A 57,671-nucleotide genomic window follows, 5' to 3' on the forward strand; every position below is an offset into this window, starting at 1 on the left:
ACCAATAATCGGCTGCCCTCAAATACTTCTTTTGACGGAGGACACTCATCCAATAGCTCCCAATCTGCAGAGTCATTGGCACCAATAGTCTCATATCTCGAATAACTGTTCGTACAGATTGGTGTGTCTGCAGTTTCACTCTCGATAGCCTCATCCGTAACAAGGACACCCCTTGTTGATTCTGTGTGCTCTCCTAGAGTGTCTTGTCCTCCAATTCGGTTGTAGAGCGAGATAAAATCTCTACTGAGCGCGATAAAACCGATTTCTTGCCACTGCTTCACTGGAACGCCAGTGAGTTCGAGATTAGCAACTGCCACCTCAGGATCTAAACGTGTGCCACTTAAATTTGCGATATCACACTCGTCTCCTTCACGACCTTTTTGCCAAACAAAGATACCCGTATCCACGTATGCATCTTCGAAAACATCGTATGGTAAATTGACCAGCGTCTGCAGCGCGCCATCGGATAACAAAAAGTCCCTGACCGAATCATAATCCGGACCCGTTTCCCATGATGTTGGGGCGATGAAAGAAAGATACCCACCTTCCCGCGTGAAATCGCCAGCCCTCACGATGAACTGAGAATAGAGGTCATTTGTAACGTCAGGATTGATACAATCCGCAACCTCACCTGGTATTTTTGCGTACGGTGGATTTCCGGCTACTGCATCAAACCCAGCACCCTCTAACCGCTCCCCACCCGACCCGAAGAACACCTCGGGGAACTCCAGCTCCCAATGGAAGAAATCCACCTCTTCAGCGGTCGCCTGCGCGCTTTTGAACCAATCCTCTTCCTGAATCTCAGCCCACTCCTCACCGTCCTCGATCGCACCCGCCATCTCTTCATAGACGCCCTCGGGTACGTCCAGCCCGAACTCTTCGGCGGTGTGCACGTTCGCAATCTCGAAGAGTCTCTTATATAGCGGGTCATCGCGAATCTTGTCGTAGATCGCCTCCATCGACTTGATATCCTCGTAGTTCTCATTGTCGATGGCCAGCAGGTCTTCCATCAACTCCATCACGTGCTCTAATGTCTGCTGTCGAGCTTGGGCAAATACCTGTGTCAGCGTAATCTGCCCTTCCAAATTATTCTCATCGCTCAGCACCTCCGAGATATCCGACCCCACCAGCGAGTTCCCAGCCTTCAGGTGGTGATCCAGGAACGCCAGCGGCTTGTCGGCCGCCAGCGTCTCCAGCCACATCGAGAGCTTCCCCAGCTCGACGGCCATCCCGTTGACGTCGACGCCGTAGATACACTCCTTCGCGATGGTCCGTCGAATCTCCTGCTCGTCACGACCCTGTTCCTCCTGCTCGCGGACGACCTCCATCACCTGCTCGGTGAGATACGCCGTCGCACTGGTCAGGAAATGCGCCGAGCCCATAGCCGGGTCGAGTATCTTTAGCTCCTGGACCTGTCTGTAGAACCGGCCGAAGTAGCCCTGGTCACTGGGCTCCAGCCCGTCGGCCTCCAGTTCCGCGCGAATATCGTCTAGCAGCGGGTCGATGGTCTCCTCAACAATATACGACACCACGTAGTCGGGCGTGTAGTACGCACCCGTAGCCTTGCGCTCGCCGTCGTCGTTGACCACGTATAGCTCGCCTTTCTCAACGTCCTCGACAGCGTCGGCGACGCTCACCTCCGTCGCTGGCTTCCAGACCTGGCCGCCATCCTCAGCGACCGCGGCGTATGGTTCGGAGGCAATGCGGAACTCGTGTTCTAATAGCCCTTCGTAGATACTGCCAAGGTGCCGGGTGTCCAAATCGGCGTAGTCGGCCAGGACGGGGTCCTCGTCGTCGCCTTCGGTTGTCCCGAGCCGGTGAATCACCTCGGCGATATACCGGTTAGATACTTCGTTTTCCGCCAGGAACTGATTGCTTTCCTCATCGAACAGCCCACCGTTGTAGGGCGGTATCCCCAGTTCCTCGTCGCCTTCGTCGACGAGCTCGAAGAGGTTCTCCAGTCGCGCCCAGAATTGGGTCGACCGGTCGCTGTAATCCTCGTAGATATCGCCCGACGTGATGTCCTCGTGAATCTCAGCACGGAGCTCGTCAAGGCTGAATAGCTCCTCGTATTCGTCCTGAGCTTCGGGGTCGTCGGGATGAATGAGCCCACGAGACTCCGCGTAGAGAACAAACATCAACCGATACAGCAACACGAGCGACTGCTCTTTCAGCTCGGCTCGGGCTGCTTCGTCCTCCGGGTCGATATCGAGGTCGTTCGTCTCGATGAACCCCTCTCCCAGCACGCGAAGCGCAGTGAAGACGTTATCTTGGAGGTCTTCACCTAACTCTTGGGCCGCCGTCTCCGATTCGTTCCAGACCGTATCCAGAAAGGTCGTTCCGCCAGTCTCGCGAAATGCTGCCGGTCGGAAGAACGCGTAGAAATATTTGAACCGCTCCAGATCGCCACTGGCCAGCAGTTCGGGTAGGTCGACCTCGTAATAAATCTCTGTGGCGTAGTCTTTCGTCCCGTAGAGACGCCACTTCTTGCCGTCAGTGAGAATCCCCCACTGGAGCCGTTCGGGTGTTTTCTCCAGATAGTACTTAATCTGGTGAGATGCGTCGCGGTAGGAACGGTGTTCGTCGAACTTTTTTGTGAAATCTGCGCCCCACTGCTTGGCTTCGAGGACGGCCGACGCCATGCCGTACATAGCATCATCGTTCCCGTCCAGCGCCCGCTTAGCCGCCTCTCGGCGCGTCTCGTCGGAGTCGAACAGCAGTCGGTCATTGTAGCCCTTTCCACCAGGGACAGTCGTCTCCGATTGCCTCCCAAACCCGAGGATATCGAGTACTTCGTCGATCCACGAACTCAACAGCTCGTCTTCTTTGTAGCCGGGAAGCAGGTCACCCTCCAGTTCCCAGAGTTCTTGGAGGTCTTCGAAGGCCTCCGTAGCTTCGGCGTTACACTCCCACTCCTCGAGATCATCAATTCGCTCATCGAGATAGTACCCCGAAAAGAGACTCGAATTTCGGTAAGGCGTTGAGCTAAGCGTCGCTTGGCTCATTTTGCCCCAAGTACAATTGTTCCTAAGTCACAGGGCGAGCTTAGCACTGACAGGTCATCGACCGTGTATGAATAGAGTGACTAATCCAATGCTCTATGCGAGCCGCAACTGACTTGTACCGCGCGGTGACATGTGACGAGTAGTATGTTACATATTAGTGGTAAGCAGTCGGCTGGCTCTTTTCTAGAACTGCCCACACTAGTAGCTCATCAATTGAGCAAACTGCCCTGTAGGTCACTCACGAATCTCTTTATTGGTAATTATTGTAGGATAATCTATGATATGAAGCGTTTCCGTGTCGGTCGGGGCAGCAATCAGCTAACCCCTCATGGAATCCAATGAGTGATTCTACACCCGCTTCGGCCGGAAAAGCACACACACCAACCATCTTCGATGCTTGCGAACCGCGTCAGGACGTCCTCACGGGTGAACTTGCCGAAGACCAGTTCGCAGCCAGTCTCGCAGATGTAGCCCATAGCGACGATGCACCCGGCGTTTACTCTGATCCACGTCTTTTCTTCGAGAAAACCTATCCCACTGGCGGTCTTCAGGAGCTGCTCACACGTCTCGCAACCCGTTTCGTCGGCGCACATAACGACGACTACACAGGTACTAACGGGATTCTTCGTCTGGACACCAGCTTCGGTGGCGGAAAAACGCACAACCAGATAGCTGCATACCATCTCGCAGAATCACCCACTGCTGTCCCTGATCTGTCCGAGTTCATCACTGACCAAGATATCGCCGACGAATACACTGACGCTGCCGCACTCGGTCTTGATGTCAATTCTGCTGTCTTCGTTGGGACCCATGTTGATGCTGAAGACGCTCGCTCGAACTACGATGATCCCGAGGCCCCCGCAACGAACACGATGTGGGGCGAGATGGCGTACCAACTCTTCGGGCGTGAGGGCTACGAGTTCCTGCGTGAGAACGACGAAAATCGCACTCCACCAGGAACCACCAAGCTCGAACGGCTCTTCGAGCGAAACGACAATCCCTCACTCATCCTCCTCGACGAGATCGCTGCCTATCTCGAACAGGCTGCTGCTGTCGAGATTGGTGATTCCACGCTCGCAAAACAAACGAATACCTTCCTGATGTCGTTGTTGTCCGCGACACAGAACAATGATAACGTCACCGTTGTTCTCAGCATCGCTGACACTGCCTTCGCTGACCAAGCTGAGGACGTTCGTGGTCTCGTCTCGGAGACGATTTCGGAGTTTAACAGCATCAGCGACCGTGTGGAAGGGTCCATCACACCCACCGAAGACAACGAAATCGCTGCAGTCCTTCGGCACCGCTTGTTCGAGAGTGTCGACGAAGGTGGTCGCGATGCGACTGTAGACACCTACGCTTCATTCTATACCGGGGATCGCGATTCCTTCCCCGACAGCACAGCGAATCCAGAGCATCGAGAACGGCTCGAAGATAGCTATCCGATTCATCCAACGGTCATCGATACGCTCACAGAGGAACTCGATTCGTTACCCTCGTTCCAGCGGACTCGCGGCGCACTCAAACTCCTTTCTCGCGCCGTCCACCGGCTCTGGCAGCACCAGAACGACAACCAGGAACGCCACTTCGTTCGCTTGTTCGATCTGCACCCCTCCGATGGTGACGTCCGCTCAACGCTCCTTCGACTGTTCGGCTCGGTTGATATGGACTTTGAGGCAGCTATCAAGGCGGATATCTTCTCCGAGGATGGGACTGCGAACGCTGAGGAAGAAGACCGGAATTGGGTCACTAACGGCCACCCACCGCTTGGGACACAGCTCACGACGACGATTCTCTGGAAGAGCATCGTCAAAAGTGCCGACGGACGGGGAACCACACGCCGTCCACTTCGACATGCAATCGCTAATCCCGAGGTTGAGTTGGCCCACTACGATGATGCTCTCAATAACCTCTTAGGCGAAGGACGACTATCTGCGTGCTTCTACCTACATGGAGACAACGGGGAGAAAATCCAGTTCAAATCGGAGCCGAACCTGACGAAACTCGTCGACTCCGTCGTCGAACAACTGCAAGATGGACTTGCCCGCCGGCATCTTGAAGAGGCCCTCGATGAGGCGCTCGGTCAGGGCAGTCTCAACGTGATTGTCGGACCGGAAGAACCACACGAGATTCCGGATACGGCTGACGAAGCCCATCTGTGCGTGATGGACTTCGATACGGTCACGATTACTGACTATGAGACCGTTCCGGAGACCATCACCACCCTGTTCAAGAACACGGCATCGTCGAGTGGTGGGCAGAAGACCCCGCGAGTGTTCAAGAACAACGTCGTCTTCCTCGCGGCCAGCGCGAACGATGTGACAGACGCGAAGCGAACTGCCGAACGGGTCGCCGCTATCAAGCACATCCAGAACAATCTCGGTGACCAGTACGAACTCAACACTGAACAGCAGGATAAACTCGGTGAACGCCTCGATAGCGCGAAAGGGACACTGGACCAGGACATCAAGAAGGCATATACGCACCTCTACTTCCCGACTGGGAACGGGCTTGCCCATCGGAACGTCACGACCGACAGCACCATCCATCAGAGTGTTATCGAGAAACTCGACGAGGCCGGCGCAATCATCCCCGAAGGTGAGGACGCCTATGGTGTCGATTGGTTCGAGGCGACAATCTGGAACGTCGGTGCGACCTCGATGACGACGCGGGCCCTGGAAGAACAGTTCGGGAAGCGCCAGGATGCGGAAATTCTCCTGTCGCCGATTCCCCTGCGAAAGACGATTGCTCGTCTTGTGCGTGAAGACGGGTACGCGTACTGGGATGGGGACCAGCAGACCGGACACTACCAATCCGGAACAGCGCTCTCCACAGATGACCACGATCTTGACGACGCGATGAATCTCGATGCAGGTCTCAGCTATCAGACCGTCAAGCTCTCACAATCACATACGCTGTACACCTCGCTCGACGATCTGGTCGACGATGTCGGGAGTGAGATTGAGTGGGAAGAACCCGACGATGACGAGGAAACGGAGGCGGAGACAACCGATGGCGATGATGACGAGACCATCGGCGGTAGTGATGACGGTCCGAGTGGCGGTGGCGATGACGAACCGGAGCCGTTCAGTAAACTCATCGAGGTTCGCACCTCCGAACCGGCACACGTTTCCCGTGCACTGCAAGAGATGCGGGCCGATATCGCCGATGAGCTCACCAGCGCTCGCGAGGAATACGATGGGCATCCTGACGAACTGACACCGATTGTGGAAGGCGTGTGGATCCGCATCGACGGCGCTGATGCGTGGAAAGGTGCCTGGTTCACTGCGAATAAACTCAGCAATGATGAGGATTTTGCGGAGGACACCACCATGGACTTCGACTACGAGGCCAACGACGGGGCTGACTCGAAATCGGAGTTCGAAGTCGACTTCAATGGCCGCCCGGACGTCTTCGCGAGCCATCTCCGGTTCAATATGGAGCCGGAGGATCTCGCAGGCCCTGACGGCGGTCGTACCGCAGAGGCCGAGTTCGCCATCGAGTTCGACGACGCCGATGACCGTCTCTATGGGGAGACGTTCGATGCGCTTGACGACCTCCTCGCGGTCGACAACGCGTTCACAGTCACGATGCACACACAGATTCGCGTTGTCGAGTCCAGCGAGGTGGCGCAATCATGAGCCACGGGATAGCAGAGGGCAATTCGTTCGCCTTCACCACCGGCGCATACGGGAATCGGCCCACGTTCGTCTTGACGCGGAACCGGGTTGACGACCAGCACGAAATATCGCTGTATGAGCTGGCACCCGGTGATATCGCAACCGCTCGCCGGGACCGGTTCGAGAGGACCGGCAAATCTGTGACCATCTCAGTGTGCGAGCTAGACGACGCTATCGTCGGTGATAGCTCTCCGTCGGAACTCTCTGGAAGCGACGATACGGCATACGACTGGGATGACTGGTGTGCGATTCGTATTGCCACGCTGCGTGGTGGGGCGTTCAACGAGGTGAGTTCCCTCATCGAATCCACTTTTCGTGATCTGGATCTCGGTCCCGAGACTGTCTGTACAGGAGACCCAGCAAGCGTGAGTCTCCCCGAAGCGGCCGGGGTTCGGCTTTCGATTGCGTTCCGTGCCATGAAGCCGATGCGCCGCCGTGATCGCCTCCGAGAAGTGGCGAAAGGCATCGACCAGATGAGCCTAGGTGAGTGCTACTACTGGCACGCCAAGGCTCGATCACCGTCCTCACCCAGCGGCACGAAAGCACTCCGCGTCCTGCTTGCCGACCACATCTGACGAGATTTCCAATCCTATGAGCGACTCTCACACAACATCCGAGACCGAGCGCGAATCTGACGATGAGTTCACCTCGTTGGCGATCGAGGGCGAACTTCCTCTGAAAGCGGTGGGAATTGAGAATCTCAAGGAAGCGAATCCGAAGCACATGCCGCCGCATCGGTATATCCACCCGTGGTTCGCTCGACGTCCTACTCCAGCAGCCCGTCTAGCGATTCTTGGCTCAGTAATGGAGGAGGGAACAAGTGCGGACGAGCTGCTGTCGCTTATGCAGATTGGTCCAGAAGGTCTAGAAGAGAACATCAGCGAGTACGTGCAAAAGCGCAAGAGGACCGAAGGAAATCGCGACGGAACGCTCGGTGAGTGGTACGGTTATCCAAGACCGTTTACGCAGTCTCCCACTGACGAAGAACTCGCAGACCTGCATACATCGTTGCGAGAGACATGGGATGACGAATTACCGACCGTTCTAGATGCGACCGCTGGCGGTGGAGTGATTCCTTTCGAATCGATCCGCTACGGGTTGCCAACCATAGCGAACGAGTTGAATCCGGTCCCGTCGGTGATCCTAAAGGTGATGTTGGAATACGCGCCGGAAGTTGGGTCGCTTGAAGATGAGCTCTACAAGTGGCGAAACAAGATTCAGAAAAAAGCGAGTAAGGAGCTCAAAGATCTGTATCCTACGGAACGGGAGGGCCGTGAGGTACTGGCCTCAGCGTGTACGTACCATATCCAGTGCGAATCGTGTGCCGGAACAGTTCCGTTGGTGCCGAAATGGTGGCTACAAAAGCGCAGCGCCGGCGAAGGTATCGCGATCAAACCCCATTACGAAAACGGATATGTATCGTATGAATGCGTTGAGCTCACAGAAAACTCCAACACAGACTTCGATCCGTCTGAAGGTACAGTATCGCGCTCGGACGTAGAGTGCCCTCACTGTGGCGTAATTACCGAGTATGAAGAGACTCGGGAACTGCTGAAGAACGGTGAGTTTGAGTACCAGATTTACGGTGTCAAGTACGACGATCCCCGTGGTGGCTCAGGGTACCGGGCAGGAGACAATCTCGACCAGCAAGCCCTCAAGAATGCTGAAGAGCGTATCGAATCCGACTTCGAGCTGCTCACTTTCCTGTCCGAAAAAGTCGAAGTGAGTAGTCGTATCACCGATCCGGCGACCTATGGGATGGAAGAATGGAGAGATATCTTCAACCCTCGCCAGCTCGTCTCTCATTACGAGTACTGTAACGCGTTTCAAGAATGCGCCGAAGAGATTCGCTCAGAACATGGGACACGTGAGGCAGAAGCTATCCTGACAATCCTTACGATATCTGCCAGTAAAATGATTGATCGTAACTCTCGGATGTCACCATGGGATACTGGGAGAGGATATCCTGCTAATATGTTTATGTCGCATAACTACTCGTTCCGGCGGGTGTTCTGCGATAACAATTTAGTCTCGGAGACGATGGGCTACGAGGATAACTCAAGGAAGGTCATCGACTGTTATGAGCAACTCGTGAAGATGGCTGAGGGGCGAGATGCAGCAGAAGTGTACTGTGGTGACGCCGCGGATCTAACGTCGAAAATCGGAGAAGATTCCGTCCAAGCTGCTGTCGTCGACCCGCCATACTATGACAGCGTTATGTATGCCCAATTGGCCGATGGCTTCTATGTCCTACAAAAGGCGTATCTGAGCGATACCCATCCGGAGTTCTTCAGCTCAGAACTTACTAACAAGGCTGACGAAGCTGTCGCGAACACCTCAAGATTCGAGGGGCTTGACGGTGAGAAGTCAAAGAAACAACTCGCAAAAGATGACTATGAAGAGAAGATGGCAGACATCTTCTCTGAACTTCACGAGACTCTCGAACCGGGCGGTGTCCTGACGATTATGTTCACTCACAAGGAGACCGATGCGTGGGATACGCTGTCGATGTCACTCATCGAAGCTGGGTTTACTATAACCGCGACGCATCCGATCACGAGTGAGATGCCAAACCGTGTCGTGATGCGCGGAAGCCAGAGTGCCGACAGCACAATCCTTCTAACTGGACGGAAACCGTTGCATGAGAAGGAGGATGCAGGCGGGGCAACACTTTGGGACGATGTGAAAGCTGAGACTCGGTCTGAAGCGAAGAAGGCTGCGAGAGAGCTTCTGGACTCCGGTCTGAGCCTTACCAAGACGGACACGATAATCGCAGCATTCGGTCCAACACTGCGCGTGTTCGCGGATAACTACCCCGTCGTGGATAAGAAAGGAGACGAAGTCCCTCCACGCGACGCTCTTACCGCCGCCCGCGACGCCGTCGCAGAAGTCCTCGCTGAACGGTACCTTGACACAAAAGGCTTCAATGATCTCGACGGACTCACGCGCTGGTATGTTCTCTCCTGGCTGATTTACGAATCAGACACGATGCCCTACGACGAGGCCAGACAACTCGGAATCGGTGTTGGAGTCAACATTGACGACGTGAAACGTGACACAAAAATCTGGGGCAAAAGCAGTGGTGATGTCCAGATCAAGACCCACAGCAACCGAGTCCAAGACATCGTACGTGTCGAAAATGGCGAAAAGGTATCTAGCCGCAAGTATCCTGTCAATCCGACTGATGAGCGGTTCAGTCATGGCATAGATGCTGTCCACTCTGCCATCCACGTCTACGAAAACAAAGGTCCAGAAGCCGCTTGGGAATGGCTGTCCAATCGCGGAGTGAAGAACGACAAGCGATTCAGTACCACTGTCACCGCTCTCCTCGAAGTCCTCCCTCCAGAACACGACACCGCGGAAACACTCCGAGACATCCTATCGGGGCGGACGGGCGAGTACCTCGATATCGATATCAGCAACATCAATCTCAACGTCCGCGACGAGGAGGATGGAGATAGTCAGACTGACTTCAGTGATTTCAATTAAATGAGTCTCCAGAATGTCTCGTGGGAGCCGGTATACGAGAGTGAGTTCCGGACCAATCGGATACTCATGGAGCGGTTCTACCGGCCGTTCCTCGACGAGATTATCCGATATGACCGTCTCGCCGGCTATCTCAGTTTGCGCAGTCTGGCACACGCTCTCGAAGGCGTTGACTCCCTGCTTGAAACCGATGGGACAGTACGTGTTATCGCTGGAGCTGACCTCCAGAAACGCGAGAAGGGTGCGATGTTTCCCGATGCCGATGAACCCCTCGCACCGTGGGTGGAATCTCAGCTCACCATCATCGCCACCCTACTTGACCGTGGTGACCTCAAAATCAAAGTTGGCGATCCGAAAGGCGGTGATGGACTCTTTCACCCGAAGCTCGGCATCGGCGTGGATCGCGAGGGCAATAAAATCAGCTTCGAGGGGAGCATCAACGAGACGCTCAGCGCGTGGCAGTACAACTACGAGCGCTTCAAAGTGCATCGCTCCTGGAGTCGCGGCGAAGCAAAGTACGTCGAGGAAGACGTCTCGACGTTCAACGCGCTCTGGAACGGCTTCCACCCCTCAGTCGACGTCTTCGAGCTCGACGAAGCTGCACGCCAGGACCTCATCGACTGGAAGGACACAGACGGCTCGCTCGAGGAACACGTCGAACGCGTCAAGAATCACGACCCCCAGACGACGGTTCCCGAAGACGATACCGCCGGCGTTGTCTCAATCGCCGGACGAACACCAGGAGGGATCCATCTTGCAGAGGAAATCAGCACTGTCACGCCCTGGCCCCACCAAAGAACGATCTCCGATACAGCAGTCAGTATCTATCCGAATAACCTCTTATTCTGTGACGAGGTTGGCCTCGGCAAAACCATCGAAGCAGGCCTGACGCTCTCACGGCTGATGCAGGTCGGAGAGGCTGAGCAGGCACTGTTTCTGGTTCCTGCAGGGTTGGTTCAGCAGTGGCAGAACGAACTCCTCGACCGCTTCAATATCCACGCCTACTATCACGAACGTTCGTATGACGGCGATTACATGATCGGTCCTCTCGGAGACACAGAGGATCACCGAATTCCCACATCCGGAGCGGCCGACGCCAACGCGTGGGAGAACACGCCGATTGGTTCGTTCGTTACGGAGAGAGATGAGCCAACCGTCGTAATCGAGTCGTGGCATACCGCCCGCCGCGAAGGTAATCAGGCACACGTCGCCCCACGTATCGATGAGAGTGTGTGGGATCTCACGGTCGTCGACGAGGCGCACAGTGCTCGCGAGGAGACGAAACTCTACGACCTGCTCGGACAGGCCGAAGAGACCTCCCGGTGTCTCTACGCTCTCACAGCGACGCCCATGCAGCTGAATGTTGGCGAGCTCTACGATCTCCTTCGACTGTGCGATCTCCCAGAGGGTTGGGACGACAAGGACCGATTCGTCGAGTTCTTCGAAACACGGCAGGCACTCGAAGATAGCCTCAGTACCGTCGGCTTTCGCTATCAGAATGTAGCTGATGGACAACAACAAGTCCTCCAGCAGTTCCAGAAAGAGCTCGATCTGGAGGAGGACGAAGGCCGACCAAGAATCGAACGGTTCGGGAGACTCATTCACGAACACCTCACGTCGAATCCCGGCTACAACGAGCAGGCGAAGGAGCTAGTCGAGGAGACGGAGACGGAGTCAATTCAACAGCGGAAAGCCCTCGAAAAGCTCGTCGGCGTGCGCGAAATCTCACCCCGATTTGACGATCCGCGCTCGCTCATTTTCGACTGCGGGCCAACGGAGTGGAGCGCCCTAGTGGAGGCATCTCAGTGTGCGACACCGGTTCAGTCCCGCATCTTCCGGAATACTCGAGCGGTCTTGGAGCAGTGTCAGGATCTCGGACTGCTCGACGATACGGTTCCGACTCGGGATGTTGAGACAAAACGGATCGAACTGGGTGATGCAGCCCCACTGTACGACCAGGTAGAGCAGTATATTGATGAGACGTATAAGCAGTCGCAGAAGGTCCTGACCGGGAAGGAGAAGCTCGCATTAGGCTTCGTGATGACCACGTATCGTCAGCGGCTGACGAGCAGTCTCCACGCCATCAAGCAGAGCCTCCAACGCCGGATGGAGAAGCTCGACGAGAAGGTTGAGGACATGACCGAGGAGGTCTCCGAGCTTAGTAGGGATGCCGGAGTGACGGAGGCGACAATCGACGAGGCGATTGGCCAAGCATCCCTCGACGCCTATCAGCCGAGTAGTCGTGGCGCGGCTGACGTGATTCAGGCGGAGAGGACGGCCCTCCAAGAGTTCGTGGACGATCTCAGGCAGGCCCACACCGATCCGAAGGTAGCGCAGTTGCGCCGCGACATTCGCTCACTCCGTCAGAGCGCCCGTGATAACATCATCATCTTCACGCAATATCACGATACGCTCAAGCACATCCGTGAGACCCTGACAGACACGCATCCGAACGTCGGTACCTACAGTGGTGGTGGCGGGATGCAGTACGACGAAACGACTGGCGAGTGGGTGAACGTCGGTAAAGAGGCGATCAAGCGCGATTTCACAGACGGCGATACCAATATCCTGATCTGTACAGACAGCGCGAGTGAGGGTCTGAACCTCCAAACTGCGGATGCGCTGATCAATTTCGATTTACCGTGGAATCCGATGCGGGTTGAACAACGCATCGGTCGAATCGACCGGATTGGCCAGAAGAACGAGGTCGTGAAAATCATCAACTACGCCTACAAGGACAGCATCGACGGCGACATCTACGAGGAACTGGAGGGACGGTTGCAGCTTTTCGAGAACGTGGTTGGGCCGATGCGTCCGGTACTGAACAGCATCGAGCAGGACATCAAAGACGCCGTTATGGGTAGTTCCGGGTCGGAGGACGCAAGAAGGCCCAGTGAGCAAGTCGTCGAAGAAGCGGACTCACGAGCAAAACGTGCCCAGGAGAAAGCCGAGGAGACCGGGCTAGCAGGTGAGCCAGAAGAGGTATCGACGAAAGAGGCGATAATCGAAAGTTCCGGACTTGACGGGTGGGAACCCTATTGCTATCCCGCATTCGATGAGATCGGGACCGGTGATCGGTCGTATGAACCATTGGTGAGCTTAGAGACGATAGAGACACAGCTTACGCAAAGCGACCGCCTCGAAGAGACAGAATGGTCGTTCACTGCCCTCCGGAACCATGCCCGCGCCGACGACTTCGAAGATATCGTTGACGATGTATACGTTCTGGAACTGCCGGAGGAGGGTACAGTAGCAATGCCGGAGTCGCTTGGAGAGACAGCTCAGGCAGAGCTTGGAGGGGGTAGCGGTGTTGTTGTGACGTTCAACCCAGAGATTGCTGAGCAGTTCCCGTCGATTCGGCTGCTCCTACCTGGAGACCCACTATTCGAAGCGCTCGTCCGCGAAGCGGCCCCAGCAGAAGTCGATAATGTGGAGTTCGTCTGTGGTCAGCGTGGAGAGAGTGGATCGTCTGTTTCCCGAAGCAGTCAGGTTGCCGAAGCCAAACAAGCGGCTGTTGTAGAACCAGCAGTAACGAGTGAGGGTGTGAAAAATCTCCTCGGTGGGCCGAACTCGATTTCAAATATTAACGACGCTGAACAGGCTGTTTTGAATTGGTTATCGCAGATTCGGATAAGTAATTAATCTTTCACAAAACAGTAAACGATCTTATTCAGATAAAATACAATCACAGCTATTAGAAGTATAGTCAGATCGATACCGAGTGAAGCGACATCAGCCGTAGCGAGCCTATTGGTCCCTAATCGAGTGAATAACTACTCTGAGCATCATACATAGTTTGGCTTAACCAGTACACGACAGATTGCCGTATTCATGCCACCGACACGCGAAAGCGCACTCACTGAACGAGATTTCGAACAACTACTTCAAGCCACATACCGACTAAAGGACACTAGTGCAAGTTTAGAGGCACGTGCAATCATCCTTATTGGTGGACGGTTAGGACTTCGCCCAGGCGAACTTACACATCTATCTGGGGAATGGATCGATTGGCAACGAGAGATGATTCGAATTCCGAGCCACCATTCATGTGAGAAAGGGCAAAACGGCGGCTTGTGCGGATACTGCCGCCAAGCGGTTAGTCAGCAATCAGATTCGCCCAGTGATTATGCATCACTCAGGAAAAAATACTGGCAACCAAAAACACCTGCAGCAGCTCGTGCTGTACCTTTTCATTTCTCATCTCGGGTCCATATTGCATTAGAGTTTTTAGACGAGCAACACGGAGGATGGCCGTATTCATTGTCGACACTTCAACGTCGACTCGATAGCGCGCTAAAACATGCTCCAGATCTACGCTCAAATGCTACATCACCGCATGGGCTCAGAGCAACTGCAGCATCTTATCATGCAGGTCGTGGGTTAGATATGACAGCTCTTCGGGCGATGTTCGGCTGGAAAGATCTTGAAACCGCCCAACAATATTTGAATGTGGATGGAGCGATGACTCGGCGAGCACTCACTAGTATACACTGATTTTTCAAAATCAGAGCTACCGGTCCGATAGAACTGTTGCCATTCTTTAGTAGCTCAAAAATGGATGTAATCGGGGCAGTGGCTATTGCAACAGTTACTGCGGGGGTAGTATCCTGTGGTCGTGATTATCGGTCGAATCCTCCTCTTCTACGCGAGCCTCCGAGTGAATCCCGGAATATCGAGTATATTCCTACACAGCCCACCGTCACGAGTATACCACCACCAGATACGTAGAGTGCAGAGGAGATTTGAGAAGCTGATCCGAAAATCGGTACCGTTGGAGGAACCAATGAGAGCCCGATTCCCGCTGTGATGAAAAGGAGACCGCTGATGATCGCCAAAATGGCGAGTGCAACCACGACCATTTCTTCTGGGAATTCCATATATTCAGGTCAGTCTTAGACAGCACCAAAGAGGGTTCTGATGGTCAGTGGCAGTATTCTCAGCACAAGACCTATTAAAAACGACACTCCGAATTGTACTATGCCCTCAACTCGCCGGAACTATCAGCCCTTCATCAACTATCTTCAGAATAATACCCGCATTCCACAGCTTCACTTCGAGAACCTTGTAGTTCGCGAGGAAACTGTCGTACTTCAATTAGAGTATGAGGGAGATCTAGCACCACGGGAGAAACAAAATCAGGTCCGTGAGATGGTCCCTGAGATCTTCCTGATGGCTTGTCGGAAAGGTGTATTTCAGGACGTGGAGGGCATTATCCGCTGTTCAGAGAACTCAGATTACTTGCTGTTCGGATTCGACCAGCAATGGATCGAGCAGATGGAATCAGAGAAGGATCAGCCAGACTGGGATGAACTCAAAAGCCAAATCTTGGCTCAAATTTCCCATTTGTACGGAGATGAGCCTGCAGTATAAGCTTCCATAATGGCCACGAAACCCGCAGATTCGGATTCAGGCCATCCTCAGCCAGGAGTATGGTTGCGATTCCTCTTCTGGGTCTATGATCGGTTCTATAACGCTAGCGTTTTTGAACTCATTCGAAATTGGGTTGTCTTGGGATTTGTAGTTCTCACCCTCCTCTCGGAATTCGCACCTGAAGTGTTCAAGACTATTCTAATAATGATCGTTCTGCTCCCAATAATCCTCGCAGCGCTGGTCGTGAAAGTGGTTCCAATAGTGGCATCAGCTGTTGGTTGGGGAGAGCGACTGGGGCTGATGACAGCTGACGATCGCGTTTCCATCGTTGCGAAGGCAATTCGTCTTGTTTCCGGTGGCGAAGATGTCTTCGAACATTTACTCGAATGGTTCCGTCGATGACCAAATTTAGGAAGCCAAAGGCATTCTTTTATCATTGGATTTAGAACGGATTGGTATGCCATCAGTATCCGAGCCTAGACGGATGGTCTATGAATCCCAGTCAAGCGACTGGAAATTCATTGATGCACCCCCTGAGTACATTTATAAACCCGAGCCAGATCTTCGTCTTGAGGAGAAGGACTACGGAGAAGATACACGCCTTCACGACGAGAATAGTTTCTACGAACCGTGGCTAGATAACTTTCACCACGAGCATAACGTATTCCAACGCCGGTTCTGGCTATATTGGGGTTCCTCAAGAATAGACTATGTCGATGTTCTCTGGATTGATGAGGGCCGTTGCGAGCTACCTCTGCCGGTTAGAACACCTTCCGAGTCTCCCCCGGAAGGACCTGAAGATTACGAGGAAATATATATCAGCAGTTTTGATGCAGCGATTGGCAGGGCGATGAGTGGTGGGGATTTCGATCACTATCTGAACGTCGGGAATATCGAAATCCGAGACGAAAACGAAGTCTGACTTCTTTTTGTCTCCTGTTATCGAACGTGCGTTACAACGTGGGGAGTGTCAAGTTTGGAGCGTAGCGAAGGTCAGAGCCTAAAACGATGAAACCACTGCTGATTGCCTCGTAAGACTGGTTAACGAACGGTTCATTAATCTGTGATATTTTGTTTCGAATTCGCAATGGAATATTCCTGAAACAGTATCCAGAATCAGTATCTACTGCTCTTCGCGAATTTTCCCCAAGGCCGCCCGTAGCAAGCTGCTCGCGGCTGGCCGATGGAGTGGCTCATTTTGATTCCCACACTGGCTGCTCATCAAACAGGCGGGGCAGCCGACATCTCGGCCACAGCTACAGCCCTCGATACGCTCTAAGGTGCGTTGGGCAACAGCCTCAAAATTTTCATAGATACTGTGCGAAAACCCGACGCCACCTTCCACCGCATCGTGAATAAACCAGGCTGGCTGTCCGAGTTCCGGATGTCGGATAATGGAAAGTCCACCCATATCACTGTTGTCGAGACGAAGTTCTAACGGGGCCATTTTGATCATTCCGTGTTCACCTCCATGTAGCCCCCCAGCTAGTGTATACTCTTGTTCCCCCATTGGGGCAAATCCAGAGTCCTCTTTTGGCTGAATCAAAGAGTCTTCCGGGATTTCTTGCATGACCTGCTCGATAATCCTTGGAGGGAACGCAATCCACATCAACTGAGTTCGGAGAGATATGGGATCAAGATCAATAGGTAGCATAGCCTCCGTTACTTCACCGCTGTAAATGTCGATAACATTGTAAGCACTGTAGTTGATATGTACAGTTCCCATTCCTGCACAGAGCTGATAGCCATCACCGAGATCATACGAGCGGTCAACTTCGATGTCTCGCACACTCTTGTCATGAATGGCTTGAGTATAATTTCGAGTTGAGGTGGCCTCCAATTCGACATAGGGGTTGTATGTATCTTCGACGACTCGTTGTACCTCGTATTGATCGCCATCATATAGAACGAGTGCGCCAGGGTAGTACTCTCGGTAGACTCGCTCTTTGTCGAGCGGTTCCATGTCTATCTCGCCGTCGACTTGCTTCACTCGATACTGCTCGTCAGTAGTAGCGTACATAGAAATATCACTCTGGGGACGAGCAGTTCCATTGTATTGAGCACCGCGCGTGAGATCACCGACCATCTGTCCTGTAGCCTCCCACATGTCAATGGCGCGTTCAAGACGTTCTCGTGGCCCGAACCACTTTGCATCCTCTTCTGTGAGTGGGCGTTCTGACGAGGCACAGAGGATATGCTTGGCGAATACCGAGTTGTTAGAGATGTCGACTACCGCGTCTTCAATATTTTCGTCCATCAGGTAATCTGGATTATCAAGAATATACTGGTCGATCGCATCTGATTCCGGCACGAACACAGACAGAGAGTCGGTTTTTCCGCGCCCTGCCCTTCCTACGCGTTGCCAGAACGATTGGCGCGTGCCCGGATACCCAGCAAGAACAGTTGCATCCATTGAACCGATATCAATACCAAGCTCAAGGGCGCTCGTCGAAATTACTCCATCGAGGCCTCCCTGGGCTAATTCGTTCTCGACTGCTCGGCGCTTCTTTTTACTAAGTCCTGCATGGTAAGGTTCGAGATCAACGTAGGCACCCTCGGGGTGTTTTTTTGAGGCTTCAATAGCACGCTTGACACCAATTTCGGTCCCTTGTCGTGAGCCAGTGAACATCAACGTCTGGACATCATTTTTACCAAGATGGACAAGCACACCAGCAGCTTCATCGTCTGCATTTCGGCGCATCGAGGGGAGAATCTCATCTTCTGCCAGACCCTGGACCGCGCCATCTCCAGAGTCCTGTATAGGTGGTTGCCAAAGGGCTATCTCACGGCGCCCGTGTGGGCTCCCATCCTCTTCGATAACATCAAACTCTGCACCCGTTAGCGCTTTAGAATGTGCTCCTGGATTCCCAATAGTGGCTGTTGAACAGACCATCTGTGGGTCTCCACCATAGTATTCGAGTACACGTCGCAGACGCCGAATCACCCAAGAGACATGCATTCCATGGACACCAGTGTAAGTATGGCATTCATCGATAACGAGCAATTCACAGTTTTGAAACGCATCGCGCCACTTCGTATGTGAATCGAGATACGTGTTGATACCCGCAAAATTCGAAATAATCACATCGACACGATCTCTGATGATTTTCTTTCGATCACGTTTTGTATCACCGTCATACGTTTCGGCAGTCGCGTCAATTCCTAACTGCTCAAATAAATCGTTGACCGCTTTTTCTTGATCGGCGCTCAACGCTTTGGTCGGATACAAGAATAGAGCTCGTGCATCTGGATTCTGCAGCTTCCTTAGACAGTAATACAGAGTATAGACCCAAGTCTTACCGGATGAGGTCGAAGTCGCCACACAAACATGATTGTCTTTTTGAAGTTGGTTGATGGCTTTCGCTTGGTGAGTATACAAGTCGTTGTCTAATTTCTCAGCAAGTTCGGTGGGAAGCACGTTCCCAGCAGGAACTTGTTCCGCATCTCTCTCTGGGTCGGTAATACTGTCAACTAGCTGTTTCTCGTAGTTTGGAAAGGTATTTTCCAGTGTTTCAGTATTCAGTACATCATTCAACGAAAGTGGATCGTCCTGTGTCATTGTTTAGAAATCGCTGAGGGTTCCCTGTGAAGTGGTTTCCGTCGAAGAGGAGGAGCCGTTACTGCTACCTCCAGTCATTCGGTTGGTCGTTTCCTTAATTGTGTCATAGATGTGGGCTAGGGCTCGCACATCGTCTTCGCAGTATGTTTTGTGTCGTTCCCAGTCCAGTTCAGTAGCTGAGCACGGGTTTTCGGCATACCGTTGGAACAGCCGTCCGACCTCTGCACCGGTCAAACCGGTATCAAGTGGCTCCCAACCCACCGCGGGGGCAACATCCTCCAACTTATTTGTCAGACCAGGGAACAGCGCGTTCTTCTTTTTGACTGCCCAGTAGTATAGGTCAAGCTTCCAAACATTGTCCCAAACATCCAGGTAGTCGGGACAGTACTCGTTTATGTGTTCCTCTATCACTGGAAAGTCGAATTTCCAGCCATTGTACGCCACAACAGGTCGATCTTGACCGAATTCAGCAAGCCAAGACAGGAACGCTTCAAGTGCTTGTCCGGGTTTCGTCGGGTCCTGTTCTAGGAATGGCATATACCGATCCTCCGGCTCTCTATTGAGCACACCAATGAGCCAGATCATCGTTGGATTGAGGCCATCAGTTTCTATATCGATGAAAATCGGGTCCTTGTCTGGAAGGTTTGCACCCGGTGCTTTCCTGATTTCTCTCTGCGCGAGTACCTGAGCAGATTCAATAATAGTACGGGCCAATGAGTCGCCAATCCCAGGAAGGGTGGCTACCTCTCGGACGGGTGCTGAAGCGAGTTCAGCCCTGGACTTAAATCCGGCTTCATGGAGTGTATCGGCCCGGGATTCTCCGACCTGGGTAACTGCCCGCAGTCCGAAATCACCGAGTTTTCTGATTTTTCCCCCGACGATACCGTCTGATTGTAATTGGAAGTGGGCGATTCCAGCCTGTGTAGTCCCTTGTTGCTCGTTGGCGCCAGGCATTACTCCTTGAACGTTCACCCCCTTCCACTCGGACCGATACTCGGGATTGGCCTCAGTAGAGAGATGGGTGAAATCTCCCAGTGAATTATGTTCTGTGAGTGGAACTCGATAGTCCTCAAGCCCGTCAAGAGTTGCTTCTAGCTTGATTAAATCGACAGATACAGAGAGTTGGTCTGAAAGGATGTAGGTTTCTAAGCTTTCAGGCTCCGTGTTTCCCTCTGAGCCTACAAGATGGGCCAGGGCTGCGGGTGTAGACACCCAGACTAATCGGATGCCACTGTCACGAGCTATTTCAACCGGTCGGTGTGGCTGATGTGGGCGCGTAGCTACCGTTACTCCCTTCCCAAGTTCAGACGCGAGGTATGTCTCATGAATCGACTGAGGGGTGAATAGAACGTCGCTATCGAAGTGTCGAACAATATCGTGCAACTGCTCACTTCGACACTGATCCATCGCAAAATCAGGCAGTACAGTTAATCCAATCATAGTTCCTCTCAGCTCCTTTGCTCTCCCTGGGCTAGTGCAAGATCACACTCTGGATTGAAGCGGCATCCGGCGCATTGTTTCCAGTGGCCTGCACCTGTTGGCTCTCCACCGTCACGCCAGAAGGCTACGTACTCACGTAGCTGCTTGCCGGTTTCAGAGTCGCGTTTGTATTCAATTGGGTGACGACGGATATTTGGATGGACTGTCGAATCATCATCAAGTTGGATTGCGATATCATCACCGTCCTCAACTGCGACCAGCATCTGTGCCCTGCTTACTTCAACGACATTGAATTCATCCTGCGGGTATTTCAGATAGCGAGCAGACAAATCTGAGACAGAAAATCCAATCCGGTCCAAGATAGTGCAGTAACACCATAATAGAAACCGTTCACTGGGAAATAGTTCGTCAAGATAACGTTTCTTTGTGACTCCACGGACGAGTGTTAGTTGTGTTGGCTGGCTATCGATAAAACGGAGATAAGTTGGCCGTCCATAGATAATTACCCCAATGAGTTTGAAGAAGAGTGGAGGATACAATAGCGAAACATCCCCAGCGATAATATCGTCCCACACATCTGTTAAGTGATATTCTTCTTCGGTTCCGGCCATTTCTGCAACAAGCTTGCCGTGTTGTTCCTGTGCTCGAATGATTCTGTCAGGCCGTTTTTCATCTGGCCCAGCCTGTCGCTCAAACACTGCCTTTTGCTCACAGTATCGCTGTGTCTCGAGTGTATCGAGTGTGATCACATGTTCTGGTTCGTCTTCTTGGAGAGTCTCAAGAAAATTAAGTTGATGACGAGCTATGTCATCAACGGACTCCGAGTACCCCTGATCACCGGCCATGACAGATTATACACATCCGATACCCATTAGGGTCCCGTTTTGTGAAATTATACCGCAGTCTGGCGGTTTGGGTTGATTCGCTGTCATTTAGTTTAAGTACCCGCCAGACTGCGGGAATAGATACCGATATTTCTAATCATAGCTGTAAAAGCGCGTTTTCTCAACACTCGAACGGCCGATACCGGGGGGCCAAGGGACAAATACCAAGTCGTGACAGAGAAAAAAAAAGACCGAGAGAGACCGGTTGTCTTGGGACTGGTCATGATTATAGCCGTAATCAAGACTGCACTCTTGACATCTCGCAGCCTTTCCGGAAATTCCGGAAGCAACGATTTACCGGAAACAGAATCGCTTGATAACGGCCGAGTTAGCGACAGGAACGAACGGTACTACTCAGATTCCGGAAACTACCCAGCCACCATTATATACCGCGCTAGAAAACCACTCTACTGATCAATCCATGATTCGCGATGCTCGTGTGCTTCGGGCGGGGTTCATACCGAAGGAAATTGAGCATCGCGACGCTGAGTTGAACCACCTCTCCAGCGTTCTGGAGCCGATTACGAACGGGGAACCCGCCGACACCGCCATTGTCACAGGCCCCAGCGGCGCCGGGAAGACGTGCATCTCAAAGTTCGTCACTGAGAGACTCCGTGAAGAGGTACTGGACATCGAGACTACCTACGTCAACTGCTGGCGCAACTACACCCGATTCCGAACGCTGTATCAGATTCTCGACGACCTCGGCCAGACTATCGACATCCACCGGCAGTCAACACCGCACGACGAACTTGTCGACCGGATTCAGCAGTACGACGGGCCGCGAACGGTAATCATCCTCGACGAGGTCGACCAGCTGGAAGATCCGGGCATCCTCTACGACCTGCACAGCTTGGAGCAGTTCGCGCTGGTCTGTATCGCTAACAAAGAAGAGGAGCTGTTCAGCCGTGTCGACGACCGGCTCGTAAGCCGACTCCGCTCCAGCGAACACGTCCGGATGGACAAGTACCACGACGAGCAACTCTACGACATCCTGAGTGCCCGTGCGAAATGGGGTCTCGACGAGGATGTTATCACCGACGACCAGCTCTATCGCATTGCTGACGCAGCCGCCGGCGACGCCCGCCTCGCAATCGGCATCCTTCGAACGGCCGCCGGCAAGGCAGATCGCGAGAACCACGAGCGAATTACTGACGGCATCCTTCTCGACTCAGCCGAAGACGCTCGGGCCCAGATCAAGCAGAAGAGCATCGATTCACTCACGCCACACCAGCGCGTCGTCTACGACATCGTTCGTGAGTACGGCCCGCTCGGCCCTAGCGAGATTCACGACCACTATACGGACGAGGTAGACGACCCCCGGACGAAACGGACAGTCCGGTCCTATCTCTCGAAGATGGCTCAGTACAACCTCCTCGAGGCCGAGGGCACGAGCCGGGATCGAGAATACGCAATCATTGAATCACCACGTGCTGCAACAACCACTTAAAACATTCCAGAACATCGATACACTATGACCACACTCCCCACACTGTTCGAGGCCTTCCTGTCAGACATCCGCCCGCAGGACGAGCACAATGATGCCTACAAGGAAGGCCATGAAACCCTCCGCGATCACTTGCAGACTGACGATGACATCGACGAGTTCTACGTTGCAGACTTTCTACAGGGGAGCTACCGTCGGTGGACGGCACTCAGACCGCAAGAAGACGAGAAATCCGACGTTGACGTCGTATTTGTCTCTGATCTCAGCAGTGATCTCGATACCGATGTTGCGCTAGGAAAATGCGAGCCATTCCTGGATGAACACTATGAGGGGCAGTGGGAACCGAATGCCCACTCCTACAAGATCGAGGAAGAGGAGGTGGAAATCGATCTTGTCTTGACAGCGGCACCGAGCGAGGCAACACGTGAAGCCGTCAAATCACTAGGTTCACTGGACGTAGGAACAGCCCTGAGTCCGGACGACCTTTCGACCGTGGCAGAGGCCCTCAATATGTCGGTAGATGGCGACGACGAGTGGAAGGACGAACCGCTCAAGATTCCACATCGAGATGAGAATGAGTGGGAGAATACCCATCCCCTCGCGACTATCGCCTTCACTGTAAATAAGAACGATATCACGGATGGTCACTACGTGAACGTCGTCAAGGCCATCAAATGGTGGCGGCGAACGAAGACACCGGACGTCGAAGGACCGACAAGCTATCCTCTCGAGCACATCGTTGGCCAGTGCTGTCCTCATGATATCGACAGCGTCGCCGAGGGCGTGACAAGAACGCTCGAAGAACTCACAGGGCAGTTCAAGACCGAAGCAATGGCTGAGGAAACCCCTACCCTGCCTGCTCACGGTCTCCCGAAAACCCCCGAGAATGACGTCCTCAAACAAATCGACGGCGTAGATTTCGCGGCGTTCTACGATGAGGCAGAAGATGCCGCAGACCTCGCGCGGACAGCACTGGAGGAGGAGGACAAAGAAACATCAAGAGATTACTGGTACCAGCTCTTCGGTGAGAAATTCCCTCCCTTCGGAAGCGACGACGATTCTGACGATGGAGGGGAGAAAGCCATATCAGTAGGGTCATCCTCACAGGTAGAGGATCCATCTGACCACCAGTTCGCCGCGTCGGACAGTTGACATCATAAATGCCTCCCCACGAAATTACAGAAGCCGTCGCAGCCATTGCCGAACGGGACGGAGTCACCGTGCTCAAAGATCCATATCGTCACGATAGCAACGGACGGTGGATCGTCAAGATCAGGCTTTCTCCTGACGACTTAGAACCCCATCCGGGCGTGCCACGCGAGACGGACTGGTATCTCCATCTACGGGATACGTACCCCGCCGGTTCAATTGGGATCTACCCTGCGGATCAAGGAGAGAACACCATTACAGCCACATTTCCCCACCAGAAGCTGAACGTGGCTGGGGGCGACGATAATCCGTGGCGACGAGGCGATATCTGTGTTGCTCGGTATGGGCACACCCTCAGTCAAACGGGAGCCACCGGTGAACCCAGCACAAGCCGTGATCGACTCTGTTGGCATATGGACCGGGCATTGCGGTGGTTAAGTAATGCTGCGAAAGGAGAGCTCCGGGAACCAGACGAACCGTTTGAAATCCCGGCCTTCGATACGAACTCGGCTTCGGCCACGACCATCGCATTCAACGAGACGCAGGAGTCGTTCTCAGACTGGAGGACGGCGTATGGACAGTGGGGGACAGTCAATCTCCGCTCATTGCCAACTGCTGAAGAGACATACGCGACTGGTACGTTCAAGGATAGCGACGATGAAGTCGTCTATCAGCCACAATGGGGCGGATACATCGATTCGAATCCTGATGACTCTGTTTTCGGAGCGTGGGTACTGTTAGAAGAGGTGCCGATTGAACCCCCGTGGGAGGCCCCGGAAACGTGGGAACAGTTAGACGTATTTTTCGAGTGTACCGAGACTGATCCGTACGAACTACGGGCGAATATCAAGCCAGTCTTGGACGATGAGCCGGTCAAGGTCCTTCTAATTGGATTCCCCATCCCAGCAACGGTTGACGGCGACCCCGAGATCATCTATTGGCAACCAATCGAGATAAAGGAGTTCAAAGATCCGAATGACCTCTCCGGCGGATTTCGAGATACTGGAAAGGGGCCTGAGATAGCCGAACGGCGGGAAGCCGGAGAGGAACAGATTCGGTGGCTGGACTCGGACAACTGGTCGCATGAGCAGCTCACCAGACGCGGGCATATGACAGAGTGGTTTCTGGATCGCAACATCGTGCTCATCGGAGCAGGAGCGCTTGGCAGTATGGTTGCTGAGAACCTCGTTCGAGCCGGCTGTCAGCAGCTTACCATCGTCGACAACGACACGTATGAGATCGGCAACGTGGCTCGCCACACACTAACGATCGGTGATGTGGGACAAAACAAGGCGACAGCAATCGCGAACCGGCTCGAATCAATTGCACCGTACGCACAGGCCCTTGATGTGGATAGCGCCTTTCCACCGAGCGGTGAGTTGCCGGAGCCAATTAGAGAAGCGGAGGTAGTAATTGACTGTACCGCGTCACGGGGAGTTCGTCGCGCTCTGGATGCGATTAGATGGAATCACCCAGTCGTGTTTTGCTCCGCTGCGATGGGTCGGGGAGCGGACCGGTTATTCTGCTTCACGGCTTACTCACATACCTTTCCGTACAGCGATTATAACGAAGCGTTCGATCCATGGCGGTTGCAAGAACAGATCGAATGGGACGAAGACGAGGATACCATTCCCGAACGAGTAGGCTGCTGGCATCCAGCATCAGTTATTCGAACGGACCGGGTAATGACGTGGGCTGGGACAGTGACACGGTTTCTTGATCAGGCGACGGCATTGAGTCTCCGCGAGAATCACTTCACCGTGCTCGAGACCGGTAGTGACGACGAACTGGCGACCATTTCAAAGGCCACACCTCCCTTCCAAGACGGAACAGTATGGCGAGCACCGGAATCGACAATCACCATACATGTTCCGCCCATGTGTCTCGAAGCTATGTATGAGCGCTGTCGAAAGGAACATCCCAGTGAAACGGGCGGCATTCTGGCTGGAACCGACCGTATCGATGGACCAGCGCTGGTGGTTAATGCCCGAGACCCACCGCGAGATTCCATTCAAGAACCAACTCGATTCCTCCGAGGAACCGACAAAGTCGAGGAGTGGCTCAAAGACGCCAGGGAGAGCATCGGTATCGACTATCTCGGTGAATGGCACTACCATCCCGACGCTTCACCCGATATCAGTCGAGACGATCGGACTGCGATGAATGAAATCGCCAACGACGACGGCTACGACTGTCCGCATCCGCTCCTCTTCATCGTTGGTCAGGACGAAGAGGGTCAGTTCACGATTAACACCTATCTATTCCACGATAGTAAGGAATACGAGCAGTTAGAACGGATTGACAACCCAGATGCTGCTACAACTCTCAACCTCGGTGACGATATATGACTGATCCAACTGGCCGTGTATTTCTCAGCTATAAGCACGAACAGACGGACGTCGCCAACTTCCTGCAAACGGAACTGGAGCGACACGGGGTGCCGATTTGGCGGGATATCTTCGATTTGAAGCCGGAGCCACTCAGAGATGAAATCATCGACCAGTTGGAGGACCAGGAAACAGCCAGTGGTATTGCGCTCGTCAGTGAGGGCGTAGCCGACTCTGACATCATTCTCAACGACGAGTTGCCGGGGTTCAATAGTCGGTGGGACAGGGATGACGAGTTTTTCGTGGTCGTTGTGCCATGTCCCGATATCAGCGTTGGAGAAGCCAAATCGATACTCAACGAGGCACCGATCCTCCACGACTTTTCCGCCTGGAAAATGCTCCCCCTGGAGGCAACCACGTCTGACAAAGCAACAGATATCGTCCAGGCCGTCTTATCAGAGCGGATCGAGCAGATTGATGGGTATTTACCGGGCGGTGAGCCTCTCGAATGTTCACTTGACACCTACGAATCGCCGGCTCACGACATCGATCCAGCCGTTGCTATCGACTGGTCAAATTCTTTCGAACACGGCCCACCATCCCAGGAAGTGTGGAACCAGCGTCTAATCCCGGCGTTAACCACGGTAACGGACTGTCTCATTCAAAACGCATCGGGTCGCCCCCTCCGCTTCCGTGGCCGAACGCATCTTCCCGCTGCGTTCGCGGCCGGTTACTGTCTTCCAACCACACGTCGTATCCAAGCAACGTGGATGCAACCCACCGGCCCTGCCGGGATGACAGAATGGACACTCAATATCGACCAAGAGGAAAGCGGGTTAGAAGGAGAGCTCCAGCGACAACCGAATCACGGATCGGAGCTTGCGGTGCTCGTCAACATCGCTGCCGATGTGCAACCGGAGATAGACCAAATGCATAACGACCTTCCGGATTTCAACGGCATTCTCAGATTGACACCGGAAGATGGGCCTGGTGTGGAATTGTCCCCGGCACAGGCAGCCCATGCTGCAGATGTTTTCCGTACCAAGGTACGAGACGCAATCAAAGAACTTCCAAAAACATCGACTATTCATCTCTTCATAGCTGGCCCGATGGGGCTCGCCTTTCTCTTCGGGCGAAACTCAAACACTCTTAGACCGATCCAGACCTACCTCTACAGCAAAGACGAGGGTCGATACTATCCCTCTGGTCGATTACAAGATCAGCCACTTTCAGACGGCTCAGACACCGCCTCGGAAGAACAGTAGGAAATCAACTACCTATTGCCATCCAGAAGAGCCTCAATTCGCTCAACCCACACCAACGGGTCGTGGTCGTCGCCGGGCACGATGTTGTATCGGGATTATAGCCTCCATCCGCGACGACCTCCGCATCGAACCGAGCCTCGAGGTCGGTCTGGTCGATGAAGAGTGAGTTCCGGCCACAGACACCGAGTAGTTCGGGGGAAGCATCTTCAACGTGGTCGCACAGGAACCTCGTCAGCATCAACGTTCTTAACCAACAAACGGCCACCAAGAACCGCAGATTGTTGGTTAACTGAGCGGCACCGGGATAGTTTGGTTCTGGAAACGTTCTTGGAAACAGACCATCGTCCGCAGAAACACGGCGACTGAGGGCAGGCTGATATCTATATCGTGCCTTTCCTGAAACGCGGAAGCGCCACGCCGCGGCTTATCGGGATTGTGGACTTCTACTCAAGTATGGGAGAACACTCAACGTCGAACCGATTGGCAATGGACCAGCCGACACGGGGCGCGGACCACAACCGGTCCCTCGCTGACCAGGCCGATCCGGCTACGGACGAGATGTTGTTGCCGTCACTCGAAGACGGCATCACGCTGCTCGACGTGGAAGGGGGCCGCGGCGTCCCGATCCTGCAGTCGCTCGTGCTCGACCATCTCCTTCTGCACGACGGGCCCTCCTTCTGGGTCGACGCAAATGGTCACGCGACGACGACGACACTCGCCCAGATCGCGCCAAGTCAACGGTTGCTCAACCGAATCCGCGTCGCCCGCGGATTTACCGCGTACCAGCACTACAGCGCCGTCTGTGATCTCTCGTCAGTGGTGAACAAGGCAATCCAGACATCCACGGCCGATACTGGAGCGGCCGGTCGAGGGGCGCCAGGTCGTGACGAGGACACATCGCCCCACAAACCCGCCCTCATCATCGCGCCGGCCGTCGACGCCCAATACTTCGCCGACGATACTCTCGGCGAAACCCACGCGGAAACCCTTCAGGCTCGAACTCTCGCCCGGTTGGCGACCTACGCTGATGGGTACGACATCCCGGTGCTCGTTACGCGAAACGAACGAAACGAATTCACCGAGTCAATCGCGACGGCCGCCGACCACCACCTGGAGTGCGAGCAGACCCGGATGGGGCCACGGGTCGTCGGCGAGGACTTCGAGACGCTCGTCTATCCCGTCGACGACGGTGCGTACTACCAGACGACGTTCGCGTACTGGCGGCAGCTGCTCGCGGCACGCGCCACGCAGGTCGGCGTGGAACCGACGGTGCCGACGCCGTCGACGCCAAATCCGGAGGATGTCGGGACGGGCGTCACCGCTAACGGTGAGACGGTGGCGGCCACCGCGGACCCCTTGCTCAATGCGTGGACAGCGAGCGGTACAGGAGGGCGATAGCGATGGGACGCACGAATCCGACGTACCGAGATGCGCTGCGGGCCATCGAAGAGCGCTGGGCGGAATTCCGCCGGGCACTGCGGCGTCGCGACCAGCCGCGCTTCGACCGGCTGTTCGAGTACGCTCGCAAGCACGCCGACGCGAGCGGGCTGTTGAACCACCAGAACCCGCTGCTGCCGGCACTGCTCAGCATCGATCTCGAACAGGAGGAGTGCCTCGACGACCACGAGGAACGCCTCGAGGAGCTCGAAGCCGCGGTCGAAAAGAGCGGAGAGGACCACGAGAGGCAGTCTCGCTACGTCGATCCCGACCAGGAAGGACAGTGACAGTACTCGAAATCCCACTTCACGATGCAGTCACTCGATCCCATCGAGTGAGAGCTATACCTCCCCGATTCCAGAGTTCTGCCGAGAATAGATATTCAGATGGAGAGTCGGAATTTCAACTCATAGACATTGAGCGTCTTATTTAATGAAGTACGTCTCAGCCGATGTTCGTGCTGAAATTACCAGTTGACACTGGCTGTCAGATTCCACGTACTGTTTCGGTTGAACAGGGGCTTGATATATGTCGCAGATAATCCCTTGAATTCATACTCCCGATCCTCAGACAATCCATGGTTGTGAGTGAGATCACAGTACAACTCGTCGTAATTAGCTAACACGTTAATGTGGTGTTCTGCTTCTGATTTAGACCGATCAGGTCCACTAAGTTCTGATTTGAGATGAGAAAGGAGATCGTCGTTATTCTGTAATGGATTCTCGATGATAAGTCCGTTAACACTTGGGTCGTCGTAGTTCTCCTCTTCCGTGGTGATCTGTTCGGAGACAACTGGTGTGCTACCTTCTGGTGCTTTGAATCCGGTTCGTGGAAGATCGAAGGCTGTGGCATTGAATAGTTCATTAAAACCAAAGGCGCGAGCCAGGCGTTGATAGAGTGCTCCAGTAACGGGAACGCCTTCCGTGATGAACCGGAGTTCGACATTTGAAAGTACTTGTTTGTCACGGGATGATCGGGGAATTTCCGCCCTGATAAGCAGGTATTCGTCTTCGTAGGCAAGGTTGGCAATATAGATGAGGTGTCCATTCTTGTACGTCGGAATGTCCTCATCAGCGAACGTGGCGTGGGCTTCTCTGACTGCCGTGGCAAGGTTAGCAGGCCCTCGACCGACGAGTGCTCCACCCAGCTGATGAACTGTAAACCAAGACGTGCTGAGTCTTCCTATGTTGTGGAGTTTTGCCAATCGGTCTGTGAACTCATCGCCATCCATATCATCCGTCCGTGTTCGGATTTCCATTGAGTTCTCACCGAGGTGGAAAAACGGATGGAACGTCACTGAGTCATTGATGTCCGGTGAGTCCGTGCCTTGTGTCCGAATAAGTCGTGGCCCAAAATCGTTGTAACCGGGACGTGGAAGAGTGACTTCTCCCCGCTCTTCGGGAAGATCGTGGACTCCGTTCTCAAGGGTCTCGATATACGCTTCCTCAATTGTTTGGTCGGTCTGCTCTGCGTGCTCCTTGATTCTCCCATGGATGGACCACGGAATATCAACATTCGGCCTCATATGCCTATACCATACCACAGATACCAGATAAATCTTTGGTCTGTATATACCCAAAGTATGGTTTGGAGCGGGATGAGACAACGGCGAAATACTCTGATGTCAGATAAATCAGATATCCAATAATCGAATCTGGAACTTAACCAACGAGTAATGCCAACACTCGAATCTGTTGGTTAATACTGGTCCGTGATCCCGGAAAGCATCCCGGAAAAGAAAGAGTACGCGCAAAACAACACGAGATCGGATATTAAAGGGGATTTGCGCTATTCGGTTGAGACTCGGAAACGACACGCCTCAGCTTATGAGACACGCAATCGTCCAGTTCGCTAGAGGAGAAAGAGCCACAGATGCCGTTCAGTATCGACTTCTTGGACGACGGCCGCGTACTGGAGTGGGAAGCGACCGACGACGGCGCCGTCGCAACCGAGCGCAATGACTACACCCCACGCATCTACGTTGCCCCTCGCGACCCAGAGACCGACCTTGACCTCGCGACGCTCCAGTCGGTGTACGACCAGCACCCGGACGTCGTCGCGACCGAGACGGTTGCGCGACGGCCCGGCTTTCGGCGGGGCGAGGAGACAGTCCTCGCCGTCGACGCCGCCCACATCGACCGCGTCACTCCACTCGCCCGGCAGGCACGCCAGCTGTCCGATTACCCTATCGGAGATCTCGCCTGTTTCAACGTTGATTTCTCGCGGGAGTTCCGGTACTGCTTGGAGAAGAGCGTCAATCCCACGCCGGCGAGCGAGCTGTCGACGCTCCGGCTCAGCGTCCCGGTGACCGAAACGAGCAACGATGTCTATGGAGAGCTGTCCGTCGCCGGCGACAGCATCACTGGCTCGCCCTCGGAGCTCTTGGCCGCCGTACAGGCAGCACTCGACGCACACGATCCGGACATCCTGGTCTGCTCGACGAGTGAGATTGTCCCGACACTCTACGAGATGGCAACAGACGCCGGCGTCGACGACTTCTCGCTGAGTCGGTGGCCGGACGTGGACTACCAGCAACTCGCAGGTGCGTCGACCTACGCCAGCTACGGCCAAGTGGGCCACTCACCAGCACGGTACAATGTTCCGGGCCGGGCCATCATCGACGAGTCGAACACGTTCTTCTACGGAGAGACGAACCTCGATGGTGTTCTCGACCTCGTATCGCGCTCAAAAAAGCCCGTCCAAGAACTCGCATGGGCATCTATCGGGAACGTTCTCACAGCAATTCAGATCTGTGAAGCACATGACCACGGCGTGCTCGTCCCGTGGAACTCCTGGCGCCACGAGTTCTACAAGTCGATGGGGACGCTGCATGATGCCGACCGGGGCGGGTTCATCTTCGCGCCGGAGGTCGGTTTCCACGAGAACGTTCACGAACTCGACTTTTCGAGTCTCTATCCGAATATCATCTGTACGCGAAACGTCTCGCCTGACGTTATCCGGTGTGATTGTCATAGCGACCGTGACGATGTGCCCGGATTGGGGTACTCGATTTGTGACGAGCGTGGTTACCTCGTCGACGTCCTTCAGCCGATCATCGACGCTCGCGACGAGATCAAGGCGGCAATCCGACGAGAACGGCAACGTGATGAGCCCGACGAGGAGCGACTCAATGAACTCGAGGGCCGCTCGGGAGCGCTGAAGTGGATCCTCGTCGCGTGCTTCGGTTATCAGGGGTTCAGTAACGCGAAATTCGGCCGTATCGAGTGCCATGAAGCCATCAACGCCTACGCTCGTGAGATATTGCTCTTGGCGAAACAGCGCCTGGAGGCGGGCGGCTGGCGCGTCGTCCATGGTATCGTCGACTCAATCTGGGTCACGCCTGATCCAGACGTCGACAACGCGTATCGCGAGGACCTCGAAACGCTTGCGAGGGACATTACCGATGAAGTCGAGATTCGTCTCGAGTACGAAGCTCACTACGATTGGGTTGCGTTCGTGCCGCAGCGAGAGAGCAACGCCGGCGCGTTGACGAAATACTTTGGGAAGGTCAGTGGCGAGGAGGAGTTCAAGCTCCGAGGCATCGAAGCTCGCCAGCGGTCGACACCGCCGTTCATCGAAGCGGTACAACGGGAGTGTATAGAGGTGCTTGATGAGACACGGTCAGCAGACGCAGTCATCCGGCGGCTCAAAGCGGCGATTGCAAGCCTGCATGCCGGAGAGGTTGCTGCCGACCAACTCGTCGAACGGAATCGAGTCTCAAAACCACTGGAAGGGTATACCCAGAATACGCAGAACGTGGCCGCGCTCAAACGGGCACGAGATCAAGAATTGGGCCTCCATCCGGGACAGGACATCGAGTACGTGGTCGTCGACGATCAGAAATCATCTCGAGACCGTGTCGCCTTAGCGCATGAAGAGATTGAGGAGTACGATCCCGAGTACTACGAGACACAGCTCGTTCGAGCTGTCGAGAGTGTCCTCTCTGCAAAAGGGTGGGATCGGACAGATATTCGACGGGAGCTCGCTGAAACGACTACGAGGAGACTGAGAGACTACTGTTGAAATGTGATAGTGGGGACACCGGGTTTCCGGTGAAATCTGAGAGATACTGAGACTCCGCACGCACACCGGGTTTCCGGTGAAATGCAACTCAGCCAAGTCACCCCAGAATTGACCTCGGATTTGAACCACACGCACACCGGGTTTCCGGTGAAATAGAGAGCCGGAGTAGTAACCAAGAACGCTTAGCATCAACTACTATTGCGTCAACTGAGAAGCGTAGACAGACACACCGGATTTCCGGTGAAATAGCCCAATAGAGACGATTGAGCTGCTATAACCATTGATGACAGAGAAGAATTTTCCTACGCTATCTACGGATACAGAGAGATCTACAGGAGGAAGAGCAGCATAGGACTCACACCATTCAGAAAATGACTAGATACTATCTTTATTGCTCTGTCTGACATAGTTTTATATACAATCCTAGCGTTACATTCCAGTAACTGAATCGCCTTTCATAGACTCAAGCGAGATTTTCTCGCTTATGATTTCTATTACTCCAATGGAAAACACTCTACTGAACCGTTCTATCCTGTTTATCTCGTAATCTCTGTCCCTGTTCTACTCCGGCACTTCGTTGGGTATCTCGCCAATGCGGCTGAGGTAGATCGCAGTTGAAACCGTGTTTCCGATGTATCCTAACCCCCGTTTCATCTGGACACTAGACACCCTCTGAGCGGTTTTCACCGGAAACGTGGTGTGCGTGTCTCGGGGAAAGTCTCAAGACGTTTCACCGGAAACCCGGTGTACAAGCAATGTCCGACTCTGACGATCTCTTCATTCTCGAAGATCCCATTTTCGTGAACAAGGAACTGCTTGAAATCAGCCATCTCCCGGAGGAGGATCGCATCGTTGGTCGAGATGAAGAAATCAAGCAACTGGCTAATGCAGTCAATCCCGCTATTTTTGGCCAGAGTCCTAGCAACGTCCTCTTGTATGGCAAGACTGGAACGGGTAAGTCTCTCTGTGCAAAATATGTTTCTCGCCAACTGGTCGATACCGCAGCTGAGGAGGGTATTAACGCCGCCTACGCGTATGTAGATTGTGCCCAAGACAGTACCGAAACTCAATCTGTGCAGACTATCGCGGACTCAGTAAATACGGAGGAGAACGACATCTATATTCCCGACAAGGGCATTAGCACTGCAACCTACTACAAGCGACTCTGGCGGATTCTCGATATGCGTTATGACGTCGTCCTCATCATCCTTGACGAGATCGATAAACTCGAAGACGACGACATCTTAATGCAGTTGTCACGAGCTGGTGAGGCTGGAAAGATTGAAGATTGTAAGATTGGTGTTATCGGGATTAGCAACAAAATCAAATATAAAGACCGGATGGATGAACGGGTCAAGTCCAGTCTCTGCGAGCGCGAATTTGTGTTCCCACCCTATGACGCTAATCAGCTCAATGAAATCATGAGTGCGCGGAGCGACGCCTTCAGAGAGGGAGTACTCGAAGATGGTGTTATCCCTCGGGCAGCTGCCCTGGCGGCTCGTGAACACGGCGATGCACGGAAAGCGATCGATATACTTCGATATGCAGGTGAAATTGCCCAATCGTCGGATATGAAAACGGTTCCCGAAGACTTCGTTGTTCAAGCTCGAGAGCGGGCTGAGACTGATCGGTTCCGTGAACTCATTAGCGGCTCAACGCCACATTCTCGCTACGTACTACAGGCGTTGACTATCCTTTCGGTTGACAATGCTGGTAACGGCGCTGAGGATATCGGCTTCCGAACAACCCGAGTCTACGACGTGTACGAAGAAATTTGCCGTCAGGAAGGTTCTGAGTCTCTCTCGCTACGACGCGTCCGCGACCTTCTCAAGGAACACGCTTTCTTAGATATTATCGAACAGACGCGCCACAGTGGTGGTAGTGCAGAGGGGAGCTACACAGAGCACCAGCTTCTGGAAGATCCAGATGTCGTTCAACAGGTCCTCGAAGATACTATCAGCTAAACCGATTTTGTTAGGCGGGGTACTACCACTGTTCCCTCCCTCTGAGATGCATCTAGTTTCACCGGAAACCCGGTGTCTGTCGATAGATCGTAAACATCGATATTCGACTGTAGACTGCGCATTTCACCGGAAACGCGGTGTGCCACGTCTGAGTTCCCAACAGTCCACTATCGTCACACAATGAACCTTTTTCACCGGAAACCCGGTGTGGACAGTGAGCTGGCTGACTACCTTAACCAACATTGCATCGCTCAATGTAGGTTAAGACTTTAGCTCCACAATGCGATTATTTCGAGTGGTACTATTTTCTCAGTATGGCTCAGAGCAGTCCAGTTGGTGGATTACCGTGGAGACACCACTGGACCATAGGCGGACTCTTTGCTTGTGATTCACTCGTCCGGGTTGACCGGTCCCTTGTACTTCGATTTCACTTTGTCACCTTCCCGCCACTGCCAGTAATAGTAGCGGTTGTCATTGATTTCCTTGATTGTAATCGTGGCCTTCGATGGGACGTCGTCGGGAAGGTCGTCGGGCCTGTCTTCGACCCCGTCTCCAGCCGAATCCTCTTCCATCCGGGCCTCACGTACTTTGTGTTCTGCTAGCTCCTCGGCGTAGTGAGCAATCTGTTGGAGTTGGTCTGGAGAGTACCCGTTCAGCGTGTCGATGACGCTTGTCGGGAGTTCCGCCGGTGGCGTCGGTGGCTCGTAGGACATCAGTAGTCGCCTCGCATTAACCAACAAGGCGGCTAGCCGAATAGTATTGTTGGTTAATCAAGGACCGAGTGCTACCTCATTCGAAATACACATCGAACATGGAGGGTGTTCGCTTGCTATCTTGAGGTTCTGGCACTCAACGGATGCATCGCTTCGGGTATCCTGCTGCGGCACTTGGATACTGCGCGGGTTCATATCCGATGCCGGCGTAACTAACCTCCGTAGATGACTACACCCTCCCAAAACGACGGGTCACCAGACGTCGATATCCCCAGCAATACGCCCACGTACAGCCCAGTCACACTCAGTTCGATCCACGCTGCTATTGGTGAACTGGGCTACTCGAAAGAGTACATCCCAGTGGTCTCTCAGGCCCTCGATGAACTCCAGCTCGCATTGTCGACCGCGCAAGGCGGGACCTTCCTCTCTATAGAACTCGCAAACAAAGCGAAATCCTCGAAATATCTTCACATCGATATTCATTCCGAACCCCAGAAAGGGCCGACCCAAGCTCTCACGGACTACTCTCCTGGATTCGATGAAATCATGCTTGCGAGCGGAAGTCTCGTCCGGACGATACTCGATGAGTTTCTCTGCGTCGTCGACCCCGCATGGCAGCACTCGGCCTCTGAGGAACCGTTCGTGGCTCGGAACTCCGAGCCGGGGAGTGGTATACCTGGTGGCCTTTCAGCAGACTCTCCCAGTACGGACGCGTTCACTGAGGATCGACTCATTCCCGGCGTCAACTCTCTTGAGATGCTGTACGCTGTCCACGCAATCGTGGAATTGGCTTTTTACATCTATCTCACAGAGCCTGGGTTCGCTGGTTCGCTGACGACTGACTTGGAGCCCGACGTGCCCCGATTAGTCGCCCGGACTGCTCACTTCGACGATCTTGTGATGAACGAGCCCGGCCCGTACCGCGCTCCTATTGCTAGCGACTAAGTCTCATCTCCGTCGAAGCTGTATCTCTCAATAAAACGCATATATATGAATCTTACAAAGATATATTGCACTTCGTACCCTACCTATGCTTATGACGGAGTTTGACCCGGCGCCAGAGTCACCAGCCACCGAACGACGGTGGCAGCAGGGGGAGGATACGTTCAGTCGTGTCTACGATGTCGCAATGGGGATTACGTCACCCACCCCCGCTGCCGAGATTGCAGACGTCGCAGATTGTTCTCCGAACGCTGCCAAAAAGCATCTTGATCGACTAGCGAAGATGGGTATCGTCAGTGTGAACCGTGACGGCCGGCCCGTGCAGTACGAACGCAACGAGGGGTATCTAGAATGGCAAGATGCCAGCCGGATTGCTGACGAACTGACCGTCGAGGAGATTATCGACCGGGTCAGTGAGCTTGAAGAAGAACGGGCCGACTATGAAGATGAATTCGATGCTACCGACCCAACTGCTGTGAGCGGTTATGACCAGGACAGTCACGAGGCGATTCATGACCGGATGACTGCAGTCAGCGAGTGGCGCGGTGTCATTCGGGATATTCGACTGTACGAACTCGCCCGTCAGCTCGCAGAGAACGATGGGCACCTAATCCCGGCATAGATGGGGCCAGACCCACCCACTCCGAATTCAGGGTCGCCTGGTCCACCCGACCGACAAACGCTGCAACTCCTGGCCCGGCATCTTCGAAATGAGGCACTCATTGTCGAGACGGCATTCGATCCCGACAGCTACGAGCCTCGCCTGCTTCACGCCTTAGTCGACGCGGGACAGTATCCTGAGGGCGTCATAGCGGCTCGACTCGATATTCGCTGGTTCACGACGGGAGATTTCTCGTTCCACTACGTCGAAACACACGAGGATGAAAGCCGATGGGAGTGTCGCTGGGACCGTCATCCAAATCCACACAACGCACGACTGCACTTCCACGAACCACCAACCGCAGTGGACGCTACCGACTTGTCACTGTCATCACGCCATCCGTTGGATATCTACTCTACGGTTCTTGATGCTATCGAGGGGCGCATCCAAACGCTCTGGGAGAATTGAGCAGCTTGCAGTCTTGCGTTCCAAAACAGTGGTTGGTTGACAGACCAGCCACCTGTGCCTCTGACAGCCGTATCTGACCGGCATCTGTACCTTCCTTGTTGACGACATAAAACCTCCGTAACACCGGTGTTACCTCTCAAAACTAGTTGCAGAAAACCGGGCGTGGGCAACACCCGGCTGGGATCAATGGGGCGAGGCCTCGGGCAACTGGACAGTTGGAGGTGTGAAACTCGCGGAGACCATCGCCCACATAGAGGGGCTCTCTACACGCGATATACGTTTTGTGGTGAGTATCTTTCATACCGACCGCTGACGACGTCGACGACTGGCCGGACGTAACCAACGTCCAGCCAAAGACACACGGGATTCGGATTTGAGGTCGGGAGCTATCAGGGGGTTTTGACCTCAGATCCGTGTCCCATTGAGACCGTACCTGAGGCGGTGTGATAAAAATTAGCCAACCGGGGCTCGTTGTATCGAACTCTCGGAAGCAAAGGGAAGCGTACGAGATGACGTTCCAAGAACTCGAAGCGGTCGATGCCGACGACGACGAAGAAATTCGGGCAATCTGCGACTGGGTCGTCGAGCAGATTCGAAAAAGAACGGCTCCCGTCGTCCCGGGCAGTACGCCGACAGGCGGCGAAGTTCTGCCGGGCGAACGGATACCAGGTTCGGAACGACGAGTGGCTCGGGATTTAGACCGAAAACCCAGGCATCCGTTTCGATGACTATTGTCACGCGTGACCGGGACAGGTCCTCTCACTGGCCAGTAAGCGACTATACTCTCGCGAGACGCACCGGTCCCGTGTGGAACTGGTACGGGCTTTATCATGTCAGTAGTACAACTTCTGGTATGGCATTCGACATTGAGGCCCCGGACCCACCGGACCTCTCGAACCGAGGCATGCCGCGCGAGTTCGAGTGGCAAGAAGAGACGCTGGGGTCGGAGGACTTCTATCGCGAGGACCTCGAAGACTTGCTTCAGGAGGGTGCGTGGAAGGAGGGGTTCAACGAATGGGCCGAGTACACGAACCTCGAGGAAGAGCATCTTCGACTCGTCAGTGAGCTCGACCTGTTCCACGCGCTCGATTTCTACTGGGACCCGACCGAAGACCGGCTTCGTTTCGACGCCCCACGGATTTCGGACGACTGGCGGGAGCGAGACGCGACTGCATCGCTCGATTCGAGCACGGTGTCGATGATAGACGGCGAGTTAGACGACCTCGGCCGGGCGGTACAGGAGGTACTGGAAGACTACCTCGAACGGAACGGGTATGGGTCCGACTTTGGGTTAGGTGAGGAAACGTACGGCGACCGAGAGGAGTGAATCCCGCCACTACGGCCTGTTGGACGGTGTCCGAGTCCGGTGACCGACCCAGTACTGCCAGTCTACAGCGTGACCGCTACAGGAGTCGCGACCGGCACAGTAACCACCGTTCTGACGGCGAATTCACTGACCGAACTGGTCACTGTGTCTCCTCACTAGACAGGGTTAACTGTTCAGATGAGTTACAGGCGGTATGATTGACCAGTTTGTCGGTGATGTTATGACGCAGTCGGTTCAAACGGTTCCGCCAGAGACGACGGCCTGTGAGGTAGCCACACTGTTCGCGGATCACGATATCGGTTCGGCAGTCGTGGTCGATCCCGAGACGGGCCAGTACAGCGGCATCGTCACGGAATCCGACCTCATGCGACTGGTGGCAGCAGGGGCAGATATCGACACCGTGACTGTGGACACGTTTCTCAGTACACCGGTCGTCACAATCGCCAGCACAGAAGATATCCACGCCGCCGCTGCCATGATGAAAGAGCACTCAATCCGGCGGCTCCCGGTTACCAATGACGGCGAAATCGTCGGTATCCTCACGACCACAGACCTGACCCATTATCTGCCCCGGTTGCGGAACACAGTCCTCCGTGGACGGAACGACCTGGCCGCTCAATGAAGACGATGAATGTTTCACTTGTTCCCTGCTTCTAGCATGGATAAGAATGCTTGGTCTGCACCATGTTTATATACGCTCGGTGTCAAGTTATTGTACGGAATAACAGTTTCACACTGTGCGTTGGTCCCTGACGATGAAGGGGCCGCTTGAACCGGTGTGCCGGACGTGCAGATACACCCGTTTTTTTTCGTGTGGTCGTCACGCGGAACGCATTAGCGAGTCTCAGCGTTCCGCACTACGAGCCACCAGTATGCCGCGAAACATCGACTCGGCGTCACTCAACGTGATGTTCGACGCCCTACGGAACCCGTATCGCCGACGAATCCTCGTCGCCATCTCCGACCACAATCCATGTGAGATAACCGAATTCGCCCGGAACCAGATCGCGTCCGTCTCTGAAGATGAAGCCGACCCCGAACGGCTGGAAGTGCAATTGCTCCATTCTCACCTGCCCAAATTGGCTGAGAAGGGGTATATCGACTGGAATCCCGAGGCGGAGACGATTCGGCGGGGACCGAACTTCCACGACATCGCACCGCTTCTCCAGTTGTTGGACGACCATGCCGAGAAGTTACCAGCCGACTGGCCGTAATTCACGCTCGTTCTTCGGGAGCGAACCACTACATCCGCACACTCATTCTAACAGACGATTCAGAAGAACAGAGTGAGAAATAATCTGACGTGCAATATTCAATCTCCCAGTAACACTGTACAAATCGCCATATCAGTAATACCCGCGCGTGCCTTGTCCAGAGTCCTCGAAGTCTTCCGTATCAATATCCGTGGTGTCTGGCGTGCTAGTCCCACTCGCATCGTTTTCGTCAACACGGGGTAGCTCCTCGATGTCGTGGTTCATCGTCTCGGAGAGCTCCTCTAATTCGCCACTCGGTGGGAAGTCCTCTCGCTCAACAGACTCCGCATCACGTTCAGCTGCATTTCTCCGCGCATCTTCGACGATGTCTTTCAATTCCGCTCCGGTGAGTCCCGCAGTGTGACTTGCGAGTTCGGCTAGGTCTTCACCGGAGAGTTCCGATGGGACAGCAGCGAGATGCACGTTCAGTATTGCATGACGTGCCTCTTCGTTGGGGAGGCCGACCTCAAAATGAGCCGACAGTCGACCCGGACGGAGTATTGCTGAGTCGATATCAGCAGGACGGTTCGTGGCTGAGACAACGATAGCTTCGCGATTCTCTTTCGTGAGTTGGACGAGGAATTCCGAGGTCACTTTGCGATCCTCTGCATGAATCGTCCCGTCACCGAGAGTACGTGCCCCGAAGAGATGCTCCGCTTCATCGATAAATATCACGCAGGGGCCTAGCGCTTGCGCTTCCTGAAACAGGACCTGAATCTGTGCAGTGCTGGCGTTGACCCATCTGCTGGTGACATCACCCGGCGACAGCTCAACAAATGGAATCCCGAGTTCGCCGGCTAGTGCCCGAGCGAACATCGTTTTCCCTGTTCCAGGCGGCCCGTAGAACATAATCCCTCGAGACGGCTGGATTCCGAACCGTTCGTATCGATCATCGCCTTCGAGTGTGGTCCTCAGTGGTTTTAGAACACGCTGATTCAAAGCTTCCTTTACATCGTAGTACCCACCGATATCCGCAAATGTGGTCTGGGAGTATCGCCAATCGTAGGATAGCTGTTCTAAATCCACGACTGCCGGTTTTTGTGAATGCTGTTGAGAGGCGTTCCCGATGTGCTTGCGTGACTTCGGAGATATCTTGATTTCTGTTGAGTCGCCACTTGTACCGGAGCTTGGACTTACCGAGGACGCGGTTGTAGCTTTTTGATCTCGATTAGAGTTCAGCGTCTTCGTATTGTTCCTGTACCAAGCCCCAAGAGTTCCGATAATGAATACAGTTAGATAGACGATTGGGAGAACGAATTCACCAACGACCCCTTGATTGAGAGCTTGCTCCCCAACGAAATCTTCGACAAAAGTCAGCGCCAACCCCAGCAATAACAGCAGTGCGCTGCCCGTGCCTATAGGTCCGTGAACTCTCCCATCCCACAGAGACGCAGGGATGAACATTAGTCCATAGATGAGACCATACATCAGAACACCATTTAATGCAACACTTTCACCTACGATTTCCCATTCTTGACCGATTGGTAGCCCAAAATACAGCGCTATGAGCAACATAACGAGGGTGCTCAGAACAGCTTTGATTTTGACACGTGTATTGAATCTGGACAAATCCAATACAATTGTCGAAGAGAGGTCTACGACGAATAGAATGAGTGCTATTAGAAAGTACTGGAGGTACGACATTTTATTTTAGTTTGGTTTGTTGTTGGGCAGTTTTTCGACAGAGGAGTGCATTGCCTTCTTTATCACTTCAATATTATTTGAATAGAACGGTAACACAACTTCAACACGAAGTTGGACTGCAGTCCTATTTGATGTCTCCAGAATCGGCAGCCTTTCCAGCGGCTGCCTTTCCAAATTTATCTAATGTCGTTTCCTCAGGCGGCCGTCCTATAGAGCTATCTGCATTGTTTGGTCCTATTATCATATTAGAGGAGGATCGCTTTGTTCCAGAATAGGCTAAATAAGGATTCCCTCCGGCTGCTCCAACGAGGGCTGAGGCACCTACCTTGGTAACATTTTTTGGAACTGTGAACCCCGCCATCTTAGCGCCTTTCGTCGTGTGGCCAGCCGCTGACGTTCCGTAGCCAGCAGCTTTACCGCCCCTGTGTTGCCAGTCTTTCCAGAACTGGCTATCCTCAGCGGTACTTTGCATCTGTTCTCCAGCGGCCTGCTGCTCTTCGGTAAGGTTCACTGTTTGTGTCCTACCACTGGAATCCTGGTAGGAGGCCATCGTAGCACCTGAGTCACCATCCGTGTACACAGTTGCGTTAGCTCCTTCTGCTGGATTTTGGGAGAGAACTCCGAGCTCAGATGCTCTCTGGAGGTCAAGATCGCCGGAGGTAATTGCTTCAGAAACGAACTCACTGGTCTCTGAGGCGTGTTTAGCTGCGTCTTTTTTCTTGTCGACAAAGTTGTTGAATTGACTAACCGGGTTGGCCTTATCGGCAACACCAGATGCAGTCTCGCTCACTTTGTTCACCCCGGAGCTGACGCTGTCGTCGACTTTCGATAGCGTCTGGCTCTGACCAGTCGCGAATTTTCTTCCTCGCTGCGCTACACTCCCCATACGACTGGCCAGTCCAGAACCCCCACTTCCTAAGCTAGAGGCACCTGTACTGGCAGCGCTGGCGCCTGAAGCACCAGCCCCGGACGCCCCAGCGGCACCTCCTGCACTACCAGCACCACCGGCACCAGCAGCGCCGGCGCCACCGGCTGCTGCACCACCACCCGCCACAACGCCACCGACACCAGCCGTGGCGACGGTCCCGACTGCTGCAGCGGCGGCCAAGGTTGCAGTGGTCGCTGCTTCCCCGACGCCGAGTGGTTTGCCCGCCCAAGATATCTGCTTCCAAACGACCACGACCAGGATTATCGGGAAGATCATAATCAGGGCTATCTCCGCAGCCAGGGATGCTGCCGTTCCAGCAATTCCGTCGGCACCCTCGACGAACCCACCGTTTTCGATGAGTGCCATCGTGAGGATGACCAGCGAGATAATCGGACCCGAAAGTAGCGCGTAGACGCCCATCTTGAGATAGGTCGCTCCGACGTTACCGACGGCTTCCAGCGGCCCTCGTCCAACGAACCAGAGAGCCACGAAGAACGGGGTTCCGATGAACACCAGGTATACGATGAACCACCGGAGCAGCAGGAAGAATATCGTGAATATCACAGCAAGCATCGTCAGGAACGCCGTGAACAGAGAGATGACCATACTCAGCGTGGATGCCAAATCGCCAGCTGACTCGTAGGAACCGAAGGCCCCACCCACAGTCGGGTCGTAGTCCAGCATCCCGATCGTCACGGCGTTGGTTACATCGATAGCGAACCCCCACGCAGGCTGGGAAATCCCGATGAAGAAAATCGCCATCACCAGCCGGATTATCATCTCGACGATGCTGAATTCTCGATTCTCCCCGAACGGCCACGCAACGAGTGCTACAGCGAAGAAGATCGGTAGCAGTATCAGCGAGATATCGAATACACCGTTGAACACGTTGCCAGCAGTGGCTGATTCATACGGATTTGGAACTACGATCAGCTGTCGAATCATCCGCTCAGTAATCGCGGATGAAAACTCGGTGGCGGCATCCTCGAATATCACCTCGACCTCATCGAAGAAGAATTCGACAATGCCGGTCATGACGTTCCTAAGGTCCTCTCGAATGCCCATGATTACTGGTCTCCCACGGTCGATGTCTTCTGACTGGGCTGATTGAACGCCGCAGATGCGTCCAATGTGTCATCAATGCTCGGCACATCTTCTTGGACTGGCTGAGACGGAGCGATGTTCTCGCCTTCTCCAGCACCGACCGCTGGCTCGCTAGGTGCTACGCCACCCTCTTGCTGGGCGATGTACGCCCATGGATCGAGGTCGTTATCGAGGACGTGATGTTCGAATTCCCCCGTGTGAACCTCGATACGGCGACGGCCGTGTTCCGTGGAAGAGAGAAGACAGCCAGAAAACCCCGAGGCCTGCCCTCGAGGCGCATCTGACTGTAGGTAGTTCACCTCTTCCGGAGAGAGGTCGAAGTACTCTCGCGTCTCTTCGGCCACTGACTGCGTGTAGAACAGCATCTTGATGTCACAGTTATCGTAGACCTCGTGGGCCTCTGGTGTCCGGAGGAACTCGTGAGCCGTCTGGCTCATGAGCGTCAGACCGGCGTCATAGTGCCGGGCGTGTCTGATGAAGAGGTTGATGAGATCACGCGTCGACTCCCGGCCCAGCAGATAGTGGGCTTCGTCGAACGTGACGTCGAACCGGCTGGGTGAGCGTTTGGCCTCGAGATACGCCCAATTCAACATCGCGTGAAGAATGAGCGGCATCTCCCCGGTGTCAGCGAAGGAGCTCATATCCATCACGACGAGGCGTGAGTTGAGATCCAGGTTCGTCTGCCCGTTCAAATTCTGGTTGATGCCTCCAGGCTTGAACGACTCAAATTTCGGCTCCAGTGCCTCGGCAAAGCTACGGTGTGCTTCCGATGGCTCAAATATCGCGTCAGGAACAGCGAATGGCGGTGTCTCTGCCAGCTGTCCATCGGAATCTAGGATATTGAGTTCCTGTAACTGGAGGAGGTCCTCCATTGGGACAATCTCTTGCTCGAACGCTTTCGCGAAGCCGCCCACAGCGATGGTTTTCACTCCACGGATGAGATCACCGATAGTCGGTGACTCATTCTCATAGGTGTCGTACTGTCCCATTACGATCCCTTTCGAGAGGTACGCGTAGTGCGCTGCTTGGGTCAGCATCCCTTCTTCGGCCGGTGGGAGTCCCCCACTGGCTTCGAAGAGGGTGTGTAGCATCTCGACGATGGCTCGGACGGTAAGCGCATAGGTATCTTCAGTCTCACCAATGTCTCTGTTCGGTGGTTCAAGATCCATCGGGTTGACTTTCTGATTCCCACCGAAGCGAATCACCTCTCCACCGAGCTTTTCGGCGAAATACGGGTAATCGTCACCAGCTGGGTCGAAGAGGACGAACTGAACATCTGGTTCACGGAGCATCCGGCGATACACCTCGCTCTTTCTGCAGTAGGACTTCCCCGACCCCGTTTTCCCGGTGATTGCCGCTGCAAAGCCGGAATGAGCATAGCGGTCGATAACGACCGGACGGGATGTGTCGTCGAATCCCAGTAGTATCCCATCTTCGTCGTAAATCGGCGGTTCAACGAGATTGAATAACGTCCCGAGTGCTTCCAGCTGGACCGTGTGGGTGTTGTCGATAGTATCGGTAGCAAAGGGGGCGACAGAGCCGTTGGCTTCGAACTGCTGTCGGCGCAGGACGACCGTTTCGACATCTTGTTCGGCGAGAATGGTCTCGACCTGTGAGCGCGTCTCCGCCAGCTCCTCTTGGGACTCCCCGAGCAGCTCGATGTAGACCGCAATCTGGAACATCTTCGTCTTCCCGCGAACGACGTCCTGGAGGATGCGAAGCAGGTCGTCCCGTTCGGCTTCGTCTTCCTGCAAATCCGTACGGCCCTTCTTCGCCTTCCGCATCAACGATGTCTGCGTATGGGTATATCGAGCCTGAAGCTTGTTGCGAGCCTTCTTTTGGTCCGTTGGCTCGATATGTAGCGATAGTCTGAGGTTGGCGTCAGCCACCGTGAGGGGCACGAGCCAGCCGAGACCGACTTTCGAGGGGAATGCTGTGACGGTCAACGTCGTCGAGATGGTGCCGTTTCGAACCTGATATTCCGGCGTTCGCTCCATCGTTTTGGGCGCGATCAGCTTCTTATCCAAATTTTCGCGCTCCGCGAGCGATTCAACGGGAGAGACGAGCGGGACTTCATCAGTTTGGAGTTGATAGGCCGCCCACTCGATGTTCTCGCGGTTTGGCTCCCGGTTTATCAGTTGTAGATACTCTATCGCGCCTTCGGTCTCGTTCCCGGTCAGATCGTCGATAGGGATGCGTTCTTCGTCGTCGTCGGATTCCTTTCCGAATAGGACATGTAATGGGTTCATTCATCCTCTCCTGCTTGCTTTTCACCTGGCTGTTCTGCTGGCGACACCTCTTCGCTAGAATCTCTCAGAGTCTTCTCAGACGCTTCTTCACTGCCGGCTGTTCGTGACTCCATTTCAGTACGCTGCTCCTCGCTGTCCTGGTCTGTGGTGTCTGGCACCGCTGCTGAAATGCCAGCAGTGGTAAGCTGGCCGCCATCAGCTGCAACATCAGACACGACTGGACCGTCGTCATCGGCGTCGGATTCTACATCGATGCCTCCGTCTCGACCATCGTCACCATCAGTATGAATCGGCAGATTGAGTCGACGCTGCGAACGAATCGCTACGGCCACAGCGAAGACCAGTGCAAAGACACCAGCTGCATACACCTGAATCGTGAACGTAGTCTGTGCCGGTGCGGACAGGTCCCACTCGAAGGGATACGCCCTGACGAACAACACCGTAGCGTAGGCTGTGACAGAGAGGCCTGCTGTTCCAACCAGCTTGGCTCTCCTCCCGGTCGGTAGCAGTATGACGAGACTCAGGAGGAAGGCCGGCAGACTCACCGCTAGTCCAGCGAAGGATGCTGTTCGTGCGGCCCAGTAGATATCAGTACCTCGCGGTGCCGCTTCCAGACTCCAGACGAACCCGGTGAGACCACCGAGCGCTAACCCCACGCTCAGGATGGCCAGAGAGAGCCCAGCGTACACTGAGGCGGGAATAATCGGCCGCTCACCGTGACCGATGGGTCCTATGTTTCTGGCATACCAGCGCAGTATGCGGTCTTTCGAGACCCGGTCAGCCAAATCTGGGTGGGCAAAGCCTCCGTCAGGAATAGGAGCTAAATGAGTCGAATCGGATTCTGGTTCAGGTTCTGGGTCTGTATCAGAAACCCGGCTGTACTCAGACTCATTCTTGCTGCTTTGCTCAGGAGCCGGTGTGTCACCAACGGTGTCCGCGGAGCTCAATGCGGCGGCTTCGGCCACTCCCGAGGGTCGGGTGAAATTGCTCTGTGTGAACCCAAACGCTGGCTTCTCGTTGTTGTAGACCTCGTAGAGTATCTCCAGCACAGCGGGCCGGGTATCGATGAGAGTTGTTTCGACCTGTACCTGGGGCAGTTTCGAGGCCACGTGTGAGGCGCGTGCTTTCACTTCCTCGATGTACGCGTCCTCATCTCTCTCTTCAGGTTCGCTCTCGCCCTGTACTTTAGACAGAAGCGAGTTTAGGGGACTCTCTTCGGATCGATCTTCGCCCTTGGGGACAGCCACTGCGACAAAGAACTCTCTATCTCGAATATCTGCGACGTCGATGACTTCTCTGATCCACTCTGCGTGATACTTCCGACCATAATCTAACAGCGGGGACTCATCAGGAACGACATCTGAATCATCTTCGTTGTTCGATCCGATGACTAATTCGTTCTCGACAGCAACTCCTTCGAGATATGGCTCAGGGTTGTATGCCGTAGACATCGTCAGGATTTGTGTCGGAAACGACAAGCTCCGGAGATAGCTGAGGAACGAGCGGTAGATACTCTCTCGACGGTCGGCCGAAAGGACCAACCAGTCGGTTGGCTCGACCCGTACTATCATCGCATAGCTCGTTGGCGTCTCGATGATGCCACCATCTCGAATCGTGGTGAAGTCCATCAAATCGAGTGTCGACCCCGATCCGTCGACGGAGCTCATCGAGTCTCCTTTGCTTCAACAGTTGACGGACTGTCGAAGTCCTTGACACTACTTTCCTCGTGGAACGCCCGTCTGGCTTCTTCGGCGGGGTATGCGTCGTGGGTGAGCCATTGGTTTGAGGTGTCACCATGGCCGAGGCTCCCCTGCTCGGGGGTCGGCGCTTGCCAAATGAACTCTTCAGGGTCCCGAAAGTCATGGAGAATTGCCTTCATGAAATTCAATGGGCGTTGCCCTGCTGGCGTCCGCCTGTAGACAAAGACACCAGTACAGACTCCGACCAAGAGGAAGGGGAGGGTGACCTGTAGCGGTAACCCGAGTGTGTAAAGTATCACACACGGCAGCATCGGTGGGCCGACTGATTCCGCCAACTTTCGGACTTCGTAGCCACCTATCTTTGATTTCAGCAGATTCGAGGCCATCGGGATATCCTGGCTCACGCCGAATCCTCCGTACAATCCGTGTCGTCTCTACCAGACGGGAGACCGAGCTGTTGCTCGGTCGCGACGAGCTGCTGTTCGGCTTTTAACATTAGGCCACGCCATGTCAGGCCCAGGTCTTCTCGAACGGTGACGAGCCACTCATACTCGTCTGCATCGGAAATCTCGATTCGGGTCCTGTGGCTGGTAGGTGTCTCGGATGGCATCAGAACTGCCCCTCATCGAACTCGAGAGGATACTCGTCATATCCGTAGTACGGGTCGACTGAGTCGAACTGACCGTCGTGAGTTTCCTCACCCTCGTCCCATGGATCGGAAATTGGTTCGTCCTCAAACGCCTGGCTGTGGGTCTCTAAAGACTCGAACGTTTCATGTTCGCCATCCCTGGATTCATTGCTTGGTTCCTCACCACTGTTGCTTAGGGATTCGTGTGACTGGAAGGACCTTGGACCAGCATCGCGATCTTCGTCGACCGATGAAACATCACTGGACGACCTGGTTGTATCGTGTGGACCGCCTTCCTTGTCGACATCTGCTTCATCATTAGCAGAGAATCCCTGATCACTACTGGAGCATTCTGCTGTCCCGTCGAGGGTACTCACCGGGCTGGCGGAGGACGATGGGTTGGTATGGGCTCGTAGAATCGCTTGGACAAGGTCGGTGCTTGCTGCATCTTTCGCACCTGTGAGGAGTACGCCGCGCCACAACAGACCGTGGCGTTCACGGAGGTCACGGATTCGTTCGTATTCTTCTGCAGAGTGCCAGTCAATTTGTACTTCGGGCATTGGCGGGTTTCCTTACTATTGAGCGGACTAGCCCCGCTTACACGCTCACGAACCGCCTGGAGAGCGGGCATCGCATTGTCGTGTAATTAGGTGGATTTTAGCGGGCTTTTCCGTTGCATGGTCTCCGCTGGTAAATGATATAGTGATAACAGGATTGCAAGGATTGTAACATTACAACCGTTGGAATCTGTGAGTCTACTTGCTGTAGGTCGCCCTCTCTGCGCGTACTCAGCTGACAGCGGGATCCGCCGCTGGCAGCTCCTCCATCCCTCCAATGACATTCGAATCAACAGACCTGCTCGGGCATCTCATTGCCGTCGTTTCCAGTATCGGGCGGTTCCCCGCGTTTGGAGCAACGGCCGACGTATCGGCATCTGCTATCCTTTCCCACCTCGCCCATCTCACACATGGGTTGGGGGCTGTGAGCCAACAGTCGCTGGGAATTTTGCTCACATACCCTCTCGGTAGCAGTTCCGACATCGCCGTGACTTTCCTCAGTGGGCACAGCGGAATCGTTGACGAGATCGCCAGCGCCGCTGAGATGCCCGCGTGGTTCGGAACATCGATGCAGACACTCGGACTGATTCTACTCATTGTCGGTGCGATGGCTTGGGCCGTCAGTCCAAGTGTTCGAACGCGAGAACGGGGCTTCTATCTCGTATCCTCCGGATTCGTCCTAGCGATTGTCGGCTACGGATTCGAAACGTTTCAGGAGTTGATTCAATATGTCTTCACCGGATGACGAGGGGGCCTCCCCATTCGCTCGTATCTTCTCCCGAACGAAGACTTGGTCAAAATCGGTGGCCCCCATTCGGCAGAGGATCATCTTCGCTGTCCTCCTCCCAGCTATCGTTTTCAGCTCAGTCACGATGCCCGTTAGTGCGACTTCGCTTGACCCTATCTACGAAGTCCCGACACCCAGTCCCGGTGTAGAAACGGTCCACGACGGGACTTTTCGGATTCTGGCGAATAACGACGAAGACGTCTCACCATCGTATTTTGACTCAACCCCAGGTACCGATGAGACATATCTTGGGTATCCCAGTGCGCTTGGTGATGAGGGAATGCCGTCCGCAGATGCACTATACGCGTCGACGACTGGCGATGTTTACCGGACGCATCTCTCCGATTCTGTGCCTATCCCATATCAGGACGCGTGGGTCACATATACGGAATGGCGACGCTCGGGTGGAACGCCAGCCAGATTTTATCCAGTTAGCTCTGATTCGACGGTCCCAACAGACGCCTCTGGGCAGTGGCAAGTCGTCACTCGCAACCGGAATCTAGAGCCCCGGACGGTCTATAACGCGCAAGTCTACAGGAATCCGCTCACCGACGAACTTGAGATACTGAACTTTGATGATGCACTGGTCTATACCGCTCGCAGTGCGACTATTCAGGAGCGATATCTACACATTCGGGACCAGTATTCACAATACAGCGATGATTCCTCTAGAGCGCTCGTCCCAATGTTTGATGGAGAAGAGATCTATCCCACAGCAAGCGGTGGGTCTGTTCCGCTCCCGCACGGGCCCGGTAGTGCTGAAACAATATCGGATGCCTGGATTGGGATTTCCGATGTCCGAGAGAGTGCGTGGTATCGCGACTCCTACGTCACCGATAACGCCGACCTTGGTGCATACATTTTGTATGACTATCGGGCCAGTGCCCCCGATGACTTCACCAGCAGGTCCAGCTGTACCCGTACGCACACCGTCACCCGAACAGTCACCGTTGGGAACGAGACAAAGACTGTCACGGATACGCATACGCACAGGTATCCCCGGACTCGATGGGCTGAGTTCGACCTCGTCGATTCGAGTGCGACTGTCATTTCCGTCTCCTTAGATGGGGCGGACTACGATGGTGACTCCGCACTCGTTGAAAATGAGGAAGGCATCTGGATCGCGACCGATGGAGGAAGAGACGGCTCTGGTGAATCGCTGTACAGCGTCGGCTTCGACCGTCAGAACTAGGAAGTTGAAGCGGGAAACCGCCGATGATCCATGTCGAAGATTTCCCGCTTCACGAAGAAAGCGGTCCAGTTAGCTAAAAATGCTGTTGGTGAGCGAGGCGAAGTCGCCGCCCCCGAGGGGGGTGGCGGCTTCGCCGAGTATGCGGTGGTGTCGCTGCACTGTCTGCGGGTTTACTTGGAAAAATCCTACCGGGAAGCACTCGATTTGCTGAGCGAGATGCCACAAATACTCGGGGAGATCGGCCTCGACGCCGCCGATCTCCCCGACCACTCCACCCTAGTCAAGTGGTTTGACAGAATCAAGACCGCACTCTGGCGAGTGCTGCTGCGCCTGTCGGCGCAGCTGCACAAGCCGAGCGGTCACGCCGCCATTGACGCGACGTTTTTCGACCGGCAAAACGCTAGCAAACACTACTGCCGTCGGACGAATTACCGGGTTCAAACGCTCAAAGCGACTGCTCTCGTCGACACAGAAAGTCAAGCCATTCTGGACGTTCACTGTACGACGAAAAAACGCCACGACACACAGCTCGGCTGGCAGGTCGCCCGTCGCAACGCGGGCGACCTCGCCAGCCTCGCTGCCGACAAAGGCTATGACTGGATGGATTTACGCGAAAAACTCCGCGAAGAGGGCGTGAGACCGCTGATCAAACATCGAGAGTTCCGGCCCATCGATCACGCGCACAACGCGCGGATCGATGGGCCTCGATACCGCCAGAGAGCGATGTGTGAGACCGTATTCTCCACGATCAAGCGCACGCTCGGCGACGCCGTGCGTGCGCGAACCTGGTATGCTGAATTTCGTGAGATCATTCTGATGTGTGCGGTTCACAACATCAAGCAATCGCTGACCCCGTGAAATCAAGCTACGTCTGGCGATTCACCACGGCCGAAGAGACCGTTCCGCTGAGTTCTCCCCCGGTGAATACGAGCTCACTGCGACTCTAGAAGTTGAGTCCGAGGTCGAAGCTCGGTGGGGTGTACGGAGTAGCCGATGCAGTGAATATGAACGCTCTCAGAGCTATACCCGGACGCTGACTCGAAGTCACTCCGTCCCGGTGACTATCGTCGACACAGACGCGTCGGGTCTTGAGATAGATGTCACCGTCCTCGACGGCGTGGAATCGGACCGGACAATCGTGCAATGGGATGGTGACCAGGACCTCACTGGCGCTCCGTGGAGTTCGATCGAACTCGAAATTGGCGACGCCACTTTCAGTGTTGATTCACCGTGGCGATTCTACGGCGTCTCACAGACCACACACGTCGAAGAACGGAGCGGTAGTGATAGCGAGACATATCCAGTCACCCACACTCAGGGTGACGCCTGGCCTGCGCTCGTGCATACAGTGACTAGCGTCGGTAACGTGTCCGTGTCTGCGGCCTACGGGCCAGATGGCGAATACGGTGGCTTATGGATTGAGGAGTCTACCGTTATCGACCAGGAAATTCCGGGAACAGAGCTACCCGCGGGTGTCGTCGACGAAGCCAACGGTTCACCGACGTATCTGTTCGAGAGGCTCGAAGGGGAATTCAGGCCACGAGATGCGAGGGTCGACGAAGCACTGAACGTCCGGGCCTCGACGGTATTCGATACGCAGGTTCCGGATGCGAATATCGACGCCCATATCGTGACGTCTGAACTCTCTGAATTAGTCGTCGCCGACACCGTCCCGGGAGACGACACGAGCGACGGGCGTGTTCTTCTACGGTTAACCGATCCCGATGGAAATCCAATACCGAACCGCGAGATTTCACTGAGCGGCGCCGTCGACGAGACCGTGACGACGAATGGAGACGGCGAAGCGTGGACGACTCTCGACGGGCCATATCTGCGTGCTTCGTATTCTGGCGATGATCTGGCCGGTAGTGATGGCCGATACTTCGAGGGGGATTTCACGACCTACATGGCACCCTATTCCTACGACGGGTGGGGAGCAACGGAGACCGTTGAACGGTATCTTGAGGCAGCTATCGGTAGCGTACTCATGTTCGTCGAATGGATTGCGCTCGGACTCCTGGCCTTCTGGTGGCGAAAATACATCAGCATGAGAGAGGCACCCCAATGACGGGCGAATCTGGTCGTTGTGATTTGGCCGGTATCGTGAGGCAGCTCCATGTCTAGCGTCGACGGCCTCGTAGCACCTGCCGAAGCGCTTGCGACGATTGCGAACGTGCTTGGGTACTACGGGACACTTATCGCGCTCATCGTCGGTCTCGTCGGATGGGTGAGTACCTCCCGAGATCCCAGGCGACAAGTTCGCTTCCGTGGGATGGCTGTTGCTGGTGCTCTGGGGCACTTGGTTATCATCGGCGTTGACGCACTCTATGCGACAATACGCTTCATCATGGGAACTGAGTTCCTGCCCGAGGGTTGGCCGTATGGGGCATCCCTCTCTGGGTCAGGGGAGAATGATTTGATACTCCTTTCAGAAGCGCTCAATGGGTTGTTGTATCATCTTGGCCTGGCGATCTTCATCGTCGGCATCACTGCGTGGGCATTCGGGCATATCGGGCGCGAAGGTTCACTCAGGAGCAATACTGGGGTGACTCTCGGGCTGGTGATGATTGCTACCTCGGTTGGCGGGAATCTCTTCAGTGTATTCGCCTATATCTTGCTCTAAAAGTAGTCAGCTGCTTCCGCCCGATGCAGAGAGTGAGTTCAGCACAACGGCTTCATTGGTCCCATTAATTCCTCTGAGTCAACTGTTCAGTGTGCGGTCGGAATGGCTACTCGATTTCTAACTGACCACTTCCGCTATCGTCTCCCGCGTCGTTTTCGTCCCATTCGAGTTCGAACTCGATACTTCGTTCAGTCATGTTGCCAGCCGGGCCTTCCCGTTCAGCTTTGACTTCGAAGGTCGGTTGGGCAGGTGGATTGAGGGTCACAGAATCGGAGCCTGCCTTCAGGTTGATTGCCTTGCCGCTGTCGAGATTGTCCGCGACTTTCCGGAGGTACGATGCAATCTCTTCTCGACTCTGGTCGCTCTCTGATTTGAACAGGACTTCTTCAGGCATACAGGAACTCTTACTCAGCCTGCACCGATAAATGCGCACACCGACTGAGCGACTATTCGGCCGTCACCTTAGTGCCGGAACCAGATCCGCCGCATCGTTGTCACGACCTCCCGGCCGATCATCCGCCGCTGACAGCCGTTCCAGACGGCCTCAATACGCTCGAAGCCACCGTCGTACCGCTGCCCGAACTCAACCTTCTGCTTGAGGCTATGGCCGGACCCGTACACAAACCTACGGGCGCCAGCTACAGACGCACCGTTCATAGCCGAACCTCGTTAACAGTCGACGAGCTCGTTGCTACGCCGACCGTCCCAGCCGCGCGACGCGGTTAACCAACATATTCAGGTTCAAGTGGCCGTTTGTTGGTTAACAGCACGGCTCCAGATACTGAATCGGTCAGTACAGCACGCCCAATGAACGCTCGAACATCCGCAGGCGAGGTGAACAAGAATGGGCGTCAAAAAATGGGCGTCCTCTAGCGTGTCGTCGGGTCATATTTCTGCCATGTGAACTCGTTGTGATTCCGGAGTGACCAACTTCTACGAGAGTTCTGTTTCGGTCGGCTCATACACCTGAACCCATCCGTCGCTTCGGACTTTCACAAGGTAATCGGCATACTGAAACTCGACCATTCCGACACCCTGACGTGAACCTCCTGTCACGTCAGTCCCGAAGAACATATTTTCAACCGCTGCAGTGTCAACACACTCGTACAGGGGTGGCGACATCACTTCGGTCGGGGAGATGCCCTCGACCTCTGCGATTGTGTATATGATCACAGTCGTGAGTTCTCCGCTTTCCTCGGGTTCGTAGTGACGCTGTGCTACCTGCGACCAGTCCGTATCGGCCCCACTGATGGGGTCGTCTTCGTCCATTGTTCTATCGGCAATCCTCTCGCTCATCCAAGTGAGTTGAGACAACAAGGGGTAAAATAGTTCACTAATCTACATAAATAAGGGTTTCAGCCGTATAAGCACAGTTTACGTTTACATGGCTTTCAGTTACTAGCTACCCTGTTTACCCAGGCACATTAAGCAGCTGATTTGACAGAAACAATCTGGAGGGAAATAGAGTGGTCCCGCTAACATCACTCTCTGCAATCATCATTATCTTCGAGAATTGCCTCGGGCGGGGGATCGAAAACGCCTGATGTTCCACAGCGATTGTCGCTATTCGCTGTCGTCCTCTATATCTGAGAGTCCGATCGGCAGGTGTGGACTTTGTAGTTCTTCGCTCTGCGGGAACTTCATTGAGTCGAGAATTTCGTTGAGTGCTTCGTCGTATGACCGATTGACGAGCGGATTCCGGTGTTTGAAGGCCGTCATCCGCGCGTACGTATCCGGCTTCAGCGGAATATTCTGATAGCGTGGGGTCTTCTTCTGTTCAGCGTTGGAGTCTGCTTTTCGAGTATTTGCTGACATCTATCGCTCCGGGTAACACATCGACCGTAGGAGGGTGCGAGTGTATGGCATCCACGTTGGAACAACGAGGTATTAAACATTTCCACACAAAATCAACACTATCAGTGGGGTAAGAGTGGCGTTTTGTAATATTACAACGGTTGCAACTTACTTTCGTTTATCATATCGACTCTCCTAAAGAAGGACGGGAAAATGAACACCCTCCGAACATTCCGACCGGTCAAGAGCATCTCAACGGCGCTTATCGCACTGCTAGTACTCGTCCCCATGATGGTGGCTCCGGTGGCCGCACAAGAGGTTGGTGGCGACCCGGATGACGTCACCGGTGACGCGAGTACAGATAACTTCGAAGGAATTCTGAACAACATGTACGATGTCGTGATGACTGGCCTGCGCTATGTGGGTCTCATCGCGCTCGCTGCCGGTGGTGTCCTCTACTTCACCGCTCGCAAGAACAGTGACAGAGCTGAGAACGGCATGAAAATTGGTATCGGTGGAGCTGCACTCACGCTGTTCTACTTTGGTATGAACACCGTGATCGGCCTCCTCGAATACATCGCTGGAGGGGCGTAATCGCACCCAGCCGAGAACTGGGACTCAGCCTCATCCAGAGCGCAGTACCGAGTATAATTACAACGAAGCCCACTCACGAGGTCCGGATATCGAGGCCTTGCACTTCTGTGGGCATTATTGAGCAGTCTCAGGACTCACACTGTGACTGGCATACTAGAGTAATGATTGAAACCGAAATCTCCCGACAGAACAACATCTGGTGCAAGAATTCGAGCGCGACACATCCCAGTGAAAGCTGGTTCACACACAACAGGATTGGGTGGGTGCTGTGACGCCTTCGCCAAACGACGATGAGAGTACCGGCACCGCTCCGAATCATGGATACAACGGCATATTCAGCAGCAAGGGCATTGATGTTCGACGCGCGAAGAAGCTTGACTCTCCTGTACAGGATGATCAGGACAGCTTAGACGCTGACTCCGAGTCTTCCCGGCGTTTCACGAACGCGCAGAGAGACGAAGACCACAATCTACCGGCTACAACTGAAGAGGGAGACGTGTACAATTCTGCCGAGCTATCGGAGAGGCAGAAAGAGCGTGAGGAGACAGTTGAGCCGTATGATCCAGCAAAGGATGACATCGGCCCTGGAAAAGCCCTCGGAGACCCAATCGAAGCACGCCCGTATATCCATATCTCCCCAGCCCGTGAGCAGGTGACGCCTGGGAACGTGGTGAGTGGGCTCTTCGGACTGTATCGGGCTGGTGTCACCAACACCTCGCGTTTCAATCTCCTCTCCACTCTCGGGCTGAAGAACTACGATAAGACGTTCGAGTTCATCATCCACAAGCCGCGTGCGACGAAACGTTTCGACTTCTATCTTTCAGCGACACCGTACGATGCGACCTCGTTCAAGAATCTCGCTGCAAACGTGCGGGCGATGTACCCCGAAAGCTTCGAGTTCGAGATTGTCCCGTTCAACCAAGTCGCGGCGTTCGCTTCGAACGACGGTAACGCACAGGTCGGCGGTCGACGAATAGCTGCGCTAGACGACATCGAAGATCTCGAACGACTCGATGGATTCGCTGACCCTTCGGTTTTCGAGCATCACGAAATCGGTGGGGGCAACGAGCCAACACCTGACGAGGCAGAGCAATCACTGCACCTGGACGGCGTCCCGTTGCGTCCGCGAGAGGTGCCACCAGAGAAACGCCCCGCCATCGTACAATGGGAGGGTGTTCCACGGAAGGGACTTGACTGGATGACGCTCATTCAACCGTTCAGCGATATCGACATGGACGTCAATGACCAGTACCGCTCCCCGCTGAGCGTCTTGCTGGAGCAGGCAGTTCACACCGACGACCCGTTCGTGTTTCAGGCCGTCTTCTCTCCACGAAAGGACTGGACAGACGAGGCTGAGGAGCACAAGCGCGACCTCAAGATGGGCAACTACGGGGCACTCTCTGCAGCGACCAACGAGATGTCTCGCCAGCTCTTCGGAAGCAGTGACCAGGAACGGCAGAATCTCCATCGAGGAGAAATCCCCGAGCAAGTCGGTGGGACGCTCAATGATGGCGATTCTAAGAAAACAACGGGC

The 57,671-nt window shown here is 54.4% G+C and carries 47 protein-coding genes and 1 pseudogene (2 of these 48 cut by a window edge); 30 read left to right on the forward strand and 18 right to left on the reverse strand.

Going from position 1 to position 57,671, the window contains the following annotated elements; translation table 11 throughout:
- Window positions 1–3,005 carry the 5' portion of an Eco57I restriction-modification methylase domain-containing protein gene (locus P1L40_RS22755; RefSeq protein ID WP_284011860.1) on the reverse strand. Its footprint begins 1,012 nt before the window's first position, so the window shows 3,005 of its 4,017 coding nt (coding positions 1–3,005); the start codon lies at window positions 3,003–3,005; the stop codon falls past the left edge of the window.
- A 338-nt stretch (window positions 3,006–3,343) separates the two neighbouring features.
- On the opposite strand from P1L40_RS22755, the gene P1L40_RS22760 reads away from it, so the two are divergent.
- The 5 genes from P1L40_RS22760 (at window position 3,344) to P1L40_RS22780 (ending at window position 14,662) form a co-directional block, all read left to right on the forward strand.
- On the forward strand, window positions 3,344–6,643 hold the full coding sequence (locus P1L40_RS22760; protein WP_284011861.1) for an ATP-binding protein: 3,300 nt from the start codon (window positions 3,344–3,346) through the stop codon (window positions 6,641–6,643).
- Window positions 6,640–7,257, forward strand: coding sequence for a DUF7680 family protein (locus tag P1L40_RS22765; protein WP_284011862.1), 618 nt, complete (start codon window positions 6,640–6,642; stop codon window positions 7,255–7,257). Before P1L40_RS22760 ends, P1L40_RS22765 begins: the two co-directional genes overlap by 4 nt.
- Window positions 7,258–7,273: 16 nt before the next feature.
- Window positions 7,274–10,171 carry a DUF1156 domain-containing protein gene (locus P1L40_RS22770; protein ID WP_284011863.1) on the forward strand — a complete coding sequence of 966 codons (2,898 nt, stop codon included), beginning with the start codon at window positions 7,274–7,276 and terminating at the stop codon, window positions 10,169–10,171.
- Entirely contained in the window at window positions 10,172–13,810 is a 3,639-nt protein-coding gene (locus tag P1L40_RS22775; protein WP_284011864.1) for a DEAD/DEAH box helicase, read from the forward strand.
- A 189-nt stretch (window positions 13,811–13,999) separates the two neighbouring features.
- The gene (locus tag P1L40_RS22780) at window positions 14,000–14,662 is read left to right on the forward strand and encodes a tyrosine-type recombinase/integrase (RefSeq protein WP_284011865.1); all 663 of its coding nucleotides are present in this window, start codon (window positions 14,000–14,002) and stop codon (window positions 14,660–14,662) included.
- Window positions 14,663–14,787: 125 nt separating this feature from the next.
- Here P1L40_RS22780 and P1L40_RS22785 read toward each other — a convergent pair whose 3' ends face one another.
- Window positions 14,788–15,045 (reverse strand): hypothetical protein, encoded by a 258-nt coding sequence (locus tag P1L40_RS22785; RefSeq protein ID WP_284011866.1) that lies wholly within the window; start codon window positions 15,043–15,045, stop codon window positions 14,788–14,790.
- Between the two features lie 100 nt (window positions 15,046–15,145).
- On the opposite strand from P1L40_RS22785, the gene P1L40_RS22790 reads away from it, so the two are divergent.
- Genes P1L40_RS22790 through P1L40_RS22800 form a run of 3 tightly spaced genes read left to right on the forward strand, consistent with a single transcriptional unit; the run spans window position 15,146 to window position 16,460 of the window.
- On the forward strand, window positions 15,146–15,538 hold the full coding sequence (locus P1L40_RS22790; RefSeq protein WP_284011867.1) for a hypothetical protein: 393 nt from the start codon (window positions 15,146–15,148) through the stop codon (window positions 15,536–15,538).
- A 9-nt stretch (window positions 15,539–15,547) separates the two neighbouring features.
- Window positions 15,548–15,940 (forward strand): hypothetical protein, encoded by a 393-nt coding sequence (locus P1L40_RS22795; RefSeq protein ID WP_284011868.1) that lies wholly within the window; start codon window positions 15,548–15,550, stop codon window positions 15,938–15,940.
- 55 nt (window positions 15,941–15,995) lie between these two features.
- On the forward strand, window positions 15,996–16,460 hold the full coding sequence (locus P1L40_RS22800; RefSeq protein WP_284011869.1) for a hypothetical protein: 465 nt from the start codon (window positions 15,996–15,998) through the stop codon (window positions 16,458–16,460).
- Window positions 16,461–16,661: 201 nt separating this feature from the next.
- Here P1L40_RS22800 and P1L40_RS22805 read toward each other — a convergent pair whose 3' ends face one another.
- The 3 genes from P1L40_RS22805 to P1L40_RS22815 all read right to left on the reverse strand — a co-directional run bounded on the left by P1L40_RS22805 (window position 16,662) and on the right by P1L40_RS22815 (window position 21,382).
- Window positions 16,662–19,097 carry a DEAD/DEAH box helicase gene (locus P1L40_RS22805; RefSeq protein ID WP_284011870.1) on the reverse strand — a complete coding sequence of 812 codons (2,436 nt, stop codon included), beginning with the start codon at window positions 19,095–19,097 and terminating at the stop codon, window positions 16,662–16,664.
- Window positions 19,098–19,100: 3 nt separating this feature from the next.
- Window positions 19,101–20,309, reverse strand: coding sequence for a ribonuclease H-like domain-containing protein (locus tag P1L40_RS22810; RefSeq protein WP_284011871.1), 1,209 nt, complete (start codon window positions 20,307–20,309; stop codon window positions 19,101–19,103).
- A 236-nt stretch (window positions 20,310–20,545) separates the two neighbouring features.
- A complete protein-coding gene (locus P1L40_RS22815; RefSeq protein WP_284011872.1) occupies window positions 20,546–21,382 on the reverse strand; it encodes a hypothetical protein in 837 nt (278 codons plus the stop codon).
- A 460-nt stretch (window positions 21,383–21,842) separates the two neighbouring features.
- Here P1L40_RS22815 and P1L40_RS22820 point away from each other — a divergent pair, with 460 nt between their 5' ends.
- The 6 genes from P1L40_RS22820 (at window position 21,843) to P1L40_RS22845 (ending at window position 29,333) form a co-directional block, all read left to right on the forward strand.
- Window positions 21,843–22,871 carry a Cdc6/Cdc18 family protein gene (locus P1L40_RS22820; protein WP_284011873.1) on the forward strand — a complete coding sequence of 343 codons (1,029 nt, stop codon included), beginning with the start codon at window positions 21,843–21,845 and terminating at the stop codon, window positions 22,869–22,871.
- Window positions 22,872–22,895: 24 nt separating this feature from the next.
- Complete coding sequence (locus P1L40_RS22825) at window positions 22,896–24,020, forward strand: SMODS domain-containing nucleotidyltransferase (RefSeq protein ID WP_284011874.1); 1,125 nt, start codon at window positions 22,896–22,898, stop codon at window positions 24,018–24,020.
- Between the two features lie 410 nt (window positions 24,021–24,430).
- On the forward strand, window positions 24,431–26,365 hold the full coding sequence (locus P1L40_RS22830; protein ID WP_284011875.1) for a ThiF family adenylyltransferase: 1,935 nt from the start codon (window positions 24,431–24,433) through the stop codon (window positions 26,363–26,365).
- Window positions 26,362–27,609, forward strand: coding sequence for an SAVED domain-containing protein (locus P1L40_RS22835; protein WP_284011876.1), 1,248 nt, complete (start codon window positions 26,362–26,364; stop codon window positions 27,607–27,609). The genes P1L40_RS22830 and P1L40_RS22835 overlap by 4 nt, the downstream gene beginning before the upstream one ends.
- Window positions 27,610–28,062: 453 nt before the next feature.
- The gene (locus P1L40_RS22840) at window positions 28,063–29,007 is read left to right on the forward strand and encodes a hypothetical protein (protein ID WP_284011877.1); all 945 of its coding nucleotides are present in this window, start codon (window positions 28,063–28,065) and stop codon (window positions 29,005–29,007) included.
- A 2-nt stretch (window positions 29,008–29,009) separates the two neighbouring features.
- Window positions 29,010–29,333, forward strand: coding sequence for a DUF8156 family protein (locus P1L40_RS22845; protein WP_284011878.1), 324 nt, complete (start codon window positions 29,010–29,012; stop codon window positions 29,331–29,333).
- A 179-nt stretch (window positions 29,334–29,512) separates the two neighbouring features.
- Here the strand turns inward: P1L40_RS22845 and P1L40_RS22850 are convergent, their stop codons facing one another.
- Window positions 29,513–30,571: a hypothetical protein gene (locus tag P1L40_RS22850; protein WP_284011879.1), complete on the reverse strand. Its 1,059-nt coding sequence runs from the start codon at window positions 30,569–30,571 to the stop codon at window positions 29,513–29,515.
- A 347-nt stretch (window positions 30,572–30,918) separates the two neighbouring features.
- Between P1L40_RS22850 and P1L40_RS22855 the strand changes: the two genes are divergently transcribed.
- Window positions 30,919–33,069, forward strand: a complete 2,151-nt coding sequence (locus tag P1L40_RS22855) for a type B DNA-directed DNA polymerase (protein WP_284011880.1) — start codon at window positions 30,919–30,921, stop codon at window positions 33,067–33,069.
- Window positions 33,070–33,824: 755 nt separating this feature from the next.
- The gene (locus tag P1L40_RS22860) at window positions 33,825–35,033 is read left to right on the forward strand and encodes a Cdc6/Cdc18 family protein (RefSeq protein ID WP_284011881.1); all 1,209 of its coding nucleotides are present in this window, start codon (window positions 33,825–33,827) and stop codon (window positions 35,031–35,033) included.
- 389 nt (window positions 35,034–35,422) lie between these two features.
- On the opposite strand, the gene P1L40_RS22865 is transcribed toward P1L40_RS22860, so the two are convergent.
- Window positions 35,423–35,746 (reverse strand): DUF6788 family protein, encoded by a 324-nt coding sequence (locus P1L40_RS22865; protein ID WP_284011882.1) that lies wholly within the window; start codon window positions 35,744–35,746, stop codon window positions 35,423–35,425.
- A 225-nt stretch (window positions 35,747–35,971) separates the two neighbouring features.
- Here P1L40_RS22865 and P1L40_RS22870 point away from each other — a divergent pair, with 225 nt between their 5' ends.
- The 7 genes and pseudogenes from P1L40_RS22870 to P1L40_RS22900 all read left to right on the forward strand — a co-directional run bounded on the left by P1L40_RS22870 (window position 35,972) and on the right by P1L40_RS22900 (window position 40,298).
- Window positions 35,972–36,691, forward strand: coding sequence for a hypothetical protein (locus P1L40_RS22870; protein ID WP_284011883.1), 720 nt, complete (start codon window positions 35,972–35,974; stop codon window positions 36,689–36,691).
- A gap of 91 nt (window positions 36,692–36,782) precedes the next feature.
- Entirely contained in the window at window positions 36,783–37,310 is a 528-nt protein-coding gene (locus tag P1L40_RS22875; RefSeq protein WP_284011884.1) for a winged helix-turn-helix domain-containing protein, read from the forward strand.
- Window positions 37,311–37,757, forward strand: a complete 447-nt coding sequence (locus P1L40_RS22880) for a toxin-antitoxin system TumE family protein (protein WP_284011885.1) — start codon at window positions 37,311–37,313, stop codon at window positions 37,755–37,757.
- A gap of 491 nt (window positions 37,758–38,248) precedes the next feature.
- Window positions 38,249–38,456, forward strand: a pseudogene (locus P1L40_RS22885) (DUF5789 family protein); the annotation flags it as partial.
- 154 nt (window positions 38,457–38,610) lie between these two features.
- Complete coding sequence (locus P1L40_RS22890; RefSeq protein WP_284011767.1) at window positions 38,611–39,084, forward strand: DUF7992 family protein; 474 nt, start codon at window positions 38,611–38,613, stop codon at window positions 39,082–39,084.
- A gap of 220 nt (window positions 39,085–39,304) precedes the next feature.
- Window positions 39,305–39,706 carry a CBS domain-containing protein gene (locus P1L40_RS22895; protein ID WP_284011889.1) on the forward strand — a complete coding sequence of 134 codons (402 nt, stop codon included), beginning with the start codon at window positions 39,305–39,307 and terminating at the stop codon, window positions 39,704–39,706.
- A 250-nt stretch (window positions 39,707–39,956) separates the two neighbouring features.
- Window positions 39,957–40,298 carry a DUF7344 domain-containing protein gene (locus tag P1L40_RS22900; RefSeq protein ID WP_284011768.1) on the forward strand — a complete coding sequence of 114 codons (342 nt, stop codon included), beginning with the start codon at window positions 39,957–39,959 and terminating at the stop codon, window positions 40,296–40,298.
- A gap of 132 nt (window positions 40,299–40,430) precedes the next feature.
- Here the strand turns inward: P1L40_RS22900 and P1L40_RS22905 are convergent, their stop codons facing one another.
- The 7 genes from P1L40_RS22905 to P1L40_RS22935 all read right to left on the reverse strand — a co-directional run bounded on the left by P1L40_RS22905 (window position 40,431) and on the right by P1L40_RS22935 (window position 48,967).
- Window positions 40,431–41,981: an ATP-binding protein gene (locus P1L40_RS22905; protein WP_284011769.1), complete on the reverse strand. Its 1,551-nt coding sequence runs from the start codon at window positions 41,979–41,981 to the stop codon at window positions 40,431–40,433.
- Between the two features lie 124 nt (window positions 41,982–42,105).
- Window positions 42,106–43,974 carry a hypothetical protein gene (locus P1L40_RS22910; RefSeq protein ID WP_284011770.1) on the reverse strand — a complete coding sequence of 623 codons (1,869 nt, stop codon included), beginning with the start codon at window positions 43,972–43,974 and terminating at the stop codon, window positions 42,106–42,108.
- Between the two features lie 2 nt (window positions 43,975–43,976).
- Window positions 43,977–46,262 (reverse strand): VirB4 family type IV secretion system protein, encoded by a 2,286-nt coding sequence (locus P1L40_RS22915; protein ID WP_284011771.1) that lies wholly within the window; start codon window positions 46,260–46,262, stop codon window positions 43,977–43,979.
- A complete protein-coding gene (locus tag P1L40_RS22920; protein WP_284011772.1) occupies window positions 46,259–47,929 on the reverse strand; it encodes a cell division protein CdpA domain-containing protein in 1,671 nt (556 codons plus the stop codon). The genes P1L40_RS22915 and P1L40_RS22920 overlap by 4 nt, the downstream gene beginning before the upstream one ends.
- Window positions 47,926–48,366 carry a hypothetical protein gene (locus P1L40_RS22925; protein ID WP_284011773.1) on the reverse strand — a complete coding sequence of 147 codons (441 nt, stop codon included), beginning with the start codon at window positions 48,364–48,366 and terminating at the stop codon, window positions 47,926–47,928. Before P1L40_RS22925 ends, P1L40_RS22920 begins: the two co-directional genes overlap by 4 nt.
- Window positions 48,363–48,572: a hypothetical protein gene (locus P1L40_RS22930; RefSeq protein ID WP_284011774.1), complete on the reverse strand. Its 210-nt coding sequence runs from the start codon at window positions 48,570–48,572 to the stop codon at window positions 48,363–48,365. Before P1L40_RS22930 ends, P1L40_RS22925 begins: the two co-directional genes overlap by 4 nt.
- Window positions 48,572–48,967: a hypothetical protein gene (locus P1L40_RS22935; RefSeq protein ID WP_284011775.1), complete on the reverse strand. Its 396-nt coding sequence runs from the start codon at window positions 48,965–48,967 to the stop codon at window positions 48,572–48,574. The genes P1L40_RS22930 and P1L40_RS22935 overlap by 1 nt, the downstream gene beginning before the upstream one ends.
- 457 nt (window positions 48,968–49,424) lie before the next feature.
- Between P1L40_RS22935 and P1L40_RS22940 the strand changes: the two genes are divergently transcribed.
- From P1L40_RS22940 to P1L40_RS22960, 5 genes are all read left to right on the forward strand, one after another.
- Window positions 49,425–49,892, forward strand: coding sequence for a hypothetical protein (locus tag P1L40_RS22940; RefSeq protein WP_284011776.1), 468 nt, complete (start codon window positions 49,425–49,427; stop codon window positions 49,890–49,892).
- Window positions 49,876–51,126, forward strand: a complete 1,251-nt coding sequence (locus P1L40_RS22945) for a hypothetical protein (RefSeq protein ID WP_284011777.1) — start codon at window positions 49,876–49,878, stop codon at window positions 51,124–51,126. Before P1L40_RS22940 ends, P1L40_RS22945 begins: the two co-directional genes overlap by 17 nt.
- Window positions 51,127–51,156: 30 nt before the next feature.
- Window positions 51,157–51,984, forward strand: a complete 828-nt coding sequence (locus P1L40_RS22950; protein ID WP_284011778.1) for an IS5 family transposase — start codon at window positions 51,157–51,159, stop codon at window positions 51,982–51,984.
- 199 nt (window positions 51,985–52,183) lie between these two features.
- Window positions 52,184–53,194, forward strand: coding sequence for a hypothetical protein (locus tag P1L40_RS22955; protein WP_284011779.1), 1,011 nt, complete (start codon window positions 52,184–52,186; stop codon window positions 53,192–53,194).
- A gap of 48 nt (window positions 53,195–53,242) precedes the next feature.
- Window positions 53,243–53,749, forward strand: coding sequence for a hypothetical protein (locus P1L40_RS22960; protein WP_284011780.1), 507 nt, complete (start codon window positions 53,243–53,245; stop codon window positions 53,747–53,749).
- 106 nt (window positions 53,750–53,855) lie between these two features.
- On the opposite strand, the gene P1L40_RS22965 is transcribed toward P1L40_RS22960, so the two are convergent.
- The 4 genes from P1L40_RS22965 to P1L40_RS22980 form a co-directional block, all read right to left on the reverse strand.
- A complete protein-coding gene (locus P1L40_RS22965) occupies window positions 53,856–54,143 on the reverse strand; it encodes an amphi-Trp domain-containing protein (protein WP_284011781.1) in 288 nt (95 codons plus the stop codon).
- Window positions 54,144–54,211: 68 nt separating this feature from the next.
- Window positions 54,212–54,406, reverse strand: coding sequence for a hypothetical protein (locus tag P1L40_RS22970; RefSeq protein ID WP_284011782.1), 195 nt, complete (start codon window positions 54,404–54,406; stop codon window positions 54,212–54,214).
- Window positions 54,407–54,682: 276 nt separating this feature from the next.
- Window positions 54,683–55,045: a HalOD1 output domain-containing protein gene (locus tag P1L40_RS22975; RefSeq protein WP_284011783.1), complete on the reverse strand. Its 363-nt coding sequence runs from the start codon at window positions 55,043–55,045 to the stop codon at window positions 54,683–54,685.
- A 267-nt stretch (window positions 55,046–55,312) separates the two neighbouring features.
- A complete protein-coding gene (locus P1L40_RS22980) occupies window positions 55,313–55,564 on the reverse strand; it encodes a hypothetical protein (protein WP_284011784.1) in 252 nt (83 codons plus the stop codon).
- A 192-nt stretch (window positions 55,565–55,756) separates the two neighbouring features.
- Between P1L40_RS22980 and P1L40_RS22985 the strand changes: the two genes are divergently transcribed.
- Together P1L40_RS22985 and P1L40_RS22990 are read left to right on the forward strand one after the other, a co-directional pair.
- On the forward strand, window positions 55,757–56,137 hold the full coding sequence (locus P1L40_RS22985) for a hypothetical protein (RefSeq protein WP_284011785.1): 381 nt from the start codon (window positions 55,757–55,759) through the stop codon (window positions 56,135–56,137).
- 268 nt (window positions 56,138–56,405) lie between these two features.
- Window positions 56,406–57,671: the 5' portion of an ATP-binding protein gene (locus tag P1L40_RS22990; RefSeq protein WP_284011786.1), read on the forward strand. It continues 2,940 nt past the right edge of the window; 1,266 of the gene's 4,206 nt are visible here — the first part of the coding sequence; it begins with the start codon at window positions 56,406–56,408; its stop codon lies beyond the right edge, outside the window.

Source organism: Haloarcula pelagica, assembly GCF_030127105.1.
Taxonomy (GTDB): Archaea; Halobacteriota; Halobacteria; order Halobacteriales; family Haloarculaceae; genus Haloarcula; species Haloarcula pelagica.

Bases quoted from the DNA above. Each gene is read 5' to 3' on its own strand.
- P1L40_RS22830 (WP_284011875.1), top strand. From the start codon at position 24,431: ATGGACCGGGCATTGCGGTGGTTAAGTAATGCTGCGAAAGGAGAGCTC.
- P1L40_RS22770 (WP_284011863.1), top strand. From the start codon at position 7,274: ATGAGCGACTCTCACACAACATCCGAGACCGAGCGCGAATCTGACGAT.
- P1L40_RS22790 (WP_284011867.1), top strand. From the start codon at position 15,146: ATGCCCTCAACTCGCCGGAACTATCAGCCCTTCATCAACTATCTTCAG.
- P1L40_RS22880 (WP_284011885.1), top strand. From the start codon at position 37,311: ATGGGGCCAGACCCACCCACTCCGAATTCAGGGTCGCCTGGTCCACCC.
- P1L40_RS22845 (WP_284011878.1), top strand. From the start codon at position 29,010: ATGGGACGCACGAATCCGACGTACCGAGATGCGCTGCGGGCCATCGAA.
- P1L40_RS22760 (WP_284011861.1), top strand. From the start codon at position 3,344: ATGAGTGATTCTACACCCGCTTCGGCCGGAAAAGCACACACACCAACC.
- P1L40_RS22920 (WP_284011772.1), bottom strand. From the start codon at position 47,929: ATGAGCTCCGTCGACGGATCGGGGTCGACACTCGATTTGATGGACTTC.
- P1L40_RS22890 (WP_284011767.1), top strand. From the start codon at position 38,611: ATGGCATTCGACATTGAGGCCCCGGACCCACCGGACCTCTCGAACCGA.
- P1L40_RS22820 (WP_284011873.1), top strand. From the start codon at position 21,843: ATGATTCGCGATGCTCGTGTGCTTCGGGCGGGGTTCATACCGAAGGAA.
- P1L40_RS22960 (WP_284011780.1), top strand. From the start codon at position 53,243: ATGTCTAGCGTCGACGGCCTCGTAGCACCTGCCGAAGCGCTTGCGACG.
- P1L40_RS22840 (WP_284011877.1), top strand. From the start codon at position 28,063: ATGGGAGAACACTCAACGTCGAACCGATTGGCAATGGACCAGCCGACA.
- P1L40_RS22970 (WP_284011782.1), bottom strand. From the start codon at position 54,406: ATGAACGGTGCGTCTGTAGCTGGCGCCCGTAGGTTTGTGTACGGGTCC.
- P1L40_RS22900 (WP_284011768.1), top strand. From the start codon at position 39,957: ATGCCGCGAAACATCGACTCGGCGTCACTCAACGTGATGTTCGACGCC.
- P1L40_RS22985 (WP_284011785.1), top strand. From the start codon at position 55,757: ATGAACACCCTCCGAACATTCCGACCGGTCAAGAGCATCTCAACGGCG.
- P1L40_RS22930 (WP_284011774.1), bottom strand. From the start codon at position 48,572: ATGCCATCCGAGACACCTACCAGCCACAGGACCCGAATCGAGATTTCC.
- P1L40_RS22780 (WP_284011865.1), top strand. From the start codon at position 14,000: ATGCCACCGACACGCGAAAGCGCACTCACTGAACGAGATTTCGAACAA.
- P1L40_RS22860 (WP_284011881.1), top strand. From the start codon at position 33,825: ATGTCCGACTCTGACGATCTCTTCATTCTCGAAGATCCCATTTTCGTG.
- P1L40_RS22905 (WP_284011769.1), bottom strand. From the start codon at position 41,981: ATGTCGTACCTCCAGTACTTTCTAATAGCACTCATTCTATTCGTCGTA.
- P1L40_RS22895 (WP_284011889.1), top strand. From the start codon at position 39,305: ATGACGCAGTCGGTTCAAACGGTTCCGCCAGAGACGACGGCCTGTGAG.
- P1L40_RS22775 (WP_284011864.1), top strand. From the start codon at position 10,172: ATGAGTCTCCAGAATGTCTCGTGGGAGCCGGTATACGAGAGTGAGTTC.
- P1L40_RS22870 (WP_284011883.1), top strand. From the start codon at position 35,972: ATGACTACACCCTCCCAAAACGACGGGTCACCAGACGTCGATATCCCC.
- P1L40_RS22950 (WP_284011778.1), top strand. From the start codon at position 51,157: ATGTCGAAGATTTCCCGCTTCACGAAGAAAGCGGTCCAGTTAGCTAAA.
- P1L40_RS22835 (WP_284011876.1), top strand. From the start codon at position 26,362: ATGACTGATCCAACTGGCCGTGTATTTCTCAGCTATAAGCACGAACAG.
- P1L40_RS22940 (WP_284011776.1), top strand. From the start codon at position 49,425: ATGACATTCGAATCAACAGACCTGCTCGGGCATCTCATTGCCGTCGTT.
- P1L40_RS22800 (WP_284011869.1), top strand. From the start codon at position 15,996: ATGCCATCAGTATCCGAGCCTAGACGGATGGTCTATGAATCCCAGTCA.
- P1L40_RS22765 (WP_284011862.1), top strand. From the start codon at position 6,640: ATGAGCCACGGGATAGCAGAGGGCAATTCGTTCGCCTTCACCACCGGC.
- P1L40_RS22910 (WP_284011770.1), bottom strand. From the start codon at position 43,974: ATGGGCATTCGAGAGGACCTTAGGAACGTCATGACCGGCATTGTCGAA.
- P1L40_RS22785 (WP_284011866.1), bottom strand. From the start codon at position 15,045: ATGGAATTCCCAGAAGAAATGGTCGTGGTTGCACTCGCCATTTTGGCG.
- P1L40_RS22980 (WP_284011784.1), bottom strand. From the start codon at position 55,564: ATGTCAGCAAATACTCGAAAAGCAGACTCCAACGCTGAACAGAAGAAG.
- P1L40_RS22965 (WP_284011781.1), bottom strand. From the start codon at position 54,143: ATGCCTGAAGAAGTCCTGTTCAAATCAGAGAGCGACCAGAGTCGAGAA.
- P1L40_RS22825 (WP_284011874.1), top strand. From the start codon at position 22,896: ATGACCACACTCCCCACACTGTTCGAGGCCTTCCTGTCAGACATCCGC.
- P1L40_RS22875 (WP_284011884.1), top strand. From the start codon at position 36,783: ATGACGGAGTTTGACCCGGCGCCAGAGTCACCAGCCACCGAACGACGG.
- P1L40_RS22945 (WP_284011777.1), top strand. From the start codon at position 49,876: ATGTCTTCACCGGATGACGAGGGGGCCTCCCCATTCGCTCGTATCTTC.
- P1L40_RS22865 (WP_284011882.1), bottom strand. From the start codon at position 35,746: ATGTCCTACGAGCCACCGACGCCACCGGCGGAACTCCCGACAAGCGTC.
- P1L40_RS22850 (WP_284011879.1), bottom strand. From the start codon at position 30,571: ATGAGGCCGAATGTTGATATTCCGTGGTCCATCCATGGGAGAATCAAG.
- P1L40_RS22805 (WP_284011870.1), bottom strand. From the start codon at position 19,097: ATGACACAGGACGATCCACTTTCGTTGAATGATGTACTGAATACTGAA.
- P1L40_RS22915 (WP_284011771.1), bottom strand. From the start codon at position 46,262: ATGAACCCATTACATGTCCTATTCGGAAAGGAATCCGACGACGACGAA.
- P1L40_RS22795 (WP_284011868.1), top strand. From the start codon at position 15,548: ATGGCCACGAAACCCGCAGATTCGGATTCAGGCCATCCTCAGCCAGGA.
- P1L40_RS22975 (WP_284011783.1), bottom strand. From the start codon at position 55,045: ATGAGCGAGAGGATTGCCGATAGAACAATGGACGAAGACGACCCCATC.
- P1L40_RS22815 (WP_284011872.1), bottom strand. From the start codon at position 21,382: ATGGCCGGTGATCAGGGGTACTCGGAGTCCGTTGATGACATAGCTCGT.
- P1L40_RS22855 (WP_284011880.1), top strand. From the start codon at position 30,919: ATGCCGTTCAGTATCGACTTCTTGGACGACGGCCGCGTACTGGAGTGG.